The organism is Armatimonas rosea (genome assembly GCF_014202505.1).
GTDB classification, from domain to species: Bacteria; Armatimonadota; Armatimonadia; order Armatimonadales; family Armatimonadaceae; genus Armatimonas; species Armatimonas rosea.
Map to the genome: position 1 here is coordinate 1 of NZ_JACHGW010000003.1, position 55,818 is coordinate 55,818.

A 55,818-nucleotide genomic window follows, 5' to 3' on the forward strand; every position below is an offset into this window, starting at 1 on the left:
GTTGGTCAGACAGAAGAGGGCGTGATTCGTCGCTACATCCAGGATCAGGGCAAGCCAAGCCAAAACTGAGCCTCTGTATCTGCTGTATTTGAGCCACTGTCTCTGATGCTCGGTCTATGAGAAAGTGGGAACTCTTGAGGCTTCTGCGGTGTCCGCTTTTAATAAAAAGCTCCGGCCTTCAGGCCGGAGTATTTTACTCCCCGGCGGGGTTATTCCGTCTTGGCGCTGCGGTTCTCGGTGAGGCGTGCGACGCCATCGTGGGGGGAGATGCGGCCCGCGAGCAGATCGGCGACCGTGCAGCAGACCGGCAGGCTCAGGCTGAGCTTCTCTGCGAGGCGGGCTACCGCCTGCGCGGTGGGCACTCCCTCGGCCACCTGCCCCAGCTCCGCCAGGATCGCCGCGAGCGTCTTGCCCTGGCCTAGCCCATGGCCCACCCGCCAGTTGCGGGAGAGGCGGGATGCGGCGGTCGCCATCAGATCCCCGACTCCGGCGAGGCCATAGAAGGTCTCCCGCTTGCCGCCCAGCGCCACCCCGAGCCGCGCCATCTCGCCGAGCCCACGGGTCATGAGCGCCGCCTTGGTGTTGTCGCCGTAGCCGAGGCCATCCGCGACCCCGCCCGCGATCGCCAGGACATTCTTCACCGCTCCGCCCAGCTCGACCCCGGTTCTATCGTCGCTGACATACGTTCGAAAGGTCGGCCGGTTGAAGCGCTCCGCGATCCGCCGCGCCGCTGCGGCATCGTCGCTGGCCGCGACCGCTGCCGTGGGAACCCCCGCCGCCACTTCCCGCGCGAGGTTGGGGCCGGAGAGGGCGATCACAGGGTGGCCGGGTGCGCAGCGCAGCGCCACATCGGCGGGGAGCTCCAGGGTCTCGGGGTCGAGGCCCTTGGACGCGAGGACGATATCCGCGCTAGGCGTGAGGGTGGCCCGTCCCAGCACCATGTCTACCGCCGCCGACGGCACCGCGACCACGACACAGCTTGCGCCGAGGAGCGCCTCGCTCAGGCTCTCGGTGGGTTGGAGGTTGGCGGGAAGGGGATGGCCAGGCAGGTAGCGCTTGTTCTCCCGCGCGGCGATCAGGGCGGCGATCTGCTCGGGCGTGCGGTCCCAGAGGCGCACGACCCCGCCATCTTGCGCCAGCAAGAGCGCCAGCGCCGTCCCCCACGAGCCCGCCCCTAAGACGGCCACTTCGGAATGCTCAAAACTCACGGGATGCAGTGTACCGCAGATTCCCTGGCATCCCTCCCCCGGCTCCTCGGACATCCCTCCCCCGGCCCCTCCCTTCGCTCTTTATCCCGCTTCGCGGGGACGAAGGGAGGGGAGTCAGAGGGGTGGGTTGAGCTAGTCACCCCCTCCCTTCCCCCCTCGGAACGAGGGTCTCAGGGGAAGGGAGGGGGCAGGGGGGAGGGATGCCGGAGGGATGCCCCTACTCCCAGACGATCAGCGGGAGCTCTTGCGGCAAGATCGCCTCGGGGTGGTGGGGGAGAACCCGCACGGAGAAGCCCTGCTGCCCGGAGTGGTTGGTGGGCAGGGTACCCGTGTAGACCCACGCGCCGCCGTCGCGGCCCTCGCAGGTGAGGGGGACTCCCGCAGCGTGGACAAAGTTGCGATCCGTGTCCACCGGGCCGGTGTAGAGCTGTACCTGGACATCGCCCGACGTGAGCACGTCCCCGAGCCAGACAACCGCGCGTACCTGGGCTTGCTGGCCCGCTTCAAGGTGGTCGGACGGCGAGGTCACCGCCTCGATCCGCACTTGGGACCACTGCTCGCGCACCTTGAGCTTCCAGGCAACCAGCTCTCGGGTGAGGGCGTAGTCGCTGGCGGCGAGGTGTGCGGCGCGCTGGGCGGCGGGGAGGTAGTAGGTCTGGGCGTACTCGGTCACCATGCGGCGGGTGTCGTAGACCGGGCCGAGCAGGTGCATCGACTGCTTCATCTTGGCGACCCAGCCGCGCGGGACGCCGTGCTCATCGCGGGCATAGAACAGCGGCGCGATCTCGTTCTCCAAGAGGTGGTAGATCGACTGCGCCTCCACATGGTCCTGGTAGCCGGGATCGTCGTAGTCCTCGCCCTGCCCGATTGCCCAGCCCACACTGGAGCCATTGTCGGCGTAGGCCTCGGCCCACCAGCCATCGAGGATGGAGCAGTTGAGTCCTCCGTTCATCACGACCTTCATGCCGCTGGTGCCGGATGCCTCGTAGGGGCGGCGCGGGTTGTTGAGCCAGACATCCACTCCCTGTACCAAGCGCCGCGCCATCGCCATGTCGTAGTCCTCCAGAAAGACCACCTTGCCCTTGACACTGGGGTCGCGGCTGAACTGCACAATTCGGCGGATCAGCTCCTTGCCGCCATCGTCGCGCGGGTGTGCCTTGCCCGCGAAGACAAACTGGATCGGGCGGTCGGCGTGGTTGACCAGGTGCCGCACGCGGTCGATCTCCCGTAGCAAGAGATCCCCGCGCTTGTAGGTGGCGAAGCGCCGGGCAAAGCCAATGGTCAGCACATCGGGGTTGAGGATATTGTCGGCCTCGTCTACCTCGCTGTCCGACGCTCCGCGGCGCTCGGCGCGCTTGCGCTGGTAGGTACGTGCCCACTTCACCAGGGTCGCGCGGCGCTCGTTCTTGATGTTCCAGAGAGCCTCATCAGGGAGCTGGAGCGGGTCGTTGTCGTGCGCTTCCAGGAGCTCACCCATCTGGCGCGAGAGGAAGCTGGGCGTATGAATGCCATTGGTGACGCTACCGATCGGCACCTCGTCGAGCGGAAACTCGCTCCAGACCGGGTGGGCCATCTCGCGGCTCACGTGTCCGTGGAGCTTGCTGACCCCGTTAATGTAGCGCGCGTGGCGGAACGCTAGGACCGCCATGTTGAACTTCCCGGGCTCCATCAAAGGCGCACGGCCCCGGTCCAGGAGCTCGTCGAAGCTAATCCCCAACTTGGGCGCAAACTCTCCGAAGTACTTCCACATCAGCTCGCCCGGGAAGATATCAAAGCCGGCGGGAACGGGCGTGTGGGTCGTGAAGAGGTGGGCCGCCGCGGTGGCATTGGTCGCCTCGGCGAAGGGGAGGCCGGTCTTGAGCTGGAGCTGGCGGGCGCGCTCCAGCGCCAGAAACGCCGAGTGACCCTCGTTCATGTGGCAGACCGTCGGGGTGATCCCAAGTTCCGTCAGCGCTTGGACACCGCCGATTCCCAGCACGAGCTCCTGCTGGATGCGGGTCTCTTGGTCGCCGCCGTAGAGGTTGCCCGCGATATGCCGGTCGGCGTCGGCGTTCTCCGGGATATTGGTGTCGAGGAGATAGAGCGGGATGCGCCCCACCTGCGCCTTCCAGATCGCCGCGTGGACGAGCCGTCCGGGGAACTGGACCGCGATCTTCTTACCCGTGGGCTCGATGGGGAGGGTGTAGAAGTCGTTGGCAGGGTAGTGCTCCACCTGCCACCCATCGGCGTTGAGGCTCTGGCGGAAGTAGCCGTTCTGGTAGAGAAAGCCTATCGCCACGAGGGGCAGGTTGATGTCCGACGCTGCCTTGAGGTGGTCGCCCGCCAGCACGCCTAGGCCGCCGGAGTAGATCGGCAGGCTCTCGGTAAGGCCAAACTCGGCGGAGAAGTACGCGACTGTCCCTAGGCCCTCCCAGCGCGGGTCGGCGGGGGCGTTTTTATAGGCGCTGAAGTCGGCCCAGACCGCATCGAGCTGCGCGAGGAACTCCGGGCTCTGGGAGAGGGCATCGTAGGTGGCCTGCGACACGCGGCCGAGCACTTTCGCGGGGTTGTGCTCACACTCTTTCCAGAGCGGCTCGCCAGCTAGCGTGACAAAGAGGGCGCGGGTATCGGGGTGCCAGGCCCAGCGGAGGTTGTAGGCCAGCTCACGAAGCGGCGCGAGGCGCTCGGGGAGGCGGGGGGTGACGGTGTAGGTATGCAGTGTTCGGGGCACGAAAAAGTCCTTTCGATGTATGAATCCAATCTAGAGTATCGGACACATCGTCGGGTCGGCCTCAGTATACCCGCAATAAATCGCTAAATCCGTCTCCGTGGGCAGGTAAACCCGCCCACGGAGACGGAGTGATTATGCCTTGGCGGCTTTTTGTCGGCGGTAGAACTCGACGAAGCTGATGAGCTTCTCGCTCTGCTCGTCCCAGAGGTGCATGTTGAGGGACTTGAAGCTCTCTAGGATCGTGAGTGGCTTGACATTCTGCATCGCCGGGACCTCGTCGTAGCAGCGCTGGAGGTTGTAGTTGGGGATGCGGGGGCGCAGGTGGTGGATGTGGTGCAGGCCGATATTGCCGGTGAACCACTGCATCAGCTTGGGGAGCTTGTAGTACGAGCTGCCCTGAAGCGCCGCGTCGATCGGGCTCCACTCGTCGTGGTGCTTCCAGTAGGTGCCCTCGAACTGGTGCTGGACATAGAACATCCAGACCCCAAGGGTGGCGGCGGTGAGCATCACGGGGAGCTGGACGGAGAGGTAGTTCATGAACCCGCCCATGGCAAAGCTCATCACGGTGGCGACCGCGATCAGGCCGATATTGGTGTAGAGCGTGCTCAGCTTCTCTCGCAGGCTCGTGCCACGGTGCGGGAAGCGGTTGCCGATCAGGAACATAAAACCGGGACCGAAGGTGAACATGAAGATCGGGATGCGGTAGAGCTGGTAGAGCGTCCGGTTGAGCGGGGTCGCCGCCTTGAACTCCTCGACCGTCATGGTCCACACATCGCCCACTCCACGTCGATCTTGGTCGCCGGCGGTGGCGTGGTGGCGCGCGTGCGGGCGGCGCCAGTCCTCAAACGACGTGAAGACGAGAATGCCGCAGAGGTAGCCAAAGAACTTATTGGCCTTCGCCGATGCGAAGAACGACTCGTGGCCGCAGTCGTGGAAGAAGATAAAGACCCGGATCAGCAGACACCCGGCCAGGATTGCAGTTGGGAAGACACCACCCCAGTAGCTCACCCCATGCGTGAGCATCCAGGCCATCGCGAACCAGAGCCCGGCGTAGGGAATCAAGGTGTTGAGAAGCTGACGAGTCGCGCGGTAGGTACTGGGTTTTTCGTAGTCGGAGAGCTTGCGGTACCAGTCGGGAAGGGGCTGACGCCGTGTGGGCGCGGAGGGCGTTGGCAGGGGGGGGGTGGGAGCTGACAAATCTTTTTCAACCTATCTTAAATCAAACTGGTTCCCATTATGCCCGTAAAAATAAAAAATGCCATGAGACTAAAGTCCCATAGCACTTAATGTAAGAGTGGACGGTACAGGGTTCGAACCTGTGACCTTCTCCGTGTCAAGGAGACGCGCTACCACTGCGCCAACCGTCCGTTGCGGGAGATATTCTATCGTGGTTGTTGCACTTCGTCAAGGCAGGCATTAAAATACCCGCCTCCGATTTTTGGGAGCGTCCCGTGGACGCGAAGAAGGGCTTGTATTCCCCGCGTCCTCGGGACGCTCTCCCTGGGAGACGGGGATTTCAATCCCCGTCGATAAAGGCACCCTTGGTGTGATGCACTGCGAGCACGGTGTTGTCGTCGCCCAAAAAGACACTCACCACATCGAAGCGGAGGGAGAGATCGTCGCTCTCTAAGAGCCCATGGCGGGCGGCGTAGGTGTGGGCGAGGAGGGCAAGCTGGCGGCGCTTGGCGGGGGTGATGTTCTCGGAGGGCGCGACACGGCCCGGGCGTCCGTGGCGGGTCTTGACCTCGATAAAGGCGAGCGTGTCGTCGTCCCAGGCGATGATATCGAGCTCTCCCTTGAGGCCGGACTTGGGACCAAACTGGACATTGGTGTCCACGAGCCGCAGCCCGCGCCGCTCTAGAAAGGCGACTGCCGCCTCCTCTCCCAGAGTTCCCACGGCGCGGGTGCTGCTCATCTTAGGGCAATTTTAGCCCATGCAAAAACAATTAGCCCATGTTGTAGTAGAAGCGCTCATAGACGATCTTGCCGTCCTGCCACTCCTGAACCGCCACCTGCTCGATATGGTAGGTGACATCGTCGACCCCAACCCAGTCCATCGTGCTCTCGTAGAACGCGCTGGTCTCGCTGGTGCCTTGTCGCAGGACCTCGAAGCCCTTGAACTCCTTGATCGAATTCACAAAACCCTCTTCGCGGGTCAGGTTGGCGGCGAGGCCTTCGGTGCGGCCGTACATCGGCTCTTCCATCACGACCGAGTCGGCGTAGAACTCATTCATGGCATCCATGATCCGGCCCTGTGCGATATAGCCGAGCAGGTCCTCTAAGCGAACATTAGACATCTCTTTTTCTCCTGAGCTGCCCTCCGGGGCGGCTCCCACTGCAAAGACAGCCTCAAGAGAAAATAGTTCCAGTTGTTATTAATTTTTTCGGCAGAGGGTCAGGCCATCGCCGATGGGGATCATCGAGACCTGCACCCGGGGGTCGGCGTGGATCTTGGCGTTGAGGGCGCGCAGGGCCACGGTGTCCGGGTCCTGGACCTCGTCGTCGATTACTTTCCCGCTCCAGAGCGTGTTATCGATCCCGATCAGGCCGCCTTGCTTGAGCAGCTTCAAGCCACGCTCGTAGTAGTGGTCGTAGTTGTGCTTGTCGGCATCGATAAAGAGAAAGTCAAACGTCCCCGCGTGGCCGCCTTCGAGGAGCGCATCGAGTGTCTCGACTGCCGGCGCGATCCGCAGGTCGATCTTGTGAGCCACGCCCGCCTCGGCCCAGAACGGCTTACCGACCTTGGTGTAGTCATCGGAGACATCACAGCAGATGACTTTGCCATCGTCGGGGAGCGCCTGCGCGGTGACGAGTGCGGAGTAGCCGGTGAAGGTGCCGATCTCCAGGCACTTCTTAGCGCCAATGAGCTTGAGGAGCAGGTCCATGAACTCGCCCTGCTCGACACTGATCTGCATCCCGGAGTTGGGGAGGGCGTTGGTGGCCTCGCGCAGGGCCAGGCGGACAGAGTCGGGGCGGGTGCCGACCGCGAGGAGGTAGGCATGCAGCTCTTCGGGGAGCGCAAAAGAGGTTCTTGACATGGAGGCAGTTTCCCTGTGGAAAAGGGTTTCTCCTGCGCCGCGGCGAACCTGCGGGCATGTTTTCTCTCGATGCCGCGCAGAAAGCGCTGATTGCCCAGTGCGACTCCTTGGTCGCCCTCCAGCAGCCCGATGGCTCGCTCCACCGCGCCGACTGGGGCCTCGACGATCCCGGGGGGACGTGCTCTCTGGTCGCCCTCTGCCTCTACACCGGTAGGCATGTAGACGCCGCGGAGCGCGCCCTGGACTACCTGGAAGCCTACCAGCGCGCCAGCGGCCTCACCGACCTGCGCGACTGCAACTTCGACTCCAGCCCCGATGCCGGCTTTATCCTACAGGCCCTGTGCCCCGCGATCCTTGCCGTGCGCCATGAGCGCACCGAAGCCTTCTTGCGCCGCATGGTCGCAGGGGCGCTGACCGGGGGCTTTCACACGCCCAACCACCGCTGGGTGATGAGCGCGGGGCTCGCGCTGGCGGAGCGGTGCTTTCCCGACCTCTCGGAACAGATCAGGCCCGTGATCGAGAGCTACCTGGCCGAGGGCTACGACCTCAATGCCGATGGTGCCTGGATCGAGCGCAGTGCCGGGGTCTACGATGCGATCTGCGCCAAGTCTCTGCTGATTCTGGCAGAGTGCGGCTACCAGCGCGACGTGAGCCTAGAGACCGTGCGGCGCAACCTGGAGCTCAACCTGCAGCTCTTCCACGCGGATGGCACGATCGAGACGGGGCTCTCTAGGCGGCAGGACCACGGCACCCGCGCCGTGCCGTCGTCGCTGATCGTCCCGTTCCTCTGGGCGGGGACCCTGCTCAAAGAACCACGCTTTCTGCAGGCCGCAGCCTACCTGCAGATCAAGGCTCCCGCCGATGGCTACTCCCTCACCCAGTTCTTACGACAGTACGGCGAGCCCGAGGCGCTCACGCCCGCCTTGCCGGAGAGCTACGCGGCGCACTTTCCCGTCTTGGAGGCGCACCGGATTCGCCGGGGGAGCCTCAGCGCGACTGTCTTTGGCGGCACGACCCGCTTGCTGCACGTGGTCTACGGTCAGGCGGAGCTGGTGAGTGTCAAGGTCAGCCAGTCCTACTTCGGGGTCGGGCGCTTTGTGGGGGATCGCATTTGGGAGGACGATGGCGCGGTGACTCTGCGCTCTGAGGGCAAGCTCAGCCCGTACCGGCCCGGCTACGAGCTGCCGCTGGGGCGCCCGGTGCCGGTTGAGAGCTACACCGCGATGCGTGCTGAGCGCGAGCTGCGCCGGGTGCCTTATTGCACCAGTGAGCTCGTGGTCACGGAGAGCGACGAGGGGCTGACTCTCCGCTATGTCACCCTGGATGGCATGGACCGTGTCCCGGCGCAGCTCGCGCTGGACTTTGCACCGGGTGGGGTCTGGGAGACCGACGACACGGCTTTCCAGCCTCAGGCAGGGCAGGTGGTCTTTCTCAAGAGGGGCGCGGGGCGGATGCGCTACGGCCGCGACATCATCGAGGTCTCGCCCGGAGCCTGTGCCCACCAGATGTGGGCCATGCGCGACTCCGAGCCGGCTCCCGGGCTGGTGCGGGTGCTCCTGACCTACCTCACCCCGCTGGACCAGAGCGTGGCCCTGAAAATGACCAGGATTTAGTGCTTTTTGCAGTTTTTAGTGACTTGTGTTCGTCCTGGCACGAAACTCGCTAATGTCTGGCTTCAGAACAAACCTTAATTTTCTGGAGCCTGACAAAAATGAACCTTCAAACCGTATTACTCACCCTGATCCTTGGAACGATCTCGCTTGCTCCTGCGCATGCGGGCGATAGCATCCCCTTTTGCAAGCCCACCCCGGCCCCGATCTGTAACCCGGTTCCGAACTGTAACCCGGTTCCTAACTGCAATCCCACTCCCAAGCCGGGGACACCGACGACCCCCAACTGCGTCCCCGAGCCCGCCACCCTAAGCCTGGCGCTCCTGGGCCTGCTGCCTTTGGCCCGCCGTCGCAAGTAGTGAGCGAGTTCGTCGGGGATTGGAAATCCCCGCCTCCCGGATCAAGAGCGCCCCGTGGGCGCGGAGAACCGATGCATCTCCTGCGTCCTCAGGACGCTCCCTCACCCGTAGGCGGGGATTTTCAACCCCCGCCATAGATCGCCAGGGAACGAATCGCCGCGCTGGTTTGTAGAGTGTCTATGAAAGCCCTTCTACGAGCCAGTGCGGCGCTGTTGTTTCTGGCCGGGTGTGCCCAGACGCCCAAGAGCCTGCCACCCACGCCCAATGGAATGGTGCTGATTCCCGCCGGGGACGCCCTCGTGGGCACCGATGACCCCGATAGCGACGACGAGCGTCGCCCACTGCACCGCGTCTCCCTACCCGCTTTTTGGATCGACCGTACCGAGGTGACCAATGCGGAGTTTGCTCGCTTTCGGCCCGGCCACACGTTCGCGCCCGGCCAGGAGAAGCTCCCCGCTACCGGAGTCACCTACGACGACGCGGCGGCCTACGCGCGCTGGGTGGGCAAGCGGCTCCCCACAGAGGACGAGTGGGAGAAGGCGGCACGGGGCACCGATGGCCGCGCCTATCCCTGGGGCAACCGCTGGGACAAGAGCAAGGTCGCGGCGCGCGCTCCCAAGCCCACCCAGCGCCTCGCGTGTGGCAAGCCCTCCCGCGTCCGCCCCGTTGGCTCGGTACCCGCCGGTGCCAGTCCCTTCGGCTGCTTGGACATGGCGGGAAATGCCTGGGAGTGGGTACAGGGACACCCCAACGGAAACCCCGAGCAGAGGATCCTCAAGGGCGGCGCGGTCGGCTACAGCGAGCGTGGCTGCCGGAGCTACGAGCGGGGGATCGAGGGCGCAAAGGCCACGTGAGACGACACCGGATTTCGCTGCGCGAGATCATTGTAAACACGAGGGGCGGGGATTGGCAGGGCAATCAATTACCCGCCTCCGATTTTTGGGAGCGTCCCGAGGACGCATAATCTCTTCTGCTCTTCGTGCCCCCGGGGCGCTCTTGATCCGGGAGGCGGGGATTTCCAATCCCCGACGAACTCGGTACAATGGGGGCATGTTAAAGCGCTCTCTTTCCCTGGTGGCTGCCCTGTGCGCCCTGAGTTTCTCCTTGGTTCATGCCCAAGACGATACCAAGCCCGCCGCGCGTGAGGCCGCCAAGCCCCAGGCGAGTGTGGCGTCCAAGACCGCCAAGTTTGGCACCGTGAAGCTGGGCGATGGCTCGGTGAAGCTGGGGGATGGCTCCGTGACCAAGGCGCTCAAGGCGACTGATCTGGCGGGAGCCAAGAAGCTGATCGGCAAAGAGGCGGCCTTTGAAGGAACTGTGGCTACGGTCTACACCCCCAAGGGCAATGGCCTGCTGATCCTCAACTTCGATAAGAACTACCGCAACGCCCTCACGGCCGTGCTGCGCTCCAAGAACTACGCCGAGTTCCCGGACATGCAGACCCTCAAGGGCAAGCACGTGCTCGTCACGGGCAAGTTCGAGGACTACAAGGGGAGCGCCGAGCTCGTCCTGACAAAGCCCGACCAGATCAAGCTCATCACCGAGTAGTAGAAACCCCGCGCCGAGCAAGGCCCGACGAACGAATTTCGCCCGAGGACTCGTTGTCCGGGCTTGCTCGCTGTCTATATTTTTGTTGCCTGTGCTGAAGCGGTAGAATAGGCCGATGACACGGACGGCTCGCTCGGCGCTGTTTTTAATCGGTGCGCTGACTCTCTTTCGGCTCTTCTACGGCGCACAGCTTGGGCTGGCGTGGGACGAGGCGTACTACTGGCAGTGGAGCCGGCACCTCGACCTCTCCTACTACGACCAAGGGCCGGGGATCGCCTACTGCCTACGGCTCGGGACCCTGGTGGCCGGCCACACGCACCTGGGGATTCGGCTTGTCCCAATTATCTTTGCCGCGCTGGGCGGCTGGCTGACCTTCCTCACCACCCGGCGCTGGCTGGGCGAGGCCGTGGCGTGGTGGATGCTCCTGCTGCTCTCGCTCGCTCCACTCTATGCTGCCGGTAGCCTGCTGGCCACCTACGACAGCCCGCTGGTGATCTGCTGGATTGTCGCGCTCTGGCTGCTGACCAAGCTCCTCCAAGAGGACAAGCCCGCGCTCTGGTACGCCGTGGGCCCGGTTGTGGCGCTGGGGATTGCGTCGAAGCTGACCACCCTCATGATCGCCCCCGGCGTCCTCCTGCTCCTGGCACTGGTCCCCGACTACCGCAAGTGGCTGCGTACGCCCCACCCCTATCTTGCCTTTGGGATCGCCGTGCTGGGGCTCTTGCCCTATGCGCTCTGGGACAAGCAGCACGAGCAGATGTTCTCGCTCCACATCAAGACCCTCTCCCAGCGCCACACCGATGCCGCCTTTGGCCGCTGGTTCGGGGACTTTCTGGCCGGGCAGGCACTCTTTGTAGGGCCAGTGGTCTGGGTTCTCTCGCTGTGGTGCCTGGTGAAGCTCAAGACCATTGTCCGCGACGAAAAATCCCGCGCTTTTGTGCTGGCCTTCACGCTCCCGCTGCTTGCAGTCTGTGTCTGGACCTCGCTGCGCTCCAAGCTGGAGATCAACTGGCCCACGACCATGCACCTGGCGAGCATGCTGCCGGTTGCGGTGCTCTTTGACCGGCTCTGGCGCGAGGGCAAGCGCACACTGCCTCGCATCACCTTGGGAATCAATGGCTTTCTCTGCCTGCTGGCCTTTTTCCCCGGCGCGCCCGGCGCTCTGGGGCTTACCCTCCCTGCCGAGCCCTTCACCAAGCTCAACGAGCCCTACGGCTGGCCCGAGCTGATGACCCAGACCGCGGCGGCGGGCGAGAGGCTCAAGGCCGAGGGGCGAGAGGTGGCCTACGGGAGCGTGACGTACCGTGTCAACTCGGCGATGGCGTTCTATCTCCCCGGCCAGCCCGAGACCAATGGCCTCTACTTCAATGTGCGCTGGGACAACTACAAGCTCTGGACCGACGACAAAGCGCTGGTGGGCAAGAGTCTCGTCATGGTCAACGATGTCGAGGATGAGAAGGGGAGCATGGAGCTCGCCCGACAGTACTTCTCTTCCATCGAGGCACTGCCTCCGATCTTGCTCACCCGCCCTGGCTACAACAAGCCCGTCAAGCGCTGGTACATCTACCTCTGCCGAGACTTCAAGGGCTACGACCCGAAAAAACACCAAGACGGTTACTAGCTGTTTGTCCGGCCGATTGGAACGGCCGGACTGGAGAGCGCGGCGCTACGAAGGCCGTTCCGGCCATCCCGAGTTTACTCGGGATTATGGCCGGAGGCCTTTGTGTCCGAGGCACGAGGACAGCAAGACGCCCCGGTTCATCGGGGCGGTATAAAATGGGGGCGATCCAAATAAAAATGCAACTTTTTGGCATTTTATGGTTCTTATCCCCAACGATGCCAGAAAAACCTTCCCTTTTAACGAAAATCTACGCTGCTATGTGTGGCGAAGTGAGTGCAGAGACGCTTGAAGCGTATCGACGTGCCAGTTTATCGGTTTTTGAGCTACTAGATCACCTTGAGCGAGAGCGCTTGACCGCGCGCGCCGAGGGGAAAACACCTTGGACACTCGCTCCGGGCGAGCAGGCAACGGGGGTGTGTGCGTGGAATGCCTTTGTCCTCCAGACCCTGGGCAATGCCTTTCTCGATGCCGACTACCAGACCCACCCGGGGACGGTTGGGTTTGTGCCTCCCATTACCGCCGATCAGGTCATGCGCTTCTACGAGCCCGTGGAGCCGTGGCTGCGGCGGGCGCGACAGGCCCAGGCCAACCCGCAGTTTGTGCTGGATGTGACCGTTCCCGCCGCACTGCCTGCCTGGAGCGAGGTCGAGCCCTGCCCGAACACTCACCTGAAGGGAATGCTCCATGCCATGCGTGCCGTCCGGGACCATGCCCAAGCCGCGATGGCGTATATCGAGGCAAGCGCTCCCACGGAGACGCGCCAGCAGAAGCAGCTCGATACGATCCGCCAGCACTACGCCGCCGCGACCACTCAGGCGCGCTATGCCGACGATATGCACGGGATCGATCCTAGCCGCGATGTCCATGAGCGAGTCGAGGAGCACCTAAAGGCGGCGATCGAGCAGTTCTATCTCGTGGGACAGCTCGTGGCGATGCCGGAGCGGGCGGAGAAAGCGGCGGTGGTGGCTCCGCCGGCCGCGCTTCCCAAGGCGCAGCCGCTTCCCGGTCAGCCGGGCTTCAACCCATGGGTTCTCACCGACCCGCTCAGCCGCGAGAAGTTCCAGCGCGACCCCGAGGCCCGGGAGGCGATTCGTCTCCTCTGGGTGCACGACCCCGCTCCCGAGAAGACCCTGGCGATCCAGGCGGAGATCGAGGCTGCCTACACCCGTGGGGATATCAGTATCGCTAAGAAGGCCGATGGGAGCCGCTTGGGGCACTTCTTCTGTACCCCTTGGGCCGCGATCTATACGGTCAACCGCTCTGTGACCCTAGGGGGTGTGGCGCTCGTACCGCTCCAGACCTTTGTCTTTGACGTGAGTATCGAGGGGATGAACCGTGGGGTACCGTTTCGGCGGCAGATCAAGGTCGCCAAGTTTGTCTCCACCACGGAGCTAGAGTACGGCGACCCCAACGAAGAGCCGGATCACTAGGCCAAGAGCTTGAGTTTCTTGAGCCCCTCCGCGACAACCTGGGCGTTGAGAGCCGCACCCTCAGGGCTGGTGTGGGTGTGGTCGCCAAAGAAGAGGGGGGCCACTTTCTCCTCGCCCAGCTGGTCGTAGCGGTCGGCGATCAGGGTGTTGAGGTCGAGGAAGTGGACCTTCTCTTGCGCCGCAGCCTCTTTGGCCCACTTGCCGTAGTCGCCCGAGGCGCGCCCGACCTTGCCGTCTTTCCAGATATTGCGGGGAATCGGGGAGCAGATGACAACGGTCGCGCCCTTGGCCTTGGCATCGGTGGTGTACTTGCGCAGGTACCAGCCGTAGCTATGGACAGTCTCCTCTTTCCCCGTTGCCTCCACAGTTCCCGTCTCGGTCTCCTCGCCGTTGCCCTTGATCGAGGCCCGGGGGCGGGTGCCCTTGAACTTATCGCCACCGTCGTTGTGCCCGAACTGCATCACGACGATATCGCCCTTTTTGAGCTCCTTAGCGACCGCGTCCCAGAGCCCCTCGGTCAGGAAGCTGCGGCTACTGCGGCCCCCGAGAGCCTTGTTGACCACTTTTAGCGTGGGGGAGTCCACCAGAGGCGGCAGGGCGGTTCCCCAGCCCTGCTGCCCCTTGGTGTTGTTCTTAACCGTCGAGTCCCCGATTAGCCAGAGGGTCGAGGGCTCCTCGGAGGGAGGGAGGAGCAAGGCTCCTGAAGCAAGTAAGAGTTCGCGACGGTTAAGCATAGGTTCCTAGTCCTGTTCGTTGGTCCAGTAGGGATAGACTACCACACCGGCAGAGTTGGTACGTCGGGTTGCCAGCTGTCCGATCTTCATAGCCTTGGCATGGCCGTCCACAAAGACCTGGTTGGCAAACTCGCTATGCCGTCCCAGAACCCAGAACTTGCGCCCCGCACCGTCGGTGTAGCCAAAGACCGGCGGAACCGCTGCTGGGGCGATAATCATCTGGCGGAGAGTGGTGGTGACGGCGGTGGGCGCTCCGGCGAGAACGGGAGCGGTGGTCCAGAGCTGCCCATTGACATTGGGGTTGGTCTCTGAGATGAAGATCGTGTCGGCGGGGGCCTCGATAGCGGCCATGCTGGCACGGAAGGGAGCGCTGGCCCCGCTGGTCACTGGGACATGGTCGTACCAAGCATTGGCGGAGTAGCTTCCTCCGGGACTACGGCCCGTGTTACAAGCAGGCGAGAGTGCCAGGCGCTCGGGCTGGGTGCGCCAGACTTTATTGGGATCGGAGTCGCTGGGGCAGGAGAAGATACCCGCATTCTTGATGTAGGGGTAGAGCTCGTCTTGCCACTTGTAGTTGGCGTAGCAGTTGACACTCCCGGTCTGAGGATCGGCCATGTTGATGAGCGGCAGGGTCTCGTCGTAGTCCTGAACATACATCATCACCGCAGTACCGATCTGCTTGCAGTTGGCCAGGCAGGCCGTCTGGCGTGCTTTTTCACGGGCTTGGGCAAAGACAGGGAAGAGAATCGCCGCAAGAATGGCAATAATCGCGATAACCACCAAGAGCTCGATGAGCGTGAAGGCTCGGGTCTTCATAGATAAAATTACTCCTGACAATGAGTGCGCCCTCCGGTACAAACCGGTTGACGAAGCTATAATAACATAAGATTCTTTCTTAATCAACCGGTTTATCTAGGAGCCTTCATGATTTTTCACTTTGGCGGGACAACAACGGAGCTTGCTCTTACGGATCGCTTTGACGCGCAGCGGGGCTTTGGGTTTGTCTACCCAGAGCCCCCCAGCTTCGCCCTGCGTGTCCCCGAGGGCAACTACGATATCGCGCTGACTCTCACCGGGCCGGGCGAGGTGACAGTCAAGGCGGAGATGCGGCGCTTGCTCTTGGAGCCGACGCGGCTTCGGGCAGGGGAGACAAAGCGGCTGGCGTGGACCGTGAACGTGCGGCGGCCCCAGCTGCCCAGCGGCGCGAGCGTGCGGCTCAAGAAAGACGAGCAAGGGCACTTGGACTGGGACGAGCTACTCTCGCTGGAGTTTCACTGCCCTATGAGCTGCCTCACCGAGCTACGGGTGACCCCCAACACAAGCGCACCGACTCTCTATATCGCGGGCGACTCCACGGTGACCGACCAGCCCGGTGCGCCGTTTGCCGCGTGGGGCCAGCTCCTGCCGCGCTTCTTTGGACCGGGGCTCGCAGTCGCCAACCATGCGGAGTCGGGGGAGTCCTTGAAGAGCTTTGTGGGGGAGCGGCGCCTCGCCAAGATCGAGAGCACGATCCGTAAGGGGGACTATCTATTTATCCAGTTCACCCACAACGACCAGAAGCCGGGCGCAAACTTTGTCGAGCCCTTCACGACCTACCAAGACGAGCTTCGGCGCTTTATCGCCGTGGCGAAGAAAGCAGGCGCGACTCCGGTGCTAGTGACCTCGATGTACCGCCGCCGCTTTGATGGGCAAGGTAAGCTGACCGACACGCTGGGGGACTACCCCGAGGCGATGCGCCAGCTGGCAAAGGCGGAGAGCCTGACCCTGATCGACCTCCATGCCCAGAGCAAGCTTGTCTTTGAGGCACTGGGGCCGGAGCCCTCCAAGCGCGCCTTTGTCCACACCGAGACCATCAAGGACGATACCCACTTCTCGAGCTACGGTGCCTACTTGCTGGCCCGCTGCGTGGTGGCAGGGCTTCAAAAGAGCGACCTGCCGCTCAAGCGCTTTCTTGCGGCAGGTCTCTCGTCGTTTGATCCCACGAAGCCGCCCGCTCCGGAGAGCTGGCGGCTCCCCGAGGCTCACTGACAGGCGGCGTTGGTGGTGGGAAGTGTCCCCGAGAGCGGCTGGAACCACCCGGCACCATTGGCACCCAGCGGGCCATCGCACTTGGTCCAGATCACGCCATTGAGGCTCCGCGCCTGGTAGTTCTGCGGGGCCTTAAACCACTTGGAGTGGCCGTCGGCGAAGGTGAAGTTCGCCCCGCCGCTGTGGCGTGTGCGGGCGTTCATGTAGCCGGCGTTGTGCTGGTCGGATGCCGTGGTGTAGCGGTTGTCGCGGCCCTGGATCTCGGGGAGGGTTCCGAGGGCCTCGCAGACCATCACCAGGCTTGCTGGGGCCTCGATTGCCGCCATCGACTGCACGGTTAGCCCCGCATTGAGCCCCTGGTTGTTGCGGTTGGCCTCCATGAGGTAGCGGTTGACATTGTAGTTGAGCAGACCACGGGCGGCCGCGAACCCGGTAAAGAAGGAGTCGGGTGTCGCCGCGCCATTGTCGGGGCAGACAAAGATGGACTTCTTCTGGTTCTTGTTGGTGGTGCCTTGGACACCGCCTTTGATGTAGGGCTCGACCAGAAACGGCCAGACCATGTAGTCCGCCCCGCCGCTGGGACCGTAGTCAGAGAAGGGGAAGGTCTCATCGTAGTCCTGCACGTACATCATAAAGGCGGTCCCGATCTCTTTTTGGTTGGAGAGACAGGCGATCTGGCGTGCCTTGGCGCGTGCTTGGGCAAAGACAGGAAAGAGAATGGCGGCCAAGATAGCGATAATAGCAATAACGACGAGGAGCTCAATCAGGGTAAAGGCTCGGTTTTTCATCTTTAAAAATACCTTCGGTGGTAGGTTAGGGGTGTTTTCTCTTTTCTTTCCAGGCTGGGTAGTCGTCGCTGAGGAGCTTCTCCCCGCGGTTGGTGTACCAGGCATAGCCCGTGCGCCGCTCTTTCTCGATCTCGGCGAGCGTCGCTTTCTTGATCCCATCGCGCCCACAGAAGAAGGGCTTTCCGGTCTCTAGGTCGTAGAAGCGTGCCCAGAGCGGGGGGGCACTGGGATCGCGAACAACCACTTTATCGTCGCCTTGCTTCTCGATACGGATGCCTTGGATCGCGTTGGCCTTGAGCCAGGCGACTCCGCCCTCGATTGCCTCGACAAGGGCGGGGGTGGGCTTCTCTCCCATCAGGAAGCGCAGGATATCCACGGACTCGCTCCCCGAGAGGCTGGGAAGCTCGTAGGCGCGCGCCTTGGCGGGCGCAAACGTGACTTCATCGTGCTGGGCGCACCAGACAGTCTTCTTTCCCCCCTGAACGACCTGGCACTTGAGGATACAGGCGATTCCCTTGGTGACGGCCTGGGCGCTCTTTTGCCGCTGTGCGGCATCGACAAAGGCATAGTCAGGCTTGTTCTGAGCGAGCTCCCGGAGCACGGTCAGCACATGCACCATGGCATCGTCGTTGAAGGTGATATGCGTGTAGTAGCCCTTTTTCAGGGGGAAGAACTGGGGCCATCCACCGTTGGGGTACTGCGCCGCCAGTAAGAAATCCAGGGCCTTGAGGGCGGCGGTGCGGCACTCGGGCGTGCCCACACGGGCGAGGAAAGTCAGCTGGGTGGTCGTGGCCCCGTTGTCGATCGTGGTCTCTTTGGGCGGGGTCTTGGGGGGCAGGAGCATGTCCAGGTTCTTCTCCCAGCCCCCATTGGCGTGCTGGTAGAGGAGGACATTCTTGGCGATTTTCTGTGCCTCCGGGGTCTTGTACCAGCCTGCCGGCTGGTTGAGGATCGTCTTCCACGTGACAGTTTGGCGCATTGTCTTCTCCGTTACTCTTTATGCAGTGCCACACTCTGGCGCTCGACCAGCAGGCTCTCGATAGCCAGGCGCTCCGGCGGGGCCTCGTGGTCGTCGAGGCGCTTGAGGAGCTGCGCGATCACGGCATCGGCGATTGCCTCGATAGGCTGCGTGAGGGTGGTGAGCGGGACGGGGCAGTAGGCGGCGATGGGCTGGTTGTCGTGGCCGATCAGGCTCAGCTCCTCGGGGAGGCGGACTCCGGCGCGGGTGAGCTCGTTCATGAGGGCCATGGCCATGTAGTCATTGACAATGGAGAGGGCCGTGGGGCGCTCACTCAGGGCGAGGAACTGCTTGGCAAGCTCGGCACCACCCCGCTCGTAGGTGCTGGTGTGGAAGAGCCACTCGGGGCGAAACGCCACCCCGTACTCCGCGAGGGCCCGCTGGAAGCCCCGGAGCCGGTGCGCTTGGGGGTCGGTGGGGCTCACGGGCTCGCGCAGGTGGGACATGCCCAGCCCGATCTTGCGGTGCCCCTTCTCCAGTAGGTACTTGGCGGCGCGGTAGGCGTTCTCCTCACGGTCAAAGACCACCTGATCCCACTCGTAGGGCACTTGGATATCGTAGCTGATGACGATCCCGCCGCGTGCTTGGTAGGCATCAAGCTCCTGGAGGATGGCATCGGGGAGGCGCTGGACCGCACAGACAATCGCGCGGGGGCGCTGGCGACAGAGGCTCCGCACCTGCGCGGCCTGGCGCTCGCTATTCTCAGCCGAGGCGCTGTGGGAGTGCCAGGTGTAGAGAGGGACCTCAAAACCACGGGCGCTGAGCTCTTGCTGGATGAGCAGGATCTTCTCCGTGGCGATTCCCACATCGAGCACCCCGCTGAGCACGTAGACGGTCGCTGCCTCGACACTGCCCGCGAGCCGCTGTGCCAGGAGATTGGGCTCGTAGCCCAGCTCTTGCGCCACTTGCCGCACCCGTCGGCGTGTTTCTGCGGAGATCGTCCCCTTGCCCGAGAGCGCGAGCGAGACCGTGGACTTGTGCATCCCCAGTGCGCCGGCCACATCCTTGAGTGTTGTTGGTTTCCTCATTGTTTCCCTACGGCCCCTAGAATACCATAGAATAAACCGGTTTTCTAGCGGTGCCAGTGGCGTTCGCTCTAAGAACACCGTAAAATGTGCCGACACTTGCCTGGGTGGCGAAATGGCAGACGCAGCAGACTTAAAATCTGCGGTCCGTAAGGGCGTGCGGGTTCGAGTCCCGCTCCGGGCATCACGATCAAGACGGTAAACGTCGGGCTAGCCTGCAGGGAAATCGTGCGGCTATAGGGCCTTTGGCCGCCTCCTCGTTCCTCGGCGGTACAGGCTTATTCCGAGCGAAGCGAGGCGGCGGAGGGGCGACGCCTGGGTACCCTCTGGTTAGGCCCCATGATCTCCATGAGGGATGCCTCAGAAAGAGCCCCGTTATGCGACGATTCTTTACCCTCATCGAGCTTCTCGTTGTGATCGCCATTATCGCGATTCTGGCGGCGATCCTCTTTCCCGTGTTCTCCCAAGCCCGTGAGAAAGCGCGCCAGGCCGCCTGCCTCTCCAACCTGCGCCAGCTAGGGCTGGGGTTTGGGATGTACACGCAGGACTACGACGAGCGCCTGCCGGACCGGCGCGATCTGAAGACCTCCCTGGGGTACAAGCCCTGGGGCGCGGCCTGGCCGACCAGCGATCCCCGTGGGGGCTGGGTGGTGCCCGTGCTCGATCCCTACCTCAAGAACCGGGAGATTCTCTCCTGCCCCAGCGTGGCGGGGAAGATGGCGGGTGTCGTGCAGGTGGAGCAGAGCGGCGCGCGCTACTGGCTCTGGCGCTTCGATCGCCCCGACAACCCCGTGCCACTGGATAACTTCTGGGGCAAGACCCCCGATCAGGCGGTGGACGAGCTACGCCAGGCCAACAACCCACAGGCCGGGCTCCCCGATGGGGTCGCGGAGGTGGAGCTGGCGGTCGATCCCTACTTCCCCAAGACCATCCCCACGGTCCCTGCTACGCTCAAGGGAAAGGCGGTCCATCTAGGCGGGCGCAACCGGCTCTTCCTCGATGGCCACGCCAAGTGGCTCCGGGACGTACGGACGGACTAGGCATCCCTCCCCCCGGCCCCCTCCCTTCCCCTGAGACCCGACTTCGTCGGGGGGAAGGGAGGGGGAGTCAGAGGGGGTGGGTTCCCCTTGGGCACTCCCCCGCCTCGTCCCTCGGCACCCCCTCTCCTCCCACGGAACGTGGAAAAAGAGGGAGAGGGGGTCGCGGAGTGAGGAACGAACGAAGCGGGGGGAGTGCCGCCACAGACTAGCCGCGCAGACTGACGTAGAAGCGCAGCTCGATAAAGGAGCCCAGCAGGTCGATGTCGCGGCGGACTTGGCCCCAGGGAAAGCTCTTTTTCTTGGGCAGGCTCGCGCCGTACTGCCGCTTGAGGAAGTTGCGGTGCCAGGTGTCGAAGTGCGCCTGCACGGGCTTGTTGGCCAGATCGCGCACATTGGCCTGAATCCCCGTGTCCGCCGCGACCAGTCGCAGCTTCTTGGGATACCCGAGCTCGAACTTTAGGGTCGCAAAAAACGGCTCGCCACCCAGCGTGAGGAGCAGCTCGTAGTCGTGCCAGCGGTCGAAGTCGAAGGTCTTGCGTGCCCGCTCCCCGACCAGCACCAGAAACTCCGGCTCGTGGACTCCTCGCCCCAAGGTCAGGCCATCGTCGGTGGTGAGGGTGCCGGTTTGAAAGTCGATCATAGGGGAATTATCGGCGGTGCAGGAAGATTAGCCTACACCCCTCCCTTCGTCCCCGCGAAGCGGGAAAAAGAGCGAAGGGAGGGGCCGGGGGAGGGATGTCTGGAGGGATGCAAACCAGGGGAGGGATGTCAACAGAAATGTCAGAACAGCGCCAGTGCCTCGCGGCTTCCCGGTGCAATCCCGGCCGCTTCGAGCTGCGCCACCGCCGCCGCGACACTCTCCCGCTCTGCCTCCAGGCGCTCTGTGTCCAGCTCCCTGCCCGCACTATCGACCGGGCGACCGCCGAGCTGTTCGCGGAAGTGGGCGAGGGCGAGGGCCATGGCATCGAAGGTCTCTAGGGGAGCGGGGCACGACGGTAGCTCAAAGCTGAGAATCAGGCCGGGGACACTCTCGCCTTCGGCGGCGCGCTCGGGGAGGAAGTAGCCGGGCTTGCCCGCGCTGGTGAGCGTGAAGAGGGCGCGCTTCGGGGCGGCGGGCCAGTGCAAGAGATCGAGGTGCCCCCAGCCAAAGCCCAGCCCATAGGCCGCCCGCCAGAGCCGCCGCGACGGAAACGGGGTGCCTTGGGCGAGCAGGCGCAGCTCCACCGAGCGGGCGAAGCGTGCCTTCAGGAGCACCAGGCTCGCGGCGCGCCGGGCGGCGTCGGCGGGGGGCTCTTCGCGGGTGACTGCAATGCCTAGGCGCTCGGCGAGGGTGTGGGCGGCGTGGAGGGCGTGCGTGGCGTAGGCGGCTAGCTCGGTAAGGGAGCCGCCGGGGAGCTCCAGCAGGTCCCACGCCACGGTCAGCGCCTGGTAGACCGGGCGCTGGCCGACAGTCGCTGCGCTCAGGCGGAGCCACTCGCCGTGCTGGAAGCCCCAGAGTGCCCCCCCGAGCAGGTCTTGGCCTTGCAAGGCGAGTGCTAGCGCCTCACGGGTAATGGGCTGCGTGTCCGCAAGGTCCGCGAGGAGGCTGGTGCCAGGGTGTGGGCCGGGCGGCAGGGGCTTTGGCGCGGGCGGCAGCGCAACTGTCGGCATGAGGTGCGGGAGTACGCCTAGTGGTTCTGTGCCGAGCGCGAGGCGCACCCGCCGCGCGGTGTCGGGCATCTCGCGCCACTCCGAGCGGGTCCAGTAGTCGCCCTCAAACCGGTGCGCCGGCTCGGTCATTTGTGCCGCACCTGCGCCTTGAGCTCCTGCACCTTCCCATTGACCGCGACCCGCACCGAGGCGGGTGTGGGCGAGGAGACCGTAAACGCCGTCACCTTGCCGTCTTTCCAGGTGCAGTCCACCGTGAGATTCCCTCGCGCCTTCAGCCCGGTGAACGAGCCGTTCTTGGCCCAGGCCTTGGGGAGTGCGGGAAGCAGCTCGATCACCCCGGCATGGGACTGGAGGAGAATCTCCGCGAACGCCGCCGAGATCCCGAAGTTCCCATCGAGCTGAAACGGCGGGTGGTTGGCAAAGAGGTTGGGGAGTGTGTTGTAGGTCAGCAGCCCGCGCACGGAGATATAGGCACGCTCGCTCTCGCCCAGTCGTGCCCACAGGCACGCGCGCCACGGCCAGGTCCAGGAGCGGCGGCTATCGCCAATGGTCGTCTCCACGGCAAAGGGCTTACCAGTCTCATCTCCACTGGCTGAGTAGTCGTTGCAGCGCGCCCTAAGCGACTTAATCGCCGCTCTTGCCAGCTCAGGAGTCTTCTCCTGGGAGATCTGCCGCCCGGGGTAGACCGCAAACAGGTGCGACGTGTGCCGGTGCGTGTCCTTGGGATCGTCGCGGTCCGCCTGCCACTCCTGGAGCTGTCCCCACCTTCCGATCTTATTGGGGGCCAGTTTGCTCTGCATCTCGGCGATCCGCGCCTGGTAGTCGGTGTCGGCTCCCAGCGCCTTGGCGGCATCGAGGTAGTTCTGGAAGAGGTCCCAGATCAGCTGCTGGTCCATCATCACGCCGTCCTCGTGCGGCCCGTGCTCCGGTGACCAGCCATTGGGCGCGACCAGCGTGCCATCGGGGAGGCGCTTGAGGTGGTCCTCCCAGTACTGACAGACCTCCTTAAGAATCGGGTAAGCGGTCTTTTTGAGATAGGCTTTGTCCAGCGTGAAGGCGTAGTGCTCCCAGGCGTGCTGGGCGTACCAGGCGCTCGCGGGGATGTTCCACTCCCAGCCATTGCCGCCGAAGATATTCTGGCTCGTGCGTGCGGTCCAGCCGCGGGTCTTCTCCCCAAAGGCCCGGCGGGTCGCGATTCGGCAGGGCTCGGCCTGTGCGACAATGTAGTCCATGAGCGGCGTGTGGCACTCGGAGAGGTTGGTGGTCTCGGCGGCCCAGTAGTTCATCTGGACATTGATATTGTTGTGGTAGTCCGATGCCCACGCCGGGTTGTTGCTCTCGTTCCAGAGTCCTTGCAAGTTCGCGGGCAGGCCGCCGGGCCGCGAGCAGCTCGCCAGCAGATAGCGCCCGTACTGGAAGAGCGTGACCTCGAGTTCTGGGTCGCTGCCGCCCTTGGCATAGAGCTTCAGGCGCTCGTCGGTGGGCTTGGTGCGCACCGCGGCATCGGTCACTCCCAGCTCCAGGCTCGCGCGTCCCAGCAGGCCGGTGAGGTCTTTGGTATGCGCGTTCTTGAGCACCGTGTAGGACTTGCCCTGCGCCGCCGCGAGCTCGTTTAGCAGGCGCGGCAGGGGGGCGTCTCCGCGCCAGTTACTGGCAAAGTCGGGCTTGTAGCTCGTGCGGGCATTGAGCAGGAGCGTGAGCGAGTCGCAGCCGGAGAAGGTCAGTGCATCGCCCTCCGTGCCAAGCTTCCCGCCCGTAGTGAGCACGCGCACCACAGCGGCATGCTTGAGCCCATTGGCCATGACGCCGTCAAAGAGCAGCTCGTTGCCGCGTGCGGTCACCGCCGCGCCCTGGCCCGATTTCAGGCGCAGGCTCCCCGTGAGCGCGCTCTTTTTCGAGGCCGTGTAGCGAAACACCACGACCTGTGCGGGGCGGCTGGCAAAGGCCGCGCGGACGAAAGTTACGCCGTCGCGGGTGAAGCTTGTGGTGTGAATCCCCGTGATCAAGTCCAGCTCGCGCCGGTAGTCGGGGAGGGTTTCCTGGCTTGCTCCGAGGCTCACCCCCTCCAGTGCGACTCCGGCGACCTGGAAGTGCGGGGCGTTTTTCGACGCGAAGGTGAAGCGATAGAAGGCAAAGGCCCTCGGCTGTGCAATCGCAAACGTGCGGGTCTGGAAGCGCTGCTCAAAGGGCTTGCCGAGGCTCTGCTTGTCCAGCTCCACCCAGCTCTTGCCATCCACCGAGCCCTCTAGAACCCAGTCCTGTGGGTCGCGGGCAGGGACATCGTTGGCGCTGGTGAGGGCATACGAGCGCACAGCCTGCGCCTTCGGCAAGGCCACTTGCCACTGCACCCGTGCTCCCGGATTGGCGATGCACCACTTGGTGTTGGAGTCGCCGTCCCAGGTGGCGTCGATCGGGTTGCTGTAGCCATCGCCCGCCTCGTGGCCGGTCGGCGACGACACTTTTGCCATGGCCGTGCCACCATCGAAGTGGACGAACACATCGCCAAAGGTCCGGTAGGCACCGAAGCCATGGTCGCCGGTCTGGTACTCGCCGTCCCAGTTGTTGTCGCCGCTCCAGAGGCTCTGCTCGTTGAACTGGATGTGCTCCTCACCGATACCGCCAAAGAGCATCGCGCCAAGGCGCCCGTTGCCGATAGGAAGCGCCTCGAACTCCCAGCGGGTGGCCGGGGCATGGTAGCGCAGGGTTGGGTTACTCATAATTGTCTGTCGGGCAATGAATTACCCGCCTCCCGAATTAGGAGCGTCCCAAGGACGCGCTGAGGCAATCGCGTCTCCCGCGTCCTCGGGACGCTCCCAAAAACTCTAGCCGGGGACTTTCAGCCCCCGGCTGTCTATCCCCGGCTAAATGATACCTCGTAGAGGAGCACGGCGGCGGCGGTGGCGACATTGAGCGAGTCGCAGGTGCCGACCATGGGGATGCGGACGACCGTATCGCACGCTGCTTGCTGGTCCTGTGAGAGGCCCGCCCGCTCGCCGCCCAGCCACAAGGCCGTGCGCTGCGGCCAGGCAAGCTCGCGGTAGGACGTGGCGGCGTGGGGCGACGTTCCCACCAGCGCGACCCCGTGCTGTGCCCGCCACGCGGCAAACTCAGGCTCCGTGGTCCGAACAATGCGCTGGGAAAAGAGCGAGCCCATGGTCGCGCGCACCACACGAGGATCGAACGGGTCGATCTCGCCGCCGATCAAGATTAGCCCCGCCGCGCCCACGGCGTCCATCGTTCGGAGAATCGTCCCTAAGTTGCCCGGTGAGCGGATCGTGTCCAAGGCGACAAAGAACTCTCTGTCGGTGGGGGAGAGCCAGCTGAGCCTCTGTGGTCGCCGCTGGACAATCACGCCGACGCCCTGTGGTTCCTCTAGCTGGGAAAGCTGGCGGTACTGCGACGCCGAAAGGGTCACTTCCGGGATGCGCTGATGACGAAGCCGCTCACGTAGCGACTCGCCCAAGGGGTTGGTGAGCAGTTCTGGTGCGAGAACCAGCTGCTCGATACGGGTGCCGGGTGCGGCCAGCGCCTGCACCACGGGCCGGAGCCCATCGGCAAAGAAGCGCCCCGTGCGCTCCCGCTCATCGCGGCTAGTGAGAAGCCTCCGCAGCTCGGTGAGAGCTAGAGTTGACGAAGACGAAGAAGTCGTGGAAGGAAGACGTTTGCATTTTTGCATGGCTCCTTTCTGCGGGTAGACGCTCCCCACCCGCCGAGGGGAATCGAAGGTCAGAGCGCCCCAAGTGGCGCACGACTATTCTACCGCCTTGGACGGAGATCGTCCGGCTATGGGGCCTGCGGCCGCGCCTTCGGCGGAATTTACCGACGGAGGAACGACGGAGGCGGCGGAACGCCCCATAGCCGGATGATTTCCATCCTGGCTTTTGGGACGTTTTCTAGTTCTTCTTGACCACAGGCTGGCGGAAGTCGCGCTCGACTTGGTCGTTGGGATCGGTGGAGACGGGGCCGTCGCGCCAGAGCCAGCGCATCATGTCGGGGAAGACCGCGCCGCCGAACTTCTGCCCGTGGTTGTTCATCCCCCAGGTGTAGTTCAGGTCATAGCCCTTCTTTTCCAGCGCTTTCTGCATCCGCACGTTCTGCAAGAACCAGTCCCAGGTCTCGTCGTACTTGCCCCCACGGAAGCCCCGGTTGTCGTTGCGACCGTCGCAGAGGTAGACCCGGATCGGTTTCTTCTTCTCCTTGAGGATGATATCGGGGTACTTGTGGCCGCCACGGATATTGGTGAAGCTCCCGACATTGCTCAGCACCTTGCGAAACGCATTGGGCCGCTCCCACGCCACCGTGAACGCCGCAATCGCGCCGGAGCTGGAGCCGCCGATCCCGCGCATCTCGGGGTCCTTGGAGACATTGTAGTCCTTCTCCAGCGCGGGCAGGAGCTCGTCGGTGATGACCCGGGCGTAGCGGTCGTCGAGCGAGTTGTACTCCGTCGGGCGGTTGGTCGTGCGGTCACCCCACTCGCGTGGGTTGGCCTCGGGCTGCTCAGGGGTGCGGCCGGGGTTGATAAAGACCGCAAGCATCGTGGGAATCTCACGGCGGTAGATCAGGTTGTCTAGGACATTCTGGGCGCGGATATCGCCGGTCTCGTTCTTGAAGGCCTGGCCGTCCTGGAAGACCATGAGCGCGGTGGGCACCTTGGGGTCGTACTGGGCGGGGACATAGACCCAGTAGGTGTGGAGCGTCCCCGGGTAGGACTTGCAGTTCTCCAGCGTGAACGGCCCACGAATCTCGCCCTTGGGGACGCCCTCTTGGGGCAGAGAATCGGGGCCAAGTCGGTACTGTGAGTCCGGGTTGGCCTTGGGCGCGGTCTGGCGCGCGATGGCGAAGGTGGTTCCGGCAGTCAGTGCCAGACCCAGCGCATAGAGTGCATTTTTCTTCATAGAGGTTATATCTGCCCCAGTTGGGTGAGGGTACCCGTGCTATCGCCGATGGAGTCGGGGCGGACTCCGGCGCGATCTAGAAGGGTCATGTAGAGGTTCGCCACCGGAGTCTCCTGCTCGTAGGCGAGATGGCGCCCGGTCTTGATGCTCCCGCCACCCCGACCCGCGACCAGGATCGGGAGGTTCTCATGGGTGTGACGGTTACCGTCGCTGATCCCGCTTCCGTAGACAATCATGCAGTTATCGAGCAGGCTGCCCTCGCCATCGGGAGTGGCCTTGAGCTGATCGAGATAGCGTGCAAAGAGGGTCGTGTGGTGCGTGTTGATCTGGGCAACCCTCTCGATAAACTGGGGGTTGTTGCGGTGGTGGGTCAGCGGGTGGTGGCTATCGGCGATATTGAGCTCGGGGTAGGTGCGCATGCTCCCCTCGCGCCCCAGCATCAGGGTCGAGACGCGGGTGGAGTCGGTCTTGAACGCGGCTACCTGTAGGTCGAACATCAGGGTGACGTAGTCCGCAAAGAGCACCGGAATCCCATTGGGCTTGTCGATTCCCGGAGCCTCGATCTTGTTGTTGCGCTCCACATTCTGGATGCGTACCTCGATCTCCCGCACCGATGTCAGATACTCGTCGATCTTGCGCCGGTCGGCCTGCCCAAGCGTCCCTAGCAGGCTCTGGGTGTCCTCGCGCACTAGGTCCAAGATGCTCTTGCGGTAGCTCAGGCGGCGGGCCCGGGTGGCGGGATCGAGCCGGAAGTCCTCCGTGCCAAAGAGGCGCTCAAAGACGGCGCGTGGATTGACCTCGGGCGGCATGGGGGTGGTGGGGCTGCGCCAGGAGATGCTGTTGGTGTAGGCGCACGAGTACCCCGAGTCGCAGTTGCCCACGGTGCGCGAGTCCTCACAGCCCAGCTCCAGCGATGCAAAGCGGGTCTGCGATGCAAAGGCGCGCGCCGCGATCTGGTCCGCCGAGACTCCCCCCTGAATATCCGCGCCGCTGGTCTTCTTGCAGTGAACCCCGGTCAAGAACGACGCCCCTGCGCGTGCGTGGTCACCCGCACCATCGCCTAGCTCGTTGCCGTTGTGGTCCGCCAGCCCGGAGAGGAGGAGCAGGCTCTCCCGATGCGCCTCCAGTGGCTTGAGAATCCGGGGCAGCTCGAAGTTGCTCCCAAGCTGTTTGGGAGTCCAGTCCGGCATGATAATCCCGTTGGGGACATAGCAAAACACCAGCCGAAGCGGGGCTTTCTTGCGCTGCTGCGGCGAGGCCAGCGCCGGGGTCATGGCATCGAGTAGCGGCAACGCCAGTGCGGCACCCGCGCCTCTGAGCAGTGTCCGCCGCGAGAGATGGTTACGTGAGAGATACATCACGGAGTACCCTTTCCTTGTCGTAGCTGAAATGGCTTGCTGGTGACAATCTCCTCCACCAGGCTTGAGAATTTGTAGTTTTGGGCTGCACTGCGGCGGACGATCTCTTGGACCGTCGGGCGGTCGTAGCGCTCTAGGCCACGACCCAGTGCGTAGGTGAGCAGCTTCGTGGTGAAGCAATCGACAAACTTGGCGCGGTCCGCCTGTAAGATCGTCTTGAGGCCCTCGGCACCGTCGAAGCGACGCCCATCGGGGAGCGAGCCCGACGCGTCGATCGCGACCGTACCATCGCTCTTGCGCCACGCACCGATCGCATCGAAGTTCTCCAGCCCGAAGCCCAGCGGGTCCATGCGGGCGTGGCACGATGCGCAGGTGGGGTTCTTGCGGTGCTCTTCTAGCTGCTGGCGGAGCGAGAGGGAGGAGCCCACGGCGGAGACATCCAAATTGGGCACGCCCGGTGGTGGGTTGGGGGGCGGCGCATTGAGAATGTTCTCCAGGATCCACTTGCCGCGGAGCACCGGCGATGTTCGGTTGGGATACGACGTGACGGTGAGGACGCTGGCCTGGGTCAAGATTCCCCCGCGCTTGGTCCCGGTGAGGTCCACGCGCCGAAATGTGGGGCCGGTGACTCCGGGAATCCCGTAGAAGCCCGCTAGGCGCTCATTGAGAAAGGTGTACTTGCCCAGCAAGAGCGTCAGAATACTCTGGTCGTCCTTGACAATGCTATCGAAGAACAGCTCGGTCTCCTGGCGCATGGACATCCGCAGGTAGTTGTCGAAGCCCGGGAAGCGCTCACGGTCGGGCTTGACGGACTCCAGCGCCCGGAACTGGAGCCACTGCCCGGCGAAGTTCTCCGCGAGCGCATGGGCCTTGGGAGACTGGAGCATGCGCTTGATCTGTGCCTGAAGAACCTCGGGCTTGCGCAGGGTCTGGGAGTCGGCGCACGCCCGCAGGGTATCGTCGGGCATGCTGCTCCAGAGAAAGTACGAGAGGCGGCTGGCCAGCTCGTGCTGGGTGATCGGGTGGGCGGTGCTGGGCTTTGCCGTGGGCTGGTCCCGCTCGATGCGAAAGAGAAAATGCGGAGAGACCAGGACCGCCTGGAGCGCCAGGGAGATCCCCTCTTCGTAGGAGTCGCCACTTTTCTGGGCCAGTGCGACAAGCTGGGCGAGGCGGTCCAGCTCTTTTGGGGTTGCGGGGCGACGGAACGCGCGGCTGGCGAGGCTCTTGAGGATCTTGGGGGTGCAGGCTGCCGTGTGCCCACCGCGTGGGTGGCCACAGACAAAGACCTTGCGCAGGCTGGTGTCACGTGGTCCGACAGCCTGTGCGTAGGGGCCACCGATCTCCAGAGAGTTGACACGGGCATCGTTGAGCTGGGGCTTTTCTTTCTGGCGCTCCTCGAAGCGCTTGCGGAACTCGGCGACCCGCTCCGGGGGAAAGCCGGGAGGGAGCTTGAACTCCCGTGGCGTGACCTTGCGCTTGGAGGGATTCGGGCCCCCACAGCTGGGGGGGAGCCCTTCATAGAGCCGCTCTATGGTCGCCGCGAGCCAGTGGTCGCCCGCGCTCACCTTGAGGCGACACTCCAGGGTTCTGCCGGCGAGGTCTTGCCGGTCAAAGGTAAAGCCCGAGCCGCCTTCTGCATCAATCGTGAGGGTCTGGACTTTTTTACCGTCGAGCCAGAGCGTAAAGGCAAGCGGCTCGGAGCCCAGGGGACGTGTCCCGTTGAGCCCCAGCTTGAAGAGATACTCGCCATTCACGGGGAAGCGATGGGTGGTGTGCAGGGCATTGGGCAGGTTGAGACCCGTCTCATCGTAGCGGGCGGGGACGTCTGTGCGAAGGGGGATATCCCTGCCCCCCGCTTCGTGGCGCGCTAGCGTCGGGGCGAGCCGCTCGGGGCCAAAGACAGCCGTCCGCGCGATCTTCTCGGCGGCGGCGACATACTTCTCCATCTGCGACGACGAGAGCGAGAGGACATCTCCGATATTATCAAAACCGTAGCCCGAGTCGTCCTGAGGGAAGTCATCTGCGGGGCGAAACTCCACGCCGAGGAGCTCCTGAACCGTGTTGTTGTACTCCGCGCGATTGAGCCGGTGGGCTGTCACGCGCCCAGAGTTGCTGGGCAGAGCCTTGTCCGCCTGCTCCAGAGCACTCTGAATCCGCCGGATCACCGCCGCGTTCTCGGTTGGCGTCGGTCTTGGCAGCCCCTTGGGAGGCATCTCTCCCGTCTGGACTTTCTGGAGAACGCTCTCCCAGGCCTCCCGCGCGTGCTGCGTGGAGTTGGGTTTCTGGAGCGCCTTGAGATCGAGCCCCCCCGCCTTGTTGGCCGTGTCGTGGCAGGTTACGCAGTGCTTGGCAAAGTACGGCCCCACTGCCTGCTCCAGCGACGGAGCCGGCGCGGTTTTGGTGGTTTGGTTCCCCAAGGTCGGCAACCCTGCCATGCTGACGAGAAGGGAGAGGCTCAGCGGCGGCCCCCAGAGATGCCATGAGCGCATTCGCGATTTTTCCTCTTTGATAAAGCTTATTAAGTAAACGACGTTGGATTATAGCATAGTTTTGTTTATATCTGCATTAAAAGCGCCTAGTCTGGCTCAAAAAAAGAACAAAGCCCGCTCGAATGGCTTCGAGCGGGCTTTAACCTTAGTTTATCCGAAGATATTATACTTCTCTTGCAGCACATCGCACGACGAGCGCACGAGGGCGGCGGACTTGGCGACCCCGGCCTTCTCCTCGTCGGTCAGGGGCACTTCGATGATCTTCTCGATGCCACCCGCGCCCAGCAGTGTCGGGACGCCGAAGAACGTGCCGGAGACACCGTACTCACCCTCGAGGAGGCACGAGCAGGGAAGAATACGCTTCTTGTCCTTGAGGATCGCCTCGACCATCTCGACGGTCGCGGCGGCGGGGGCGTAGTAGGCCGAGCCCTTCTCCAGCAGCGCGACAATCTCCGCGCCGCCTTTCTTGGCACGCTCAACAATGGCGCTGAGCTTGTCCTCGGGGATGAAGTGGGTCACGGGGATGCCTGCCACCGTGGTGTAGGAGGGCAGGGGAACCATCTCGTCGCCGTGGCCGCCGAGCAGCATGGCCTGGATATCTTCCACCGAGCAGCCGATCTCCTTGGCGAGGAATGTCCGATAGCGCGCGGTGTCCAAGACGCCGCCCTGGCCGATCACGCGGTTCTTGGGGAAGCCCGAGACCTTCCACGCCAGAGTGGCCATGGTGTCCATGGGGTTGTTGACGATCAAGATGATCGAGTTGGGGGCGTACTGCTTGATCTTCTCGACATTGCTGGCCGTGATCTCCGCATTGACCGCAACCAGGTCCTCACGGGTCATGCCGGGCTTGCGAGGCGCGCCCGACGTGAGAATCACGATGTCGGAGCCCTCCATCGCGGCGAAGTCATCGCCGCCGGTGATATCGAGATCGTAGCCCTCGACCGGTCCCGCCTGGAGCAGGTCCAGAGCCTTACCCTTCGCGACACCCCCGAAGATGTCAATTAAAACGACGTCGGCTAACTCTTTGGAGGCGATCCAGTGGGCGCAGGTTGAGCCGACAAAACCCGCACCGATAATCGAAACTTTCTTGCGCATAGCGTGCCCATTGTACCTCTGTGTGAGATAAAATAGCCATTATGTCTGTTACTCTGCCTCGTGAGCTGGAAGAGCGGCTTTTGCGGGTCTCGGCGCGGCGCGCGGTTGACCCGAATCACTTCGCCACGGTCGCAATCACACAGGCACTGGAGCAGGCGGAGTCGGAAGAGACGATGGACTCTGCCATGATCGCGCGGGGAGCACAGGCACTTGCACAGGTTGCTGCGGGAGAGACACTACCCCTAGAAGACTCGTTTGCAAAGGGCGCAGCAGAGCTAGAGCGTCGGATCGCAGCCTGGCAGGCAAAATAGTGGCTATGGAGGAACTGCCTCGCTACCGAATCCGCTTCTCGGTTCAAGCAGGCCAGGATGCTGTCGAGATTGCACACTCTCTTCTGGAGTTTTCCGAGTCGCCTGAAGCTGCGCGAACTCTGCATTCGCTTTTCTATAATGAGGCGGGAAAACTCTCTACACTACCAGACCGTTACATGGTCCAAGAGCGGGAATCGGCGCGGTGGGGTGTTCCGGTACGGCGGATTCTCGTGCGGCGATGGCATCTTTACTATTCTGTAGACAGCGAGGGGCCAGACGGGCCACTGGTGACGATTTTATTTTTTTGGCCTGCAATGGCTGAGCCTATCGAGGAAGAACAACTGCGGCAGATACGTCGCAACCAATAAGGCAAGATAAATGAGCGGTAATTTCTGTAAGCGGACACGACGAGAGTTTCTGTGGGAGGCCGGGGCAGGCTTCACGGGGCTCGCGCTCAGCGGGATGCTGGGCATGGACGGCTTCCTTCCCAAGCGTGCCGAGGCCAACACGGGCGGCAAAAAGAAAGCGAAGTCTGTCATCTTTTTATTCATGTACGGCGGTCCCAGCCAGGTCGATACCTTCGACTACAAGCCCGAGCTCGTAAAAGGCGATGGCAAGACCGTCAATATTAAGAGCTTCCGCCAGGCCGGCAAGACCATTCCCCTGACCCTCATGGGGCCTAAGTGGAAGTTCAAGCAGTACGGCCAGTGCGGCAAGTATGTCTCCGATCTCTTCCCCCATGTCGGGGCGCTCTCCGACGACATTGCCTACCTCCACTCGGTCTACTCCGACTCGCCGATCCATGGCTCCGCGATGCTGCAGATGAACTCGGGCAAGATCCTCTCGGGCTCGCCCAGCTTGGGAACCTGGGTCAACTACGGCCTGGGCTTCGATGCCAAGGAGCTCCCTGGCTTTGTGGTGATGCTCGATACCACCGGCGGCCCGATCTCCGGTGCGAAGAACTGGTCCAGCGGCTACATGCCCGCTAAGTTCCAGGGGACGGTCTTGCGCTCCGCGGGCGACCCCATTCTCGACCTCTCCCGGCCGCAGGGCATGGCCCCCGAGCTCCAGCGCGAGCTGCTCGATGCGATCGGCGACCTCAACCAGGCGCACCGCAAGCCCCGTGAGGACAACTCAAATCTTGCGGCCCGTGTCGCCAGCTACGAGCTCGCCTTCCAGATGCAGCGCACCGCCCCCGAGGCCGTGGACATTAGCAAGGAGCCCGAGCACATCAAGGAGCTGTATGGCCTCAACGATGCCGCGACCAAGGACTTTGGCTTCCGGTGCCTGCTGGCGCGGCGCATGGTCGAGCGGGGGGTTCCGTTTATCCAGCTCTACGCCGGCGGTGGGAACACGGACTTTCTGAACTTCTGGGACGCGCACGGCAATATCGTCCCCAACCACAACCGCAACGCCGGGCGCGTGGACAAGCCAATCGCGGGGCTGCTTAAGGACCTCAAGCAGCGCGGGCTCTTGGACGACACGCTGGTGGTCTGGGGCGGCGAGTTCGGGCGCACCGCCCACGCGACCGGCGATGGCCGCGACCACAACTCCTACGGCTTCACGATGTGGATGGCGGGCGGTGGCATCAAGGGCGGGGTCAGCTACGGCGAGAGCGACGAGCTGGGCTACGCGGCCGCGGTCAACCCAACGCCCGTCAAGCGTGTCCACGCCACAATCTTGCATCAGCTAGGCCTCGATCCCAACAACCTGACCTACTTCTACGGCGGCCTGAGCCAGAAGCTGGTCGGGGTGGAGGGCGCCGAGCCCATCAAAGAGATCATCGCGTAGCCGCGATGCAGGCGCAGAGAGAGCAATCTGAGCTCCCCGAGTGGCAGGTGCGTCTTCGGGAGCGTCTGCTGACAAAAAATGGCGAGGGGGCGGAAGCCATTCTAAGCGAGCTCTCCACCGAGGAAGCTCTCACTTGTCTGAGAGATACTCTCCTTCCCGAGGTGCAAAGCCAGGGTAGTGCTCTTGCCGTGCGTAACATCACCCTACTTGTCTTGGTGTTTTCTGCGATGACGGCTCGTTTTGTACGAAGCTTTCTGAAGGACTTCTATCCACACTTATTGACACCCACACTGTACATCGTCATGGCAGTCCTGATTGGTGTACTCTTTGTCCTTTGGCTCTTCGCGATTGTAAGGTCTAAGCGGCTCGCCCGACTTTGGGCAAGTGCCTATCCCTTGTTCACCACACGCCTTATCTCGCCTCTAGGTAGTGAGGCTGCCTCAGCACTGATCGACATATTTGGATGGTTTGGAGGATTTGCACTGACACCACCACTGTCTACGGCAAATCAGGAAAGTCATAATACTCTTATTCTGACGACAAAAAAGACGTTGATTCGCTTATTGAACCGCCTGGCTCCCGAAGAGGCGCTGGGGCTCACGGAGAACAATCGGGTGGTCTTGCGGCGACTGGCGCAGAATGCTGAGGATGAGGTCGATATGGGGATTGCCGCTCTCCTTACTCTGGGTACGATGGGGGAGGGGCGCGTACGGCCGGTGGCACAGAAGCTGACGACCAGTTTTCTGCCTCGGGTGCGCGAGGCGGCGAAGGAGTGCTTAGGACAGCTTCCGGGATAAATCTGCCACTGCGCATAGGGATTTTCACATAAGTTGTGTAAAATGTCAGACGGAGGTTGAAATGAGAAATTTCATGATTGCTGCCGTCGCGCTCGTAAGCTGCACGGCATTTGCGTTTGCACAGGGAACGACCAAGAAGCTGGAAGAGCCCAAGTGCTGTAAGGGAATGAAGTGTAAGCACGCGACGGGTGAAGACAAGCACCATACGTGCAACAAGCACTGCCACAGCAAGGATCAGAAGAAGGGCGAGTGCTGCGCGGGCTTTAACAAGGTCAAGCCGGCTGCCAAGCCCAAGGCGCCTGCCAAGAAGAAGTAGGAAACTACTCGTCGAGGAGGGCTTTGAAGGTCTCGTCCGTCTCCGCCAGGTTGCGGAGGCGGGCGACCGCCCGCTGGGCGCGCTTCTTTGAGGCCTCCTCGTGAATCCCTAGCCACGCCGCGATCTCCTGATGCTCCCAGCCGTAGACCGAGCTGAGGATCAGAGGAGCGGCGTTTTCCTTGCCGAGCTGCTGACGAACCCGGTGCATGAGCTCGTTGCCGCAGAGCTGCTCTACGGGCGAGGGGGCGTCTTCGGTGAGGCTCTCGATAGCGTGGGTGATCCGGTCCCCGCGCTCGGTGAGGGGCTCTTGGCGGTAGCTCTGGGTGCTCTTGAGGCGCAGCTTGCTCTGGACAATCTGGCGCGCCACCCGCCGCACACAGCTGGTGCGTAGGTCCGGTGCCGACGACCGCCTTAGCTTGAGCCAGACCTCCGTGATGATATCATCGCGCTCCATCCCCGCCAGCGCACCGCAGAACCCATCCACCGCGGCCCCGATTCGCTCCTTGACAAGCAAAAAGAGCTGCTCCTCCACTGCCTGACGCTCCGCCTCACGCAGAGACGGGTCGTGGAGGAGATGGAGCAGCTCCTCTTCCGTACGGGGACGCGACGACAGGCCTTGCGGCCGTCGCCACACCCGCCAGAAAAATCCGCTCGCCGCTGTCTGTCGCATCTGTCCCATTGTACGCTGTTAACGCATCGTTTGGGGACAGTGTGACATTAGTTGCTGGTCTCGGTCTCCGGGAAGGTGTAGATCCCCTTGTTGCGGTACTCCTCGGTAATCTGGTTCTGGCTCTTCACCGTCCCGGTCGCCGTGAGCCAGCTGGGGTCCTTGCTCCACTTCGCGTGGCCATCGCAGAAGATCCAGTTGCGGCCCCCTGCGTGGCGCTGGCCCTTTTCCCAGCGTCCCGTGCCATTGCCCACGACCCCGTAGCCCGGCGCGATATACCAGCCCGCAAAGGTCCCGCCCGCGGCAAGCTGTGCGGAGCCCACATCCGAGACATAGATCAGGTTTGCCGGGGAGGCATAGGTTGCCATCGGGCGCATCTTCCCGCCGGGGATTCCTGCGGTCGCGACCGTGGTGTAGGCCGGGGGAACCAGGGTGCTGTAGGCCGAGCTCAGGAAGTAGTTGCCGGCGTAGCTGAGCGGGAGCACCTTGGTCATGGCGCTGGCGACACTGCGCATCCCGGCGTAGGCTCCGGGGACATTCATCAGAAGAAGCTGCTGCTCGTAGCACACCGAGTTGAGCTTGCCCCAGCCGCCCTTATCGGGGTCGCTTGGGCAGACCAGGATGCCGTAGTTTTTCTGGTAGGGCATCACGGCCAGGGGGAAGGCGTAGACCCCGGAGAAGAAGTTATCGGTGGCGGTCTGCGGGGCCTCGCCGGGAGGGGTACAGGGCCCTTGCCAGCCCGTCTCCGGGAGGATCTCATCGTAGTCCTGCGCGTACATCATCGCGCCCAGGCCAAGCTGCTTCACATTGGAGAGACAGCTCGCCTGGCGTGCTTTTTCACGGGCTTGGGCAAAGACAGGAAAGAGGATCGCTGCAAGGATGGCGATAATGGCAATCACAACCAAAAGCTCGATCAGCGTGAACGCCGAGCGAGACGAGAGAGATTTCATAGCTAAAACTCCTACCGCAAAGAACTGCTTCGATCTTAGCGGTAGGGGAGCAGTCGCAGATTAAGGGTTTACGAAGTTTTCGCCGACGAAGACGAGGCGCTGCGCTTGCTGCGCGCGGTGGGCTTGGCGGGGGCGGCGGGTTTCTCGGTTGGCTCTTCGGTGACCGTGATCGCTGCTGTGGCCTCGGCCTCGGTGGGGGCGGGAGGGATGGGCTTGGCCTTGGGCGCGGGGCGGGGGGCGATTGTCTTGCCGTGGAGCACTTTCTGGAGGACCGTGTAGGCCTTCTTATTGCGCTGCTTGAGCTGACGGGTCTCTTTACGCACCTCGGGCAGGAGGGTTGCGATCGCGGTCAGGTGCTCTTCCAGAGACTTGGCCTTGGCCTCCAGGGTGGCGGCGGCATCCCGGTAGGCATCCAGCTCGACCTGTGCGGCGGCCAGAAGCTCCGGGGCGACTCCGCTCAGCACCGAGAGGGTTCCACCTGCACGGGTAAGCGCCGCGCCGGTCTCCGAGAGAGTGTCTTTAGATGACAAGGGTGAGTTCCTCCAAAACGTGGGTTTGATTCGTCCTCAGTATTAATGCCACACGAAAAAAAAGCAAGGATTTGTTAAAAGATTTAACATAAAGTTTACATGTGATCGTGTGTGCTGTGATGGGCTTGCGGGCGCAAGTGAATCGGGTATACTGCCTGCGTTAACCGCTGGGGGAGCCTGATTCGTCTCAGGCTGAGAGGGCAGCACGTGCCGACCCCAGAACCTGATCCGGTTCGTACCGGCGTAGGGAAGCGGACGCGCAGGGGGTTGGTTTGCTTGCGCCTCTCTCTTCTCGATGCCGAGGAGAAAGTTATGAAGCACGCGTTCACGCTCATCGAGCTCCTCGTTGTCATCGCGATCATTGCGATTCTGGCAGCGATTCTCTTTCCCGTCTTTGCCCAAGCCCGGGAGAAAGCACGACAGACCGCCTGTCTCTCCAATGCCAAGCAGATTGGCCTGGGGGTGCGGATGTATGTGCAGGACTACGACGAGACATTCCCGATCTGGCACGCCTACTCCAAGAAAACGGCGGCGGTCCACTACGGAATCGAGGTAGATCTCCAGCCCTATGTCAAGAACTTGCCGCTCTTTAAGTGCCCCGACGATGCGGGGGGGCCGTTTCAGCGCAGCGATGTCCCTGGAACGACTTCCTACTTCGCCGCCTATGGCTCGTCGTACTATTTTGAGCGGCGCTGCTTCTCCGTGGTCAATGGGTTCTCGATCTCCAACAACTTCCCCACAACCCGCACCACGGCGATTGTCATCGACCCCCAGTACGAGCGCCCCGCCGAGAGTGTCTTGATGCGCGATGAGATGTTCCCGTGGTTCAACCCCGCGGTGGATACTGCAGGCTACTGGGGCTACAGCGGCTTCTACCAGGCCTGGCACGCGCAGGGGGGAAGCGCGATCTTCGCCGATGGCCACGCCAAGTTCTTGGTGGGGGCAGGACAGATGCGGACCCTCTTCAAAGACCCCGCTGCACAGGTTCCGTACTAGGAAAGGCCACAGGTAAGCAACCGATGAAACACGCCTTTACCCTCATTGAGCTCCTGGTCGTGATCGCGATCATTGCGATTCTGGCCGCGATCCTCTTTCCTGTCTTTGCGCAGGCACGCGAGAGCGCCCGGCAGACCACGTGTCTGTCGAACATGCGCCAGATCGGCCTTGCGGTGCGGATGTACACGCAGGACTACGACGAGACCCTTCCCATCTTCTATGCCTACAATACCCAGCCGGCGGCCGATATCACGGGGCATCTTGGGGTGGAGGTGCTGCTCCAGCCCTACACCAAGAGCAAGGATATCTTCCGCTGCCCCGATGACTCGGGCGGGCCGGTGCCCCAGGGTGTTCCGAGCACGGTGGACTACGGCGGTTGCTCGGACCTGGCGGGCAAGGGGCGCTCCTATCGTGATTGCTACGGGAGCTCGTATCGCTTTACACGTGGGGCGCTCTCGGTGATCTCGGGGGTCTCGATGCAGAACAATGTCCTCTGCACGCCCAGCAACGACTACTGCCTGCCATCGGGGCCGGTGACCGATGCGGCCTTCCAAGCCCCCGCCGACACCTACCTGATGCGCGAGGAGATGCTCCCCTGGTTTGGCGGCGACAAAGACACCGGTGGCTCCAAGTACGGCTACTTCCCCGACTACTACCTGCAGTGGCATCCGCGCGGGGGGAGCTTTGTCTTCGCCGACGGCCACGCCAAGTTTGTGGTGAGCGCCGGGCAGTTCGATAAGCTCTTCTGCTCCCCCTCCGCGACCCAGAACTTCGCGACTGCCCTCTGGGCCTGCGACTAGCCGCATTAGGCATCCCTCCCCCCGGCCCCCTCCCTTCCCCTGAAACCCACGTTCCGTGGGGGGAAGGGAGGGGGAGTCAGAGGGGGGGGCACTCCCCCGACTCATCCCTCGGCACCCCCTCTCCTCCCGCGGAACGCGGAACCAGAGGGAGAGGGGGTCGGCCAGAGCGAGGAACGAGCGGAGGCCGGGGGGAGTGCTGGTACGCGGGGAGTGCCCCGAGTAATCCTATGAAACAACTACACTTCGCTCTCGCGGACTACGTCGTGCTGGCGCTCTATGTCCTGGCGCTGGTCTTTGTCGGGCTGCGCCAGCGCAAGCTGGTGAGTAGCGAGGCGAGTGCGTTTCTGGTGGCGGGGCGGGGGCTCACGGTTCCCGCCTTTGTCGCCACCCTTGTCGCCACTTGGTACGGCGGCATCTTGGGTGTGGGGGAGCTCTCCTACACGACGGGGCTGGGGGCGTGGACGGTCTTTGGCCTGCCCTACTACCTCTTTGCTCTGGTCTACGCGCTCTGGCTCGCGCCCAAGGTCCGAACGGCGGCGCGCTTCACCATCCCCGACACCCTGGAGGCCGCGCATGGGCGGCCGGTGGCGCTGCTCGGGGCGGCGCTCGTGTTCTTTCTGGTCGCGCCCGCACCCTATGCCCTGATGACAGGGACTCTGCTCCAGGGGCTCTTTGGCGGCCCGCTCTGGCTCGCTGTGACGGTCGGGACACTGCTCTCGGTGGTCTTTGTGGCCCGTGGGGGGCTGGAGACCGACGTCCGCACCAATAGTGTCCAGTTTCTCTTGATGTTTCTGGGCTTTGGCCTGCTGGTCGCGTTTTGCTTCGCCAAGGTTGGGGGGCTGCCGACCCTTGCGGCGCAGCTTCCGGCGACCCACAAGAGCCTCTCGGGCGGCAACCCCCTGCCGTATATCTTGGTCTGGTACTGTATCGCGCTCTGGACCCTCGCCGATCCGGGGTTTCACCAGCGCTGCAGCGCGGCACAGTCGCCTAAGGTCGCGCAGCGGGGGATTCTGCTCTCGATTCTCTGCTGGGCGCTCTTTGACTTTCTCACCGTGAGCGCGGGCTGCTACGCCCGCGTGCTCCTCCCAAAGCTGGGGGCTCCCATCGATGCCTACCCCGCGCTCTCGGAGGCGATCCTTCCCCCCGTGGCCAAGGGGATCTTCTGGGTGGGAATGCTGGCGACCGTGATGAGCACCCTGATCTCCTATGCCTTCCTCGCCGCGACGACAATCGGGCGGGACCTGGCGTGGCGTACGGGCAAGGGCGATGAAGTGCGCTGGACACGGATCGGGGTGGGGATCGCCGCGGTCCTCGCGATTGTCGCCGCCCTCGCGCTCCCCTCCGTGGTGGGGCTCTGGTACACAATTGGCACCGCCTTTGTCCCCGGCCTGCTGGTGCCCTTGCTCACTGCCTACGCCCCAGAGAGCTTTCGTGTCCACCCTGGGTTCACGCTCGTGGGAATGGCGCTGGGTAGCGGCCTACCGCTGGTCTGGATGGCGCTAGGGCAGAGCAAGGGCGGCATGGACGCGGCACACTACCCGTTTGGTATCGAGGCAATCTACGTGGGGCTCGGGGCATCGCTGCTCTGCTGGGCGCTGGGAGCGATAAAAAAAGCTGCGGGCTAGGGGAAGAGGCTGAGCAGTACCCAAAAGCGGCGTGCATTGCGTTGCGTGGGGCGGTTTAACTGAAGGCACGCCACAGTCGCTCGCCCCGTCGCAGTCAGCCCATGGAGCTCCCCAGAGGCTTCGTCGTAGTGAAAGTGTTCTTCCCAGCGATCTCGTCGGGGGTGAAAGAGGGGGACCATTGTCTGTGTCTGTGGATCAAGGCAGGTCTGACGACTGGCCTTGTGCAGATTACAAGAGCGACAGGCAAGCGCTAGATTCTCGGGGTCATCGGAGCCACCCTGAGAGACAGGCTCAATATGCTCTATCTCAAATTCCAGGTTCGAGACGAGCTCTGGGGCGTGGCAGTACTCACAGTGGTGGAGAGCACGGGCCGCGACACTGGGGTGGAGAGGGTTCATGCTCGGCTTACTTGCGAGTCGCCTCGAGAAGTGCCTGGGAGCGTGCTATGGTGGCCTCTTCTTCGGCTTGAATGAGGCTTTCCAGCTCACTCTGTAGCTCGGTCGCAAAGGGCTGAGCACTCTCTTGCGCCTCGCGCCACTGTGCCATCAGTGCACGGAGCCGCTCTCGTTGTGGGGTGGGAAAGAAACGATCTGCCTGGAAGCGGCGTAGGAGGAGGTAGGGCTCCTCACTGCCCTCCCAGAGAGAATCGGTGAGCTGGAGGGCATCAAGGGCCGCACCAAGGGTCTCCCCAGATGCCTCTTTATTTTTTGTGAAGACGTGTACCCGCTGAGTATCCTTCTCAGGCGTTTCTGAAATCACAGCAATCGTCATATTGGCTCACCTCCTCAGCTGATTGTACCATTGCACCGCAGAGTGGATGGTGGGCTGGGGACGATAAAAAAAGCTGCGGGCTAGGGGCCCGCAGCTCCTCACAAAATCGCGAGGGTAGTCATGTCTCATACAGTGTAGGGGGAGCGTCTCTGGTGCCTTGGTCCGGTGAGGGCGTAGGAGTCGTAGACTACGCGGGCCGCCACGACGGTAGAGGTTTTCCCGATACGTGGCTTAGGATACGAGCAAATAAGCACTTCTCTATCAAGAGAAGATTAAATGTTTATTCTACGGGTTTAAATGCGACCCAAAAAAGAAAAAGCTGTGGATATTGTATCCACAGCTCCTCACGTTAATGAGGGTTAGTATTTTCATTCAAGAACAAGATACCAACCCTCGCACTTTGATGTATCAAGACGACGTTAAATTCCCCAGAGCTGCCGCAGGTGTGTGATGTTGGGGAGGAGCTGGGTGTGGGGGTGGGCCGCTAGCTCCTCGCGGGTGTGCGAGCCCTCCCAGACCCCGATCACCCAGCCACAGCCCGCCCCGGTTCCTTCCTGGAGGTCCGAGGGGGTATCTCCCACTTTTGCGACACGGGCCGATGAGAGAATCCCAAAGCGGCTCATCAGGCTCAGCGCCATGTCGGGGTGGGGACGGCCACGAGGCACTTCGTCGCTGGTGACCGAGCCATCGATCAGCAAGCGCCAGCCCAGGCGGGAGATCACCACATCGGCGATATCCCGCGAGAACCCGGTGTCGAGTGCCACTTTAATCCCGGCCTCGCGGAGCGTCACAAAGACCAGTGATGTGCCCTCGATCTCGCGCACGGCGGGGTGGGTCTGGTAGTGGGCGATCATGCGCTCCACAAAGCTCTGGTGGATCTCCGCGACCCGGCCCTCGCTGCCGCAGACCAGGAGCTGGCGGATCGCCTCGGGCTTGGGCAGGCCCATCACAGCATTGACTTGCTCATGAGTGACCGCCACGCCCGCGCCTGCTAGCGCCTCGCGCAGGCAGCGGTGGACCGGGCTCCCTTCGTCGTGCACCGTGGTTCCGGCCATGTCAAAGATCACCAGCTCTGGTCGTGTCATTTGTGTGTCTTTCTTACCTTCTTACCTTCTTACTTTCGACGGCGTAGGCGCAGGCCCAGCACACTGGCTCCCAGGCCGACCAGAAGCACTGTCCCGGGCTCAGGAGCCGCATTCGCACCAACATACATGGCCAGGAGCTGCCCACGCTCCACCTGCTCGGTGGTCACGCCCACGGAGGTGTGCACCTGCGCGGTGAGCAAGTACCAGCCACTTCCCAGGATATCGGTTGCGTCGATAATACCCGACGACTCTTCGTCCTGGGTGAGCCCGCCCGCCGCAAACAGAGAGCTATTGAACTCCGCGATCGCGCGCAGGTTTCCGCTGGAGATATTGTAGTTCCAGATCTTGGCAAGATGGGCGTTGTTACCGGGATCCTCTTGCAGGAGAATATTGCCCACGCGGTCGATAGTGATATTGTCGAACATCTGCTGACCCTCGGTGCCATCGAGGACCATGGTCAGGTTGCCACCTAGCGTGGGGTTGGTCAGGTCGGTGTAGCGCATGCGCCACAGGCGGCTCCGGCCCACGGTTGCACCCGTGTTGAAGCGGTCGGTGGTGACAAAGTAGAAGTCATTGGGGTTGCTCGGGTCCCAGGCACCGTCTTCCGGCCGCAGGAACTCGGTGACCCCATTGGTGACACTGGTGGTCTGGAGTGTTGCCCCCGTTGTCCCCGAGACATCCCCAAAGCTAAAGAGCGAGAAGCCTGTCGAGCCACCCTTGCCAAGTCCGCCAAAGGGCGTGGTGCGGTCCTCGGTGGCAAAGTTGCCCACTTTGATGCCGTAGAGGCTCCCGTTGGTCAGGCCCGCTTTTTCGATATCCGTGCCCGTGCTGGTCTTGGTGCCGACATAGAGATAGGTCTGGCCGGGCGTGCTGTCGTCGGTGCCCATCACCAGGGTCTTGTCTTGGGCGAAGGGGTTGGCCACCGAGTTCTCCCAGCTAAACTTACCGAGATGGGGCAGCTCGAACGTCTTGCGTGCATCGGGGCCGGTGGCGATCCAGGCGAAGGCACGGCCTGCTGTTCCGTTCTCCTCCCCGTTCATAAAGATGCGATTCTGGGTGCCAAGGCCGGTTGCAGCGTTGTAGAACGCACTGGTCACGGGCAGGTCGGCCGAGCAGAGCCGAGAGACCGTGCTGGTTCCGGTTGAGACCGTGACCGAGGTCGCGAGGTCGCGCCCCGAGTTGACTGTGAGCGTGTTGTTATTGGCCGAGATATTCCACTGTGAGACAAAGGCCCCCGCGCTTCCGTGGGCACGGGTGACCCCCGCTGATGCGGAGAGCTCGTGGTTGACCAGGAGCGTAAAGGTGCCATCGCCGTTGCTGTAGGCACCTTGCCCATCGGGGGTACCGACAAGGTTGTAGCCGCCAATGGAGTCACCCACCGTTAGGATCGAGATGGTCTTCACATCTGAGGCGGTCGGTAGAATATAGGCGGCGGTGGTGGTACTCGCGCCTTTCAGCTGGGCATAGGCCGCCCCCGACGTAACGGAGAGAGTGAGAGCGAGCAAGAGAACAAGTGGTGAACGCATGTAAATGTTTCCTTCCGGGCAATCGTAGCAGGCAAACGGACGTAGAAAATTATGGGTCGGTAAACCCTGGTTTAAGCCTCGATTAACTCCTGGGCAACCCGCGCGGCCAGGCCAAAGCTCAGGGTCATCCCCGCCCCACCGACACCCGTGACCAGAGTCACTGCGGGCTCGGGGTGGGCGATGAGCCATGGCTGGGTCTTGTGCTTCAGATAGAACCCTTGCCAGCGCGAGGCGAGCTGGCAGTCGGGGGTGTCTAAGAAGGTCGCCAGGTACTCCAAGACAAGCGTGTCGATCCGCTCGTTGTTGAAGATCGTGATCTCGTCATCGTACTCGTGGCTATCTCCCAGAGTGAGCTCCCCGAGGCCGTTTTGCGACACCAGTACATGGATGCCGTAGCGCTCGTGCTCGGCGTACTCGGCGTGGAGGCGCGCCTTGAGCGCGGGCAGGGTAGGGCAGCTCTTGAACGACTCGTAGTGGGCGAGGGTGAGCCCCGCGGCAAGCATCGGGCCGAGCCGCCAGGCACCGGGCTGGGGCACTGTGCGCATCATCTGGAGCTTGCAGACCGTGAGCGCCTGCTCGGCGAGGGCTTGGGGGTAGAGCGTTGTCAGGTCGTGGCCGCTGCAGACAACCAGGCGCTCGGCGGCAAACGTGCCCGCCGTGGTGGCGAGCTGGGGGGCGCTGTAGCCCCAGACCGTGGTCCCAAAGTGGAAGGTCACCCCGTAGCGCTCCGAGAGAAAGGCAGGGAGCTTGGCGATTACCTCGCGCGGATCGACACAGACCTCGGTGGGGCTCCAGAGCGCGCCGCGCAGGCTCTCCGCCCGAATCCCCCGGGCCTTCTCGTGGACCTGCGCGGCGCTCAGCCACTGGGTCTGGGGAAACGAGAGCTCCTGCAAGACCGCCGCTTCGTCGTCGGCGTAGGCCAGGTGGAGCGAGCCAGTCTGCTCGTGCCAGAGGTTGGCCTCTTGGAGCACGGTCAGCCAGTGCGCACGGCTCCGAAGCGCAGTCTCGTAGCGCTCCCCCACCGGCTGTCCGATCAGCCAGAGCATCCCAAAGTTGCGGATGCTCGCCCCCTCGGCGCGGGCGCTGCGCTCAAAGACCGCCACCCGCTTTCCCGCCCGTGCCAGGTGGTAGGCATGCGCCAGCCCCAGGACACCCGCTCCGACAATCGCTACATCAAACATCGCGCTTTTTTTGTTCCTTCCAGAAGTACGCCGCGGGGATCAGCGACACCAGCAAGACCCCGCCCAGGGTGAAGAACGCCCCCTTCCAGCCAAGCGCCACCGAGAGGCGCGCCATGCTCTCCCCGGCCAGGACCCCGCCCAGGTAGCCGATTCCGTCGATAATGCCGCTTGCCGTCGCGCCGGCTTTCTTCCCCCCAAAGTCCAGCGAGAGCGCGCCGGCGAGAAACGAGTACGGCCCGATCAGGAAGAAGCCCGTGGCCGAGATCGCAAAGATCAGCAGAGGGCTTCCGGCGGGCAGGAGCGCCAGGGTCGAGAGCAGGAGCGCGATCACCGGGAGGCTGAGCAGCAGGATAAACGCCCGCCCTGAGCGGCCTAGGCCATCGGAGAGCTTGCCCGCTAGGATCACAGCAAAGCCTCCAAAGAGAGGGAAAAACGAGCTCTGGGTCGCGGCAGTGCCCTTGGAGAGCTTCCCAAACTCCACGAGGTAGGTGGGAGTCCACTCATTGAAGGTCTCGCGGGCGAGCGTGAAGGCCAGCGAGATGATGCAGACACACCAGAAGCTCGGGGAGCGCAGGAACGCCTTTGCATCGGGCTCCGGTGTTTCGTCTGGCGCGGTGCTCTCCCCGGCCTCGGTGGGGGTGGTTGTGCTATTCTCGCGCAGAAAGAGCGCGTTGAGCACGAGTAGGACGGCCAGGACGATCGCGCCCCCGATAAAGAGCCCTTGCCAGCCGACTCCATTATTGATCAGTGCCCCGTGGAACTGGCGCGCGGCAAAGTCGCCGAAGAGGTAGGAGAGGCTCAGAACCCCCACCGCAGTGCCGTAGCTGCTGGCCGGGTACCAGCTCCCCGTGACCTTGAGGGCACCGGGCCAGCCCAGGGCCTGGATCAGGCGGTTGAGCACCCAAGCGAGCGTGAAGAGAGGCAGGGTCCCCGAGAAAGCAAACATCAGGCTAAAGACAATCGCGCCGATCATGCCCATGAGGAAGTTGCGCCGCCCGCTCCAGAAGTCCGCGAGAGCGCCCGAGGCGAACTTGCCGCAGGCGTAGGCGAGGGTTGCGGCGGAGGCCACTCCCCCCAGCGCGATCTTGGCCGCCGCCTTGTCCATCGTGCCTCCTGCGACCAGGAACTCAATGAGCTGGGGCTTGGCAACCGAGAAGCTGGCGCGGCAGAAGTAGTAGCCCGCGTAGCCCAGGGTGAGCAGGAGCAGGGCCGTGGCAGGGGAAGAGGGGGGACGTCGCATTTCTTGTCCTATCGTCGTAACATCGAATAATCTACTGTGCGCATTATAGAGTATGGGTTAACATTTTGTGAAACTTCCCCAAGGGGCATGGTGTACAATGGCAGAGGAGAGAGTCACGGTGAGAAAAATCAAGAAACTGGTGTTGGTGAGCGGGGCATTTTTAGGGGCAGGCTGTGCGGGAACGAGCCCGAATCTCTCGACACCGCAGATGCAGACGCCCTCCTTAGGCGGGGGGCTGGGGGCACGCTCGGTTGCCTCCCCTGCGCCGGGTGCCACAGCGGAGGCGTCCCTTGCGCCCCTGGAGACTGTCGCGACTCCCGAGAAGACCTTTGTGCAGCCTCCCTACCTCCAGCTGGGCAACCGCCCGACTCTCGGGGGAAAGACCGAGGGCCTGGAGCTACTCTGGATCGTCCCCGCCGATACCAAGCTCGACGAGTGGAGCGTTGAGACGCGCCTACCGGGGGCGGCGGCGGCCACGACCTCCTGGACAAAGATCAAGGGGAAGCTGAGCGCCAAGCCGGTCGCAGTCGGGGTGATCAAGCCGGAGCTGGTCGTGAGCGCGCCGCTGGAGGGGCTGGCACCGGGGAAGCTCTTTGACTACCGTATCCTGCGGGGCGACAAGCCGGTCTTTGCCGCCCGTGCGCGTGCCCGCAAGACCGCCAAGGAGCCGCAGCGCTTCGTGCTCTTTGGAGACTGCGCGCAGGGCACCGACGGCCAGAAGAAAGTGGCGGCGCAGACCCTGGCGGCCAAGCCCGACTATGTCTTTATCACCGGGGATATTGTCTACGGCAAGGGGCTGGCGAGCGAGTACGTGAAGAACTACTGGCCGGTCTATAATGCCGAGACCGCCGGTGCCGATGGCGTCCCGCTGCTGCGCTCAACCCTGACGGTGGCCGCGCCGGGCAACCACGATATCCGCTCCACGACTCTGGAGAAGACCGCTGACGGTTTTGCCTACTTCTACTACTGGAGCCAGCCGCTCAATGGGCCTGCGGTGGCGAGCACGAAGTTCGCCTCGCCGCTGGGGAGCACGGATACCAAGGCGTTTCTGACCGCCGCAGGCGAGCGCTACCCCCGCATGGCGAGCTTCTCCTACGACTATGGCAACGCTCACTGGACGGTTTTAGATGCCAATGCCTACATGGACTGGAGCGATCCGGCCCTGATGCAGTGGGTGGAGGCGGACCTGAAGGCGGCGCAGAAGGCCACCTGGCGCTTTGTCGCGTTCCACCACCCGCCGTTTAACTCCAACGCCGAGCACTTCAACGACCAGTGGATGCGGGTGCTCGCGCCGCTCTTTGAGAAGTACGGGGTCTCCGTGGTCTGGGCGGGGCATGTCCACGACTACCAGCGCAGCTACCCACTGACCTTTCTTCCCACGAAGCCGCGCGATACCAAGGGCGCGGTGGAGGGGAAACTCACGCTCAACAAGACCTACGATGGGGTCAAGAACACCAAGCCCAACGCGCCGATCTATATTGTCTCCGGTGCGGGCGGTGCGGGGCTCTACAAGAACCTCGAAAAGGGAAAACTACAGGACTTCACTGCGAAGTATATCGACGATACCCACTCACTGACCGTGGTGGATCTCACCGATAAGACGCTGGACGCCCGGCAAGTCGGGGCCGACGGCAAAGAACTCGATCACTGGAAAATAACCAAATGACACCTAACAACCAACAACCTGCACCCACCGGACCCTTCTCGCTGCCCGCGCTGGCCTACCCGCCCGCCGCCCTGGAGCCGCATATCGATGCCCAGACCATGCAGATCCACCACGATAAGCACCACCAGACCTACATCACCAACCTCAACAACGCGGTTGCCAAGGTCTACGGACCGAACAGCCGGGTGATGTCCGCCGAGGCGCTGCTTAAGAACCTAGAGCGCATCCCCGAGGACAGCCGCGCCGCGGTTCGCAACAACGCTGGGGGCCATGTCAACCATACGATCTTCTGGACCCTGATGAAGCCGGGTGGCGGCGGCGCCCCGACCGGCGCGATTGCGGATGCGATCAAGGGGACGTTTGGGGACTTTGACAAGTTCAAGGCGGCGTTCGAGGACGCGGGCCTGAAGCGCTTTGGGAGCGGCTGGGTCTGGCTCTCGGTGAAGAAGGGTAAGCTGGAGCTAGCCTCCTATCCCTACCAGGACACCCCGATCCTAGAGGGCGGCGTCCCCGTGCTGGGCAACGATGTCTGGGAGCATGCCTACTACCTGAAGTACCAGAACAAGCGCGCCGACTACCTCAAGGCGTGGTGGAATGTCGTGAACTGGGACGAGGTCAACAACCGCCTGAAGATGGGCCGCTAGGCTGGTTTGCCGGGGAGGCGGCGGCTAGCGCCGCCGCCGTCGCCCAAGCTTGCCACGGTCTGGGTCGCCCTCAGGACGTGCGCCGGTGACAGGCAAGTCGCGCATGACGTCGGTGGAGGGGGCTGACCCGACCGAGGCGTCCGCACCCTGAAGAATCGTGAGGGTGTCCGGGTCGGTGGGCTGCTGGAGCGTGCCACTGAGCAAGATCGCGTGGGGCACGGGCCGCGATGGCAGGTCCTTGGCGGTGTGGCCGGTCGCGATAATCTTGCCGTCGTAGACAATGCTGGTGGAGAAGCCCGAGTCCATCAAGACCGCCTCGTGGACCCCTGCGGCTGCCGCGCCCTTGGCCATCATCTCCGTGGTGATCACCTCCATGGTCGCGCCCAGCACGGGCTCGCCCTTGTCGGTGACCCCGAAGAACGCGCGCTTTCTCGGGTCGTTGAAGTCCCGCGCGGCGTAGGGGCCGATCTCTTTCTTCGTGCGGGCAACCCCATCGTGGACGATCCACGCGCCGCCCAGAAAGACATCGCTCATGTTGGGCATGAGGGAGAGCAGGCTGACCTCGTCGTTGTTGGCGTAGGGGTTGAACGGAACAATTGCGATCTTCTTGGGGCCCCAGACCACGAGGGGGCGGTTCCAGATGCGCGGCATGCGCAGCTTGTCTTCATCGGCGAAGAAGGCGTTCTCGATCTGGGTGCGACAGGGGCCGATCAGGGCATTGTCCACCGAGCGCAGGTCCGCATTCACGAAAAACGTCCCGTTCATCCCCGCGACTGTGTTGGGTGTGTCGCGGATAAACTCGCCCACGGACTTGCGGCCCGTGTCGGTGGCGCGGACGGTGAGCGGCCTGCCGCCCTTGACCAGCACGAGCTTGATGCCGTCGTAGGTGCCGGTCTCTAGGCGCACGGGGGTCTCGGCGAGGTCCCGCTCAAACACGGCGGCCGGTGCCTCGACCGTGATCCGCTGGCACTCCTCCCAGGCCTTTTGCAGGCGTGTGTGGATGTAGCGATTGACCGCCAGGATGCTGGGCGACTGCTCCGCGGGGCCGTTCTCGACCGTGAAGCCCAGCGTGTAGCCGATCTGCTGCGCGAGGGCGAAGGTCTGGGCATCGCCGCGGCCCTCGGGGTAGGCGATCTGCGTGACCGGATGGCCCAGCTGCGCCTCTAGGAGCTGCTTGGCATCGGCCAGCTCGGTCTGCTGGACATCGAGGGGGAGCTTCTCAAACTCGCCGGGGTGGGTGACCGTGTGCGAGCCGATGGTGACTAGCTTCTCGCTATCGAGCTGCTTGAGGGTCTCCCAGCTCATCTTGGGGTGGGGCCCCTTGGTATTGCCCACAAAAGCGGTGTGGACAAACATCACGCTGGGGATTTTCTTCTCTTTGAGCAGGGGGTAGGCGTTCTTGTAGAAGCCCAGGTAGTTATCGTCGAAGGTGAGCAGGACGGCTTTTTCAGGGACCTCGTCGCCGCGCACGAGGTGGCGCTGGAGCTGCTCGACACTGATAAACTGCGCGCCCTGCTTCTCCAGATAGGCGATCTGGTCCTTAAACTCATCGGCGGTGCAGTCGAAGAAGACTGTCTTTTGCTTCTTGGTGGCGACAATGTCGTGGTACATGATCACCGGGATGCGCCGGCCCTGTGCCCGGGGCGAGATTCCCCCAAAGATGGTCGGGTCGAACGGTCCGGGAGTCGCGGGGCGCTCGGGCGTAGCCGGGGTCTCCGTGGGAGGAGCACTGGATTGGGTTCGCGAGGGACACTTTGCACCACTAAGTGCGACGGCGGCGAGCGCCAGAAAACACAGAGACTTCTTCATGCGCTTTTCAGTATACCCTGCTCTCTATTTGGGGAGGCGCTCGACTAGCTCGCGGAACTCGCGGACATCCTCGAACTGGCGGTAGACCGAGGCGAAGCGAACATAGGCGACCGTGTCGAGCAGGCGGAGCTTTTCCATCAAGAGCTCGCCAATCGCCTGCGACGATACCTCGCGCTCGGCGCGGGCGTAGAGGGCGCGCTCTAGCTCATCGACTAGCTGGGAGAGGGCGGCATCGGGGACGGGGCGCTTCTTGCAGGCGAGCTCGATGGCGCGGCGGAGCTTGCCCCGCTCGAAGGGCTCGCGGGCACCGTTGTTCTTGAGCACCATCAGGCGCAGCTCCTCCACCTCCTCGAACGTGGTGAAGCGACCCAGGCAGGACTCACACTCACGCCGCCGCCGAATGGCCGCTCCTTCACGGATGGGACGAGAGTCGAGGACATGGTCTTTGTCGAGAGTTCCACAGTACGGACAGCGCATAGATCCCTCCATTCTACCTGAACTCTGGTATCCCTGGTACGTCTAGCAGGTATATTGTCAGGCAGTAACTACCGATAACAGAGAGAAAACCTGTGAAGTCACCCAGCCGACTATGGTATAACCTATCATACTTACCAGGGTAGTTCTGAGGGATCATCGCTAACTATGAGTCTGGAAAATGCACCACTAGATGCCCCGCTGACCGATGTCGTCGAGCGGACACCGTCCCTACGACGAGCCTATGTCCTGTTTATGGATATCATTGGCTTCAGTCGGCTTAAGACTGCACAGCAGGTCGCGGCGCAGAAAGAGCTCTCACGCATGGTGCAGGAGATCCCTGAGGTGGTGGCGGCCCGCTCAGATCGAGATAACTTTATCGCACGTCCTACCGGCGATGGGATGGCGCTCCTCTTCTTCAAGGACCTGCTCTCCCCCCTGCGCTGTGCGCTCCAGATCCACCAGCACCTCAAGTACAACGCCGCCGAGATCAAACAGACGGTGGGGGCGGAGTTTAAGATGCGCATGGGCATCCATGCCGGTGAGGTCACGCTGGTCGAGGACATGAACCGCAACATGGACGCAGCCGGTGAGGGGATTATCACGGCACAGCGCGTCATGGACCTCGGGGATGAGGACCATATCTTGCTCTCGTCGGAGGTGGCCAAAGTCCTCAAGGGGATCGAGCCCTGGGCCAACTACCTCACGGACCTGGGAGAGGTGCGGGTCAAGCACAAGGTCGTGGTGCATGTCTACAACCTCTACGGACGCCTGGATGGTCCCTTCTGCGGGAACCCGTCGCGGCCCCGTGGTGTCGCAGAGGACTCCAAGAACCGGGCGAAGGAGGCGCGTGCACAGCGCCCTGGTCTGGGAGACCTGCTCCTGCCCTACAAGAAGCCGATTATCGCCATGGTGCTCCTGGGAGGCCTGGGCTACGGTGGCTATGCCTACAACCAGAGCACCAATGGGGGCCTGGTGAAGAAGTTCGACGAGCTCAAAGCATCGCTGGCGCCCAAGCCGGGCAGTGACTCCAAGAAGAACAATGGTAAGCCGAGCAAGCCGGGCAAGGGAAAGACCACGAGCGCACGGCCCTCGGGTGGAGTGGTGGCGAGCAGCGGTGGCGGTGGCGGCGGTGGCAATAGGAAGATCACTGTCCCGAAGGTGGTGGGTGACGATGCCTCGGTGGCGGAGCAGGCCCTCTCTGACTCGGGCTTCAATGTCTCCCGACAGCCTGTCTCCAGCAAGATGCCCGCGGACCAAGTCGTGAAGCAGTCTCCCAGCTCCGGGAGCAAGCTCGCGCCCGGTGCGACCGTCAAGATCTGGGTCTCGAAGGGGGTGGAGGACAACACCCATGAAGGCGGCGAGACCGGCGGGGGCGATAGCAATGGCGGCGAAGAGGTCAAGCCGGACACGGGTGGGGAGAAAGAGGGCGGCGCGTCTTCTTCAGGCGATAGCGGCAACGAGTAGCCTGCTGTGTCTGGGGTGATCGAAGGGATGCTACGGCGCATCCCCCTCTTCTCCGAGCTGGGGGAGACCGAGCTTGCTCCGCTGGCGCTGCGCTGCCGACGGCGGCTCTTTCCGCCGCGTGAGGCGCTCTTTCACGAGGGAGACGCGGGCCAGACGCTCTATCTGATCCTTACAGGGCATGTCAATATCCAGCGGGAGACTCCCGAGGGGACCATTGTCCATGTGGCGCGGCGTGGCCCTGGGGAGCACTTTGGCGAGCTCTCCCTCTTCGATGACATGCCGCGCTCCGCCGATGCCATCACCGACACTGCCTGCGACCTGCTCATGCTCGACCGTCGTGAGCTTCTCTTTTTTTTGGAGACCCACCCTCAGGTCTCGTGGGAGATCATCCGCACGCTCTCGCTTCGCCTGCGGGAGGCATCGGACCGCATGGTCAGCAGTGAGACCCGCGATGTACTCGCCCGCCTGGCGTCGTACTTGCTGGAGAGTGCTGAGGCATCCCTGCCCGACCACAACGGCCACGTGCGCCTCTCCGGCCTCTCTGATAGCCGGCTTGCACAGCGGATTGGCGCGACCCGTGAGACTGTCAACCGGCGCCTCGCACGCCTCAAGCAGATGGGGATTGTGGGGCGCGACGGCATGGCGCTGGTTATCCTCAACCCCGAGCGCCTCCGCCACCTCTGCTAGCCGCTTCTTTTTTCTCCTATCGGGAACAGAGCTGCTTCTTCTTTCGTAATAACTTTGTTTGGCAAAGTTCTTTTTATGGAGGATATGATGATGGAAGACGAGAGAGAGAGGCTGCGGCCGGGCGCGCTCCTGGTAGCGGCGCTTGTCTTGGGAACACTGGCGGATCTGCTGCTCTACAAGCAGGGGCAGGGGCTTGGGGGGACTCTGTTCTTGCTGGCGCTCCCCGTGGCACTGGGAGCGCTACTACGCCACCACGGGATTCGACCGCAGGGGAGTAGTCTCTGGCCGCTGCTGGGGGCCTACGCGTTCTTTGCAATCATGCTCACCGTGCGCGCCAGCGTCTTTGTCACCGAGCTCAACGTGCTGGCCTGTGTCTTTCTCTTGGGCCTGATCGCCTGCTTCACCGTGCCAGGGCAGCTCCGTGAGCTACGCCTGGGAGAGCTACTGAAGGCACCGCTTGTGCTCTTAGGAGCAAGCCTACACCGGGCTGCCCCCGCCGTTGCGGCTGTCTTTCTGGCGCTCAAGAGCACGGAGAGCCGCCGCAGTGCGGGGCCCCTCCTGCGGGGGCTCCTCCTCAGTGTCCCTGTTCTCTTGGTTCTTGTTCCACTCCTCGCCTCGGCGGATGCGGTCTTTGCCGGCTATGTCTCGTCGCTGGCACACTGGCTCCAGCCCGAGCGCTTCTCGGAGCAGCTTGGACGGCTCTTTCTGGTGCTGCTGACCGCGTGGCTGACCGCAGGAGGCCTCACCCTCGCACTCACCGCAAAACGGTCCTGCCCGGTGCGCCCCGAGCTTGAGGAGCTGCCGCTGGGCTTTGTCGAGGCGATGACCGTCCTCTCGAGCGTGGCGCTGGTCTTTGGGGCCTTTCTCTCGATCCAGCTCACCTATCTCTTCGGGGGAGCCGCGCGGGTTCTTGCTGTCCCCGGCCTGACCTACGCCGAGTACGCCCGCCGCGGCTTTGCGGAGCTGGTGACGGTCGCCTTGCTGACCCTGGCCTTGGTGCTGGGCCTCTCGGCGGTGACAAAGCGCACGGGGAAGCAGGGCGTGGGCTTTGCTACTCTCGCGACCGGGATTGTCGCCGAGACACTGGTGCTCCTGAGCTCGGCCTGGAGCCGCATGGCCGCCTACGAAGCCGCCTATGGCGCGACCCAGACCCGGCTGCATGTGGATGTCTTTATCCTCTGGCTGGGGGCCGCTCTGCTCTGGCTGGTCGTGACCCTCTGGTCGCGCCGGTGGTCGTCGCGCTTTGCCATCGGAGGGCTCTGCTGCGCACTGGGCTTTGCCGCGAGCCTGAACCTGCTCAACCCGGATGCGCTGGTGGCACGGCGCAATGTCCTGCGCTGGGAGCAGACCGGTAAGCTGGATGTCGAGGCGCTGATTGTCCTCTCCGATGATGCTGTCGCGCCTCTGATGCCCCTTGCCGAAAAGCTCCCTGCGGGCGGCTCACGCCAGCGGCTCGACGAGTGGATTGCGAGTCACCGCTACCCCGCCCCGACCTGGCAGAGCTGGCACGCCGCCGCCGCCTACCGGAAGTAGGCCCTACGCGACATCCTTGGGGGGATTGCGCCCGATCAGCGGGTACTGCTCAAAGTCCCAGACCTGCCCATTGACCCGCGGGGCATCGTCGGAGAGGAGCCAGTCCACCATGGCGGCGACATCCTCCGGGGTCTGCAACCCCCCGGAGGGCGCGACCGACTTGGGGAGCCGCTCGGGCCAGTCGGGCGGCAGCCCCTCGGAGATCTTGAGCGCGTACTCGCTGTCTGAGAGCGTCCAGCCCAGGTTGAGCTGGTTCACCCGCACCCCCTCAGCTCCGTGCGCATCGCCTAAGTTGCGTGTCAGCACCATCAGCCCCGCCTTGGTCATCGAGTACGCGAGCAAGTTGCGCTCCCCACAGTAGGCATTCGACGAGCCGATATTGACGACGCGTCCGCCGCCCTGCGCCCGAAAATGGGGGAGCGCGGCCTGGATCAGCAGCAGCGGCGCACGCAGGTTCACTGCCATCAATCGATCAAAGAGCCCCGCATCCGTGGTCTCTAGGTTCGAGCGTGTCGTCAGCGCCGCATTGTTCACCAGCGCATCCAGCCGCCCGTAGCGCTCCACCACCTTCGCGATCAGCGCCTCCGGGACGCTTGCCTCCGCCAGATCGCCCGCAACCCCGGCCAAGCCCTCCAGCTCCGCCGCCGTCTGCGCGTGCCGGACCACCGTCCAGCCCTTCGCCTCCAGCCGCTCGGCGATCACCCGCCCGATTCCCCGAACACTGCCGGTGACCAGCGCTATTTTTTGAGTCATTTAGATAATCCTTGGGTTTTGGTAGGTAAAGCGAAGCCCCGGTCGCTGCGTTTTCAAGTGGGCTACCTGCGCCTCGCTAAGGCCAGCGCTACGAAGGAAAAAGCGCGAAAGGGCAGGCAGGGTGTTTGAGCTGAGGAGCTGCTCGTAGTGCTCGAAGGGCACACAGCTGGCTTCCCAGTTCGGCATATAAAACTGTGCGTAGTCGCTGAACTCAACGTGCAGTAGCTGAGAAAAGCAACGCGACTGTGCGAGCTGGGCGATAAAATCCTGGTGGTCGTAGCCGCAGTCTAGGTGCAGGAGCCGGAGGGGGTGACTAGCGCGCTCGCAGAACGTGGCATCGGGAGCCGACGGACTCCAGAGCTCAATGAGCGCGGGCATGCGGTCCAGAAGCGCACCAAGCTGGCCACTCTCTTCGTAGCCCCTACCGACGATGAAATGATTGTGGTTCTCCGGGGGCGTCCGTGCGATCTGGAGCGACTGTAAGCACGGAAACTGTGTCTTGGTCTCGAGAAGCGGCGTAAAGTCCCACTCACGGGTGCCATTTGCGCCCTCGTC

Annotated in this window: 53 protein-coding genes, 2 tRNA genes and 1 riboswitch (1 of these 56 only partly in view); of the genes, 22 read left to right on the forward strand and 33 right to left on the reverse strand. The window is 63.2% G+C overall.

Annotated features, from left to right (window positions below):
• Positions 1-209: 209 nt before the first annotated feature.
• The 7 genes from HNQ39_RS15035 to HNQ39_RS15065 all read right to left on the reverse strand — a co-directional run bounded on the left by HNQ39_RS15035 (position 210) and on the right by HNQ39_RS15065 (position 6,956).
• Positions 210-1,208 (reverse strand): NAD(P)H-dependent glycerol-3-phosphate dehydrogenase, encoded by a 999-nt coding sequence (locus HNQ39_RS15035; protein WP_184197805.1) that lies wholly within the window; start codon positions 1,206-1,208, stop codon positions 210-212.
• Between the two features lie 217 nt (positions 1,209-1,425).
• Positions 1,426-3,918 carry an alpha-glucan family phosphorylase gene (gene glgP, locus HNQ39_RS15040; RefSeq protein WP_184197808.1) on the reverse strand — a complete coding sequence of 831 codons (2,493 nt, stop codon included), beginning with the start codon at positions 3,916-3,918 and terminating at the stop codon, positions 1,426-1,428.
• 132 nt (positions 3,919-4,050) lie between these two features.
• Complete coding sequence (locus HNQ39_RS15045) at positions 4,051-5,115, reverse strand: fatty acid desaturase (protein WP_184197811.1); 1,065 nt, start codon at positions 5,113-5,115, stop codon at positions 4,051-4,053.
• Positions 5,116-5,213: 98 nt separating this feature from the next.
• Positions 5,214-5,285: transfer RNA gene (locus HNQ39_RS15050), tRNA-Val, on the reverse strand.
• A gap of 149 nt (positions 5,286-5,434) precedes the next feature.
• Entirely contained in the window at positions 5,435-5,833 is a 399-nt protein-coding gene (locus HNQ39_RS15055) for a YraN family protein (protein ID WP_184197814.1), read from the reverse strand.
• Positions 5,834-5,864: 31 nt separating this feature from the next.
• Positions 5,865-6,215 (reverse strand): SnoaL-like domain-containing protein, encoded by a 351-nt coding sequence (locus HNQ39_RS15060; protein WP_184197818.1) that lies wholly within the window; start codon positions 6,213-6,215, stop codon positions 5,865-5,867.
• A 78-nt stretch (positions 6,216-6,293) separates the two neighbouring features.
• Positions 6,294-6,956, reverse strand: coding sequence for a class I SAM-dependent methyltransferase (locus tag HNQ39_RS15065; RefSeq protein ID WP_184197821.1), 663 nt, complete (start codon positions 6,954-6,956; stop codon positions 6,294-6,296).
• A gap of 56 nt (positions 6,957-7,012) precedes the next feature.
• Between HNQ39_RS15065 and HNQ39_RS15070 the strand changes: the two genes are divergently transcribed.
• From HNQ39_RS15070 to HNQ39_RS15095, 6 genes are all read left to right on the forward strand, one after another.
• Positions 7,013-8,569: a hypothetical protein gene (locus HNQ39_RS15070; protein WP_184197824.1), complete on the forward strand. Its 1,557-nt coding sequence runs from the start codon at positions 7,013-7,015 to the stop codon at positions 8,567-8,569.
• Between the two features lie 98 nt (positions 8,570-8,667).
• Positions 8,668-8,925, forward strand: coding sequence for an MYXO-CTERM sorting domain-containing protein (locus HNQ39_RS15075; protein WP_184197827.1), 258 nt, complete (start codon positions 8,668-8,670; stop codon positions 8,923-8,925).
• A 179-nt stretch (positions 8,926-9,104) separates the two neighbouring features.
• Entirely contained in the window at positions 9,105-9,779 is a 675-nt protein-coding gene (locus HNQ39_RS15080; RefSeq protein WP_184197840.1) for a formylglycine-generating enzyme family protein, read from the forward strand.
• Between the two features lie 196 nt (positions 9,780-9,975).
• A complete protein-coding gene (locus tag HNQ39_RS15085; protein WP_184197843.1) occupies positions 9,976-10,473 on the forward strand; it encodes a hypothetical protein in 498 nt (165 codons plus the stop codon).
• A gap of 115 nt (positions 10,474-10,588) precedes the next feature.
• A complete protein-coding gene (locus HNQ39_RS15090) occupies positions 10,589-12,094 on the forward strand; it encodes an ArnT family glycosyltransferase (protein WP_184197847.1) in 1,506 nt (501 codons plus the stop codon).
• A gap of 350 nt (positions 12,095-12,444) precedes the next feature.
• Entirely contained in the window at positions 12,445-13,524 is a 1,080-nt protein-coding gene (locus HNQ39_RS15095; RefSeq protein ID WP_184197850.1) for a hypothetical protein, read from the forward strand.
• Here HNQ39_RS15095 and HNQ39_RS15100 read toward each other — a convergent pair.
• Complete coding sequence (locus HNQ39_RS15100; protein WP_184197852.1) at positions 13,521-14,258, reverse strand: rhamnogalacturonan acetylesterase; 738 nt, start codon at positions 14,256-14,258, stop codon at positions 13,521-13,523. The two genes, HNQ39_RS15095 and HNQ39_RS15100, sit on opposite strands and share 4 nt — an antisense overlap.
• A 6-nt stretch (positions 14,259-14,264) precedes the next feature.
• Positions 14,265-15,074, reverse strand: a complete 810-nt coding sequence (locus tag HNQ39_RS15105) for a DUF1559 family PulG-like putative transporter (RefSeq protein WP_184197855.1) — start codon at positions 15,072-15,074, stop codon at positions 14,265-14,267.
• Positions 15,075-15,182: 108 nt separating this feature from the next.
• Here HNQ39_RS15105 and HNQ39_RS15110 point away from each other — a divergent pair, with 108 nt between their 5' ends.
• Positions 15,183-16,286 (forward strand): rhamnogalacturonan acetylesterase, encoded by a 1,104-nt coding sequence (locus HNQ39_RS15110; RefSeq protein ID WP_184197858.1) that lies wholly within the window; start codon positions 15,183-15,185, stop codon positions 16,284-16,286.
• On the opposite strand, the gene HNQ39_RS15115 is transcribed toward HNQ39_RS15110, so the two are convergent.
• From HNQ39_RS15115 to HNQ39_RS15125, 3 genes are read right to left on the reverse strand one after another with little or no spacing between them, the layout of a single operon-like run.
• The gene (locus tag HNQ39_RS15115) at positions 16,280-17,074 is read right to left on the reverse strand and encodes a prepilin-type N-terminal cleavage/methylation domain-containing protein (RefSeq protein WP_184197861.1); all 795 of its coding nucleotides are present in this window, start codon (positions 17,072-17,074) and stop codon (positions 16,280-16,282) included. The two genes, HNQ39_RS15110 and HNQ39_RS15115, sit on opposite strands and share 7 nt — an antisense overlap.
• 25 nt (positions 17,075-17,099) lie before the next feature.
• Positions 17,100-18,053 (reverse strand): pectate lyase, encoded by a 954-nt coding sequence (gene pelA / locus HNQ39_RS15120; RefSeq protein WP_184197864.1) that lies wholly within the window; start codon positions 18,051-18,053, stop codon positions 17,100-17,102.
• Between the two features lie 11 nt (positions 18,054-18,064).
• Positions 18,065-19,120: a LacI family DNA-binding transcriptional regulator gene (locus HNQ39_RS15125; RefSeq protein WP_184197867.1), complete on the reverse strand. Its 1,056-nt coding sequence runs from the start codon at positions 19,118-19,120 to the stop codon at positions 18,065-18,067.
• Between the two features lie 98 nt (positions 19,121-19,218).
• On the opposite strand from HNQ39_RS15125, the gene HNQ39_RS15130 reads away from it, so the two are divergent.
• Together HNQ39_RS15130 and HNQ39_RS15135 are read left to right on the forward strand one after the other, a co-directional pair.
• A tRNA-Leu gene (locus HNQ39_RS15130) sits at positions 19,219-19,301 on the forward strand.
• A 193-nt stretch (positions 19,302-19,494) separates the two neighbouring features.
• Positions 19,495-20,157 carry a DUF1559 family PulG-like putative transporter gene (locus tag HNQ39_RS15135; RefSeq protein WP_184197870.1) on the forward strand — a complete coding sequence of 221 codons (663 nt, stop codon included), beginning with the start codon at positions 19,495-19,497 and terminating at the stop codon, positions 20,155-20,157.
• 205 nt (positions 20,158-20,362) lie between these two features.
• Here the strand turns inward: HNQ39_RS15135 and HNQ39_RS15140 are convergent, their stop codons facing one another.
• The 8 genes from HNQ39_RS15140 to mdh form a co-directional block, all read right to left on the reverse strand.
• Positions 20,363-20,797: a hypothetical protein gene (locus tag HNQ39_RS15140; RefSeq protein WP_184197873.1), complete on the reverse strand. Its 435-nt coding sequence runs from the start codon at positions 20,795-20,797 to the stop codon at positions 20,363-20,365.
• A gap of 140 nt (positions 20,798-20,937) precedes the next feature.
• Entirely contained in the window at positions 20,938-21,936 is a 999-nt protein-coding gene (locus HNQ39_RS15145) for a cell division protein ZipA C-terminal FtsZ-binding domain-containing protein (RefSeq protein ID WP_184197876.1), read from the reverse strand.
• Positions 21,933-24,524 (reverse strand): glycoside hydrolase family 95 protein, encoded by a 2,592-nt coding sequence (locus tag HNQ39_RS15150; protein WP_184197879.1) that lies wholly within the window; start codon positions 24,522-24,524, stop codon positions 21,933-21,935. Before HNQ39_RS15150 ends, HNQ39_RS15145 begins: the two co-directional genes overlap by 4 nt.
• 134 nt (positions 24,525-24,658) lie before the next feature.
• Positions 24,659-25,483 carry a TrmH family RNA methyltransferase gene (locus tag HNQ39_RS15155; RefSeq protein ID WP_184197881.1) on the reverse strand — a complete coding sequence of 275 codons (825 nt, stop codon included), beginning with the start codon at positions 25,481-25,483 and terminating at the stop codon, positions 24,659-24,661.
• Positions 25,484-25,700: 217 nt separating this feature from the next.
• Positions 25,701-26,702, reverse strand: coding sequence for an alpha/beta hydrolase (locus tag HNQ39_RS15160; protein ID WP_184197884.1), 1,002 nt, complete (start codon positions 26,700-26,702; stop codon positions 25,701-25,703).
• Positions 26,703-26,707: 5 nt separating this feature from the next.
• Complete coding sequence (locus HNQ39_RS15165) at positions 26,708-28,060, reverse strand: DUF1552 domain-containing protein (protein ID WP_184197887.1); 1,353 nt, start codon at positions 28,058-28,060, stop codon at positions 26,708-26,710.
• Entirely contained in the window at positions 28,060-30,549 is a 2,490-nt protein-coding gene (locus HNQ39_RS15170) for a DUF1592 domain-containing protein (protein ID WP_184197890.1), read from the reverse strand. The genes HNQ39_RS15165 and HNQ39_RS15170 overlap by 1 nt, the downstream gene beginning before the upstream one ends.
• A gap of 150 nt (positions 30,550-30,699) precedes the next feature.
• Entirely contained in the window at positions 30,700-31,644 is a 945-nt protein-coding gene (gene mdh / locus HNQ39_RS15175) for a malate dehydrogenase (RefSeq protein WP_184197893.1), read from the reverse strand.
• Between the two features lie 41 nt (positions 31,645-31,685).
• On the opposite strand from mdh, the gene HNQ39_RS15180 reads away from it, so the two are divergent.
• The 5 genes from HNQ39_RS15180 (at position 31,686) to HNQ39_RS15200 (ending at position 34,859) form a co-directional block, all read left to right on the forward strand.
• Entirely contained in the window at positions 31,686-31,955 is a 270-nt protein-coding gene (locus HNQ39_RS15180) for a hypothetical protein (protein ID WP_184197896.1), read from the forward strand.
• A gap of 5 nt (positions 31,956-31,960) precedes the next feature.
• The gene (locus tag HNQ39_RS15185) at positions 31,961-32,323 is read left to right on the forward strand and encodes a hypothetical protein (RefSeq protein WP_184197899.1); all 363 of its coding nucleotides are present in this window, start codon (positions 31,961-31,963) and stop codon (positions 32,321-32,323) included.
• Between the two features lie 10 nt (positions 32,324-32,333).
• Positions 32,334-33,746 (forward strand): DUF1501 domain-containing protein, encoded by a 1,413-nt coding sequence (locus HNQ39_RS15190; protein ID WP_184197901.1) that lies wholly within the window; start codon positions 32,334-32,336, stop codon positions 33,744-33,746.
• Positions 33,747-33,934: 188 nt separating this feature from the next.
• Positions 33,935-34,543 carry a hypothetical protein gene (locus tag HNQ39_RS15195; protein ID WP_184197904.1) on the forward strand — a complete coding sequence of 203 codons (609 nt, stop codon included), beginning with the start codon at positions 33,935-33,937 and terminating at the stop codon, positions 34,541-34,543.
• Positions 34,544-34,616: 73 nt separating this feature from the next.
• A complete protein-coding gene (locus HNQ39_RS15200; protein WP_184197906.1) occupies positions 34,617-34,859 on the forward strand; it encodes a hypothetical protein in 243 nt (80 codons plus the stop codon).
• A 4-nt stretch (positions 34,860-34,863) separates the two neighbouring features.
• Here HNQ39_RS15200 and HNQ39_RS15205 read toward each other — a convergent pair whose 3' ends face one another.
• From HNQ39_RS15205 to HNQ39_RS15215, 3 genes are all read right to left on the reverse strand, one after another.
• Positions 34,864-35,529 carry an RNA polymerase sigma factor gene (locus tag HNQ39_RS15205; protein ID WP_184197909.1) on the reverse strand — a complete coding sequence of 222 codons (666 nt, stop codon included), beginning with the start codon at positions 35,527-35,529 and terminating at the stop codon, positions 34,864-34,866.
• Positions 35,530-35,576: 47 nt separating this feature from the next.
• Positions 35,577-36,476 carry a DUF1559 family PulG-like putative transporter gene (locus tag HNQ39_RS29640; RefSeq protein ID WP_221290130.1) on the reverse strand — a complete coding sequence of 300 codons (900 nt, stop codon included), beginning with the start codon at positions 36,474-36,476 and terminating at the stop codon, positions 35,577-35,579.
• A gap of 68 nt (positions 36,477-36,544) precedes the next feature.
• The gene (locus tag HNQ39_RS15215; protein WP_184197912.1) at positions 36,545-37,006 is read right to left on the reverse strand and encodes a hypothetical protein; all 462 of its coding nucleotides are present in this window, start codon (positions 37,004-37,006) and stop codon (positions 36,545-36,547) included.
• Positions 37,007-37,165: 159 nt separating this feature from the next.
• Positions 37,166-37,273, forward strand: a riboswitch (TPP riboswitch).
• 45 nt (positions 37,274-37,318) lie between these two features.
• On the opposite strand from HNQ39_RS15215, the gene HNQ39_RS15220 reads away from it, so the two are divergent.
• From HNQ39_RS15220 to HNQ39_RS15230, 3 genes are all read left to right on the forward strand, one after another.
• On the forward strand, positions 37,319-38,002 hold the full coding sequence (locus HNQ39_RS15220; RefSeq protein ID WP_184197916.1) for a DUF1559 family PulG-like putative transporter: 684 nt from the start codon (positions 37,319-37,321) through the stop codon (positions 38,000-38,002).
• A gap of 23 nt (positions 38,003-38,025) precedes the next feature.
• Positions 38,026-38,802, forward strand: coding sequence for a type II secretion system protein (locus HNQ39_RS29645; protein WP_221290046.1), 777 nt, complete (start codon positions 38,026-38,028; stop codon positions 38,800-38,802).
• A 227-nt stretch (positions 38,803-39,029) separates the two neighbouring features.
• Complete coding sequence (locus tag HNQ39_RS15230; RefSeq protein WP_184197918.1) at positions 39,030-40,427, forward strand: sodium:solute symporter family protein; 1,398 nt, start codon at positions 39,030-39,032, stop codon at positions 40,425-40,427.
• On the opposite strand, the gene HNQ39_RS15235 is transcribed toward HNQ39_RS15230, so the two are convergent.
• From HNQ39_RS15235 to HNQ39_RS15260, 6 genes are all read right to left on the reverse strand, one after another.
• Positions 40,424-40,825, reverse strand: a complete 402-nt coding sequence (locus HNQ39_RS15235) for an HNH endonuclease (RefSeq protein WP_184197920.1) — start codon at positions 40,823-40,825, stop codon at positions 40,424-40,426. The two genes, HNQ39_RS15230 and HNQ39_RS15235, sit on opposite strands and share 4 nt — an antisense overlap.
• Before the next feature lie 7 nt (positions 40,826-40,832).
• On the reverse strand, positions 40,833-41,198 hold the full coding sequence (locus HNQ39_RS15240) for a hypothetical protein (protein ID WP_184197922.1): 366 nt from the start codon (positions 41,196-41,198) through the stop codon (positions 40,833-40,835).
• Between the two features lie 419 nt (positions 41,199-41,617).
• Positions 41,618-42,283: an HAD hydrolase-like protein gene (locus tag HNQ39_RS15245; protein WP_184197924.1), complete on the reverse strand. Its 666-nt coding sequence runs from the start codon at positions 42,281-42,283 to the stop codon at positions 41,618-41,620.
• 29 nt (positions 42,284-42,312) lie between these two features.
• A complete protein-coding gene (locus tag HNQ39_RS15250) occupies positions 42,313-43,809 on the reverse strand; it encodes an alkaline phosphatase PhoX (RefSeq protein ID WP_184197926.1) in 1,497 nt (498 codons plus the stop codon).
• A 71-nt stretch (positions 43,810-43,880) separates the two neighbouring features.
• Positions 43,881-44,990, reverse strand: coding sequence for a TIGR03364 family FAD-dependent oxidoreductase (locus HNQ39_RS15255; protein WP_184197928.1), 1,110 nt, complete (start codon positions 44,988-44,990; stop codon positions 43,881-43,883).
• Positions 44,983-46,230: an MFS transporter gene (locus HNQ39_RS15260; RefSeq protein WP_184197930.1), complete on the reverse strand. Its 1,248-nt coding sequence runs from the start codon at positions 46,228-46,230 to the stop codon at positions 44,983-44,985. Before HNQ39_RS15260 ends, HNQ39_RS15255 begins: the two co-directional genes overlap by 8 nt.
• A gap of 118 nt (positions 46,231-46,348) precedes the next feature.
• Between HNQ39_RS15260 and HNQ39_RS15265 the strand changes: the two genes are divergently transcribed.
• On the forward strand, positions 46,349-47,896 hold the full coding sequence (locus HNQ39_RS15265; protein ID WP_184197932.1) for a metallophosphoesterase: 1,548 nt from the start codon (positions 46,349-46,351) through the stop codon (positions 47,894-47,896).
• A complete protein-coding gene (locus HNQ39_RS15270; RefSeq protein WP_184197934.1) occupies positions 47,893-48,540 on the forward strand; it encodes a superoxide dismutase in 648 nt (215 codons plus the stop codon). The genes HNQ39_RS15265 and HNQ39_RS15270 overlap by 4 nt, the downstream gene beginning before the upstream one ends.
• A gap of 24 nt (positions 48,541-48,564) precedes the next feature.
• Here HNQ39_RS15270 and HNQ39_RS15275 read toward each other — a convergent pair whose 3' ends face one another.
• Positions 48,565-50,349: a polysaccharide deacetylase family protein gene (locus tag HNQ39_RS15275; RefSeq protein WP_184197936.1), complete on the reverse strand. Its 1,785-nt coding sequence runs from the start codon at positions 50,347-50,349 to the stop codon at positions 48,565-48,567.
• A 24-nt stretch (positions 50,350-50,373) separates the two neighbouring features.
• Positions 50,374-50,826 (reverse strand): transcriptional regulator NrdR, encoded by a 453-nt coding sequence (gene nrdR / locus HNQ39_RS15280; RefSeq protein WP_184197938.1) that lies wholly within the window; start codon positions 50,824-50,826, stop codon positions 50,374-50,376.
• Positions 50,827-50,991: 165 nt separating this feature from the next.
• Here nrdR and HNQ39_RS15285 point away from each other — a divergent pair, with 165 nt between their 5' ends.
• The 3 genes from HNQ39_RS15285 (at position 50,992) to HNQ39_RS15295 (ending at position 54,510) form a co-directional block, all read left to right on the forward strand.
• Positions 50,992-52,290 (forward strand): PASTA domain-containing protein, encoded by a 1,299-nt coding sequence (locus HNQ39_RS15285; protein WP_184197940.1) that lies wholly within the window; start codon positions 50,992-50,994, stop codon positions 52,288-52,290.
• Positions 52,291-52,296: 6 nt separating this feature from the next.
• Positions 52,297-52,977: a cyclic nucleotide-binding domain-containing protein gene (locus HNQ39_RS15290; RefSeq protein ID WP_184197943.1), complete on the forward strand. Its 681-nt coding sequence runs from the start codon at positions 52,297-52,299 to the stop codon at positions 52,975-52,977.
• Positions 52,978-53,061: 84 nt separating this feature from the next.
• Positions 53,062-54,510, forward strand: a complete 1,449-nt coding sequence (locus tag HNQ39_RS15295) for a DUF4153 domain-containing protein (protein WP_184197946.1) — start codon at positions 53,062-53,064, stop codon at positions 54,508-54,510.
• Positions 54,511-54,513: 3 nt separating this feature from the next.
• Here HNQ39_RS15295 and HNQ39_RS15300 read toward each other — a convergent pair whose 3' ends face one another.
• Both HNQ39_RS15300 and HNQ39_RS29650 read right to left on the reverse strand, forming a co-directional pair.
• Positions 54,514-55,263 carry an SDR family NAD(P)-dependent oxidoreductase gene (locus HNQ39_RS15300; RefSeq protein ID WP_221290048.1) on the reverse strand — a complete coding sequence of 250 codons (750 nt, stop codon included), beginning with the start codon at positions 55,261-55,263 and terminating at the stop codon, positions 54,514-54,516.
• A protein-coding gene (locus HNQ39_RS29650) for a hypothetical protein (protein ID WP_221290049.1) crosses the window boundary here: on the reverse strand, positions 55,264-55,818 show its 3' portion. The gene runs 237 nt beyond the window's last position; only the last 555 of its 792 coding nucleotides appear in the window; the start codon falls outside the window, past its right edge; the stop codon is at positions 55,264-55,266.

Bases quoted from the DNA above. Each gene is read 5' to 3' on its own strand.
- HNQ39_RS15055 (WP_184197814.1), bottom strand. From the start codon at position 5,833: ATGAGCAGCACCCGCGCCGTGGGAACTCTGGGAGAGGAGGCGGCAGTC.
- HNQ39_RS15060 (WP_184197818.1), bottom strand. From the start codon at position 6,215: ATGTCTAATGTTCGCTTAGAGGACCTGCTCGGCTATATCGCACAGGGC.
- HNQ39_RS15065 (WP_184197821.1), bottom strand. From the start codon at position 6,956: ATGTCAAGAACCTCTTTTGCGCTCCCCGAAGAGCTGCATGCCTACCTC.
- HNQ39_RS15070 (WP_184197824.1), top strand. From the start codon at position 7,013: ATGTTTTCTCTCGATGCCGCGCAGAAAGCGCTGATTGCCCAGTGCGAC.
- HNQ39_RS15075 (WP_184197827.1), top strand. From the start codon at position 8,668: ATGAACCTTCAAACCGTATTACTCACCCTGATCCTTGGAACGATCTCG.
- HNQ39_RS15080 (WP_184197840.1), top strand. From the start codon at position 9,105: ATGAAAGCCCTTCTACGAGCCAGTGCGGCGCTGTTGTTTCTGGCCGGG.
- HNQ39_RS15085 (WP_184197843.1), top strand. From the start codon at position 9,976: ATGTTAAAGCGCTCTCTTTCCCTGGTGGCTGCCCTGTGCGCCCTGAGT.
- HNQ39_RS15090 (WP_184197847.1), top strand. From the start codon at position 10,589: ATGACACGGACGGCTCGCTCGGCGCTGTTTTTAATCGGTGCGCTGACT.
- HNQ39_RS15100 (WP_184197852.1), bottom strand. From the start codon at position 14,258: ATGCTTAACCGTCGCGAACTCTTACTTGCTTCAGGAGCCTTGCTCCTC.
- HNQ39_RS15105 (WP_184197855.1), bottom strand. From the start codon at position 15,074: ATGAAGACCCGAGCCTTCACGCTCATCGAGCTCTTGGTGGTTATCGCG.
- HNQ39_RS15110 (WP_184197858.1), top strand. From the start codon at position 15,183: ATGATTTTTCACTTTGGCGGGACAACAACGGAGCTTGCTCTTACGGAT.
- HNQ39_RS15115 (WP_184197861.1), bottom strand. From the start codon at position 17,074: ATGAAAAACCGAGCCTTTACCCTGATTGAGCTCCTCGTCGTTATTGCT.
- pelA (WP_184197864.1), bottom strand. From the start codon at position 18,053: ATGCGCCAAACTGTCACGTGGAAGACGATCCTCAACCAGCCGGCAGGC.
- HNQ39_RS15125 (WP_184197867.1), bottom strand. From the start codon at position 19,120: ATGAGGAAACCAACAACACTCAAGGATGTGGCCGGCGCACTGGGGATG.
- HNQ39_RS15135 (WP_184197870.1), top strand. From the start codon at position 19,495: ATGCGACGATTCTTTACCCTCATCGAGCTTCTCGTTGTGATCGCCATT.
- HNQ39_RS15140 (WP_184197873.1), bottom strand. From the start codon at position 20,797: ATGATCGACTTTCAAACCGGCACCCTCACCACCGACGATGGCCTGACC.
- HNQ39_RS15145 (WP_184197876.1), bottom strand. From the start codon at position 21,936: ATGACCGAGCCGGCGCACCGGTTTGAGGGCGACTACTGGACCCGCTCG.
- HNQ39_RS15150 (WP_184197879.1), bottom strand. From the start codon at position 24,524: ATGAGTAACCCAACCCTGCGCTACCATGCCCCGGCCACCCGCTGGGAG.
- HNQ39_RS15155 (WP_184197881.1), bottom strand. From the start codon at position 25,483: ATGCAAAAATGCAAACGTCTTCCTTCCACGACTTCTTCGTCTTCGTCA.
- HNQ39_RS15160 (WP_184197884.1), bottom strand. From the start codon at position 26,702: ATGAAGAAAAATGCACTCTATGCGCTGGGTCTGGCACTGACTGCCGGA.
- HNQ39_RS15165 (WP_184197887.1), bottom strand. From the start codon at position 28,060: ATGTATCTCTCACGTAACCATCTCTCGCGGCGGACACTGCTCAGAGGC.
- HNQ39_RS15170 (WP_184197890.1), bottom strand. From the start codon at position 30,549: ATGCGCTCATGGCATCTCTGGGGGCCGCCGCTGAGCCTCTCCCTTCTC.
- mdh (WP_184197893.1), bottom strand. From the start codon at position 31,644: ATGCGCAAGAAAGTTTCGATTATCGGTGCGGGTTTTGTCGGCTCAACC.
- HNQ39_RS15180 (WP_184197896.1), top strand. From the start codon at position 31,686: ATGTCTGTTACTCTGCCTCGTGAGCTGGAAGAGCGGCTTTTGCGGGTC.
- HNQ39_RS15185 (WP_184197899.1), top strand. From the start codon at position 31,961: ATGGAGGAACTGCCTCGCTACCGAATCCGCTTCTCGGTTCAAGCAGGC.
- HNQ39_RS15190 (WP_184197901.1), top strand. From the start codon at position 32,334: ATGAGCGGTAATTTCTGTAAGCGGACACGACGAGAGTTTCTGTGGGAG.
- HNQ39_RS15200 (WP_184197906.1), top strand. From the start codon at position 34,617: ATGATTGCTGCCGTCGCGCTCGTAAGCTGCACGGCATTTGCGTTTGCA.
- HNQ39_RS15205 (WP_184197909.1), bottom strand. From the start codon at position 35,529: ATGCGACAGACAGCGGCGAGCGGATTTTTCTGGCGGGTGTGGCGACGG.
- HNQ39_RS29640 (WP_221290130.1), bottom strand. From the start codon at position 36,476: ATGAAATCTCTCTCGTCTCGCTCGGCGTTCACGCTGATCGAGCTTTTG.
- HNQ39_RS15220 (WP_184197916.1), top strand. From the start codon at position 37,319: ATGAAGCACGCGTTCACGCTCATCGAGCTCCTCGTTGTCATCGCGATC.
- HNQ39_RS29645 (WP_221290046.1), top strand. From the start codon at position 38,026: ATGAAACACGCCTTTACCCTCATTGAGCTCCTGGTCGTGATCGCGATC.
- HNQ39_RS15230 (WP_184197918.1), top strand. From the start codon at position 39,030: ATGAAACAACTACACTTCGCTCTCGCGGACTACGTCGTGCTGGCGCTC.
- HNQ39_RS15235 (WP_184197920.1), bottom strand. From the start codon at position 40,825: ATGAACCCTCTCCACCCCAGTGTCGCGGCCCGTGCTCTCCACCACTGT.
- HNQ39_RS15240 (WP_184197922.1), bottom strand. From the start codon at position 41,198: ATGACGATTGCTGTGATTTCAGAAACGCCTGAGAAGGATACTCAGCGG.
- HNQ39_RS15245 (WP_184197924.1), bottom strand. From the start codon at position 42,283: ATGACACGACCAGAGCTGGTGATCTTTGACATGGCCGGAACCACGGTG.
- HNQ39_RS15250 (WP_184197926.1), bottom strand. From the start codon at position 43,809: ATGCGTTCACCACTTGTTCTCTTGCTCGCTCTCACTCTCTCCGTTACG.
- HNQ39_RS15255 (WP_184197928.1), bottom strand. From the start codon at position 44,990: ATGTTTGATGTAGCGATTGTCGGAGCGGGTGTCCTGGGGCTGGCGCAT.
- HNQ39_RS15260 (WP_184197930.1), bottom strand. From the start codon at position 46,230: ATGCGACGTCCCCCCTCTTCCCCTGCCACGGCCCTGCTCCTGCTCACC.
- HNQ39_RS15270 (WP_184197934.1), top strand. From the start codon at position 47,893: ATGACACCTAACAACCAACAACCTGCACCCACCGGACCCTTCTCGCTG.
- HNQ39_RS15275 (WP_184197936.1), bottom strand. From the start codon at position 50,349: ATGAAGAAGTCTCTGTGTTTTCTGGCGCTCGCCGCCGTCGCACTTAGT.
- nrdR (WP_184197938.1), bottom strand. From the start codon at position 50,826: ATGCGCTGTCCGTACTGTGGAACTCTCGACAAAGACCATGTCCTCGAC.
- HNQ39_RS15285 (WP_184197940.1), top strand. From the start codon at position 50,992: ATGAGTCTGGAAAATGCACCACTAGATGCCCCGCTGACCGATGTCGTC.
- HNQ39_RS15295 (WP_184197946.1), top strand. From the start codon at position 53,062: ATGATGATGGAAGACGAGAGAGAGAGGCTGCGGCCGGGCGCGCTCCTG.
- HNQ39_RS15300 (WP_221290048.1), bottom strand. From the start codon at position 55,263: ATGACTCAAAAAATAGCGCTGGTCACCGGCAGTGTTCGGGGAATCGGG.